Consider the following 47535-nt stretch of genomic DNA (forward strand, 5'->3'; position numbering starts at 1 on the left):
TGCCAATCTTCTCTTCTGTCTCATAAAAGAGATTCCCGATTTCAGCACGTTTTTGCGCTTCGCTGTATCGTGGTGTCTGAAGATAACTGTTGTAGTTTTCTATTTCCTTTTCTTTATCACAGGCTGCTCCAAATAGAAGAAGTACGCCCAGAATGATGAGCCAATATTTTTTCACACTAATCCTCCCAGCATCCACAGAATGATGCATTCTTTCTTCGTTATTTTTCTCTGCTTTCTTTCAGATAATAGAGATCTTTTCGAAAAGCAAGATAGATCCATATGATGAAATAGGCGGGGATGAGAAGCATCAGCAGCGCAAGGTATCCGGACTGCTGAAACATAACAAATCTTCTTCCAGAGAGAAAGATGACAAAAATCAGCATGAGGAGGAAGAAAAGAAATGCTCCAGCAAGCAGAGCTCCGCTCATATGCATCAAATACTTGCCCATGAACCGGTCCCCTTGCTCCGTATCCAGGAATATTAGAAAAGCCAGTAGAATGGGACCTGGCCAGGTCCATAGAATATAGGATTTCTGGTCTACTTCTTCTTCTCTTTTCAGGATTTTAACAATCTTCATCATATCTCCCCCTATTTCAGTGCTTCTGGTTCGTGGAATTCAAGCTTAACAAACCGGTCCATTTCAGGATAAACCGGCACCACATCTAAGAGAAAGCGGTACAGATTTCCTTCCACAAAGTCCTTCACCCGATATCCCGGATAAGAGAAGGATTCTTCGGTTCCATCCCCGGTGTTAAAGACCAGATAGGTGTTGTCACTTTCACGATCGTAATACACCTGATCTAAATGGTCTTCCACAATCATCTGGTCTCCGGCCACATAGTTTCGCGCTTCATGAAGGACCATCCCTGTCTTTTCATCCTTCATCTCCCACTGGACATCACGAAATGTCAGCACACGGTTTTTATCATAGCCTACCTCTCTCTCCACGGTGTCCCTCACAACAAACATATAGTTTTTATATTCATAAACTTTCAGATGGTCTCCGAATACCCTTTCCACTTCCTTGGGCTGGATTTGGTACTCTATTTTGATAGGCTGCTGCTCTTCTGTTTCTAGGAGTTCATCTATAATTTCAGCAGATGGTTTCATCACTGGATTTGTCAAAAGAAGTACCGCTGATATCCCCAAAAGCATCAAGGAGAACACCCTGACCCATTTTTTCGGGCTTCGATACTGAAGGATATTCCGGACTCTACCCTTAAGATCCCCAGCGGAATACCCGGCGAGAAGCACCAGATCCGGTTTTCTCATTTCAAGACGGAGCAAGGTTTCAATATAGGCTTTGTGCTGAGGCTTCTCCATGCTTTTCAGAACGGCCTCGTCACAGGACTGTTCCATATCCCGGACCATGAGGACGAAAGAAATCCAGAGGATGGGATTGAACCAATGAACAAGAAGTATCAGATAAGAAATGGCCTTGATCAGAGGATCCTGTCTTCTCAAATGTTCTTTCTCATGTTCGATGATATGGGTTCTCTCCATTGCGCTTAAATCTTTCGGAAGGTATATCCTGGGATGTATGACACCATAGGCAAAGGGTCTTTTTATCTCATTGCCCATGAATATCTCACCGGATATCCGCTTTGTCCCTTGGATCTTTCTTCGGACTTTCCATAAACTGCCGGCAAAATGAAGAAGCAGAATTCCAAGGACACCGAAGTAAACTGCGGCTAAAATATCAGCCAGTAAAAGATCCTTTACGAGGGACGCCTTGTCTCCCAGAAACAGTACCGGAACCTCAATGAAGGTTTCTGTGGTCTCCATGGTGATGCTTTCTTGGGCCTTTTCTGCCACAAGAGTCTCCGGCAGGATGCTCACAGGACTATTGATCCCAACAGGCAAAAGAAGACGGATGAGCAGAATGCTCCATAAAGCGTAGGAAAAGATTTTCGGAAACCTCTTCAGAAGCATTCTTACTAAAAAGATCCAAAGAGCCACATAAGATGCTTGAATCGATAGACTGAGGATGGCGATGAACAAATCTCTCATCCGTTATCCTCCTCCATCATTTTTCGTATTTCGGCAAGCTCTTTCTCAGAAAGCTTTCCTTCTCCTGTGAAAGAAGCTAGAAAAGATGGAAGAGAGCCTTGAAAGAACCGGTCCAGAAAGTCTTTGCTTTCAGCATAGAGTGCATCTTCTCTGGAAACCAGAGCACTGACCGTTGCTTCTTCATTTCTCAAAAATCCTTTGTGAACCAGTTTTCTTAGAACGGTATAGGTTGTAGATTTTTTCCAGCCTAGGCTTTCCTCTGCTTTTTTCACAAGTTCTGTGGAATTGATGGGTTCATGACTCCAAATAATATCCATCAGATTATATTCTGCTTCAAATAGTTTATATGCACTCATACTGATCCTCCTCTTTTTTCTATAAGTTTATCATAATAAACCTCACTTCACAATAATAGATTCTGAATTTTCTACATTCATCCTGCCATTTGTATTCCTTCAGGACGGAAGCTATGCCAGATTTGATTTCTAAGTTTCATCTTCCAGGCTATTTACGGTATAATGAGAGGGACTTATGAATTTGAAATATCAAAAACGAGGTGCCAAATGCAGGATATATTAAAACTAAAGCCTATTTTCCAGGAAAGGATCTGGGGTGGAAGAGCCTTAGAAGAGTACTTTGGATATCAGATTCCCAGCGATACCACCGGAGAATGCTGGGCAATCTCCGCTCACAGAAATGGAGACTGCCTCATTGAGAATGGAGATTTAGCAGGACAGAAGCTGAGTGAAGTCTATCAAAGCCATAGAGACCTTTTTGGCAGGATCAACTCTCCTGTATTTCCTCTGCTCACAAAGATTCTGGATGCGAAAAATGATCTCAGTGTGCAGGTCCATCCCGACGATGAGTATGCCATGCAAGTGGAAAATGACTTAGGAAAAACAGAATGCTGGTATATTCTTGATTGTGAAGAAGGTGCTGAGCTCATCTTCGGACATACCGCAAGAACAAGAAAAGAACTGGAAGAGATGATAAAGAAAGGAAACTGGGACAGCCTCCTTACTCGCGTTTCCATTCACCCTGGGGATTTCTTCTACGTGCCCTCAGGAACCATCCATGCGCTGTGTAAAGGAACGCTGGTTCTGGAAACCCAGCAGTCCTCTGACACCACCTACCGGGTCTATGACTATGACCGTGTGGATGATGAAGGGAAGAAGAGAGATCTTCATATCGAGTCTTCCATTAAAGTGGCCATGGTGCCTCATGTTGGGACTCGAGTACACCCTGCAGTACAGGAAGAGGAGAACCTCACCATCACCCACTATGTGGACTCCACCTTCTTCACGGTGGAGAAATGGGAAGTCCATGGTGAAGCAGACAAGAAGCTTCCTGGATTCACCTTGGTCAGTATCCTGGACGGAGAAGGCACCATGAATGATCTTCCTGTAAAAAAAGGAGAGCATTTCATCTTAACAGAAGCTAAGGACAGGGTGAAGTTAGAGGGGCAGTTCACCGCCATGGTCTCCTGGATTGAAAAAATAAAATGCTGAAGCCTCAAAGGTAAAATAAGAAGACCTGCTTCCATGAAGGACTCCCTTCATGAGTAAGCAGGTCTTTTGCTATGGAAAACTAATGGATAACGATGATTTATGCAGCTTTATCAGCCTTCTGGTCTTTCTTCAGCACACTGGCCTTCAAGAAAAGTCCGAGGCATCCCAGTGCAAACACGATACCTACTGGGTAAGCAATGGAAGTGCTGAGCTTGAAGCCTTCTGGAGCCATCAGAATATAAGTCATACTTACAGCAGACATGAAGGTTCCAGGAATTGCAGCCAGCCAGAAATTCTTTGCGTTTCTGTACAGATACATGGCAGCCAGCCATAATGCCATCATGGCTAAGGTCTGGTTGCTCCAGGAGAAGTATCTCCAGATCATCTGCACATCCATCTGTGTCAGGACTGCACCAACTCCAAGAATTGGAAGTGTCAGAAGGAATCTCTTCTTGGTGTCTTTCTGATCAATACCAAACCAGTCTGCAATAACCAGTCTAGCGCTTCTGAAAGCTGTGTCTCCAGAGGAGATTGGGCAGGCAATAACGCCGATCATCGCAATAACTGCACCAACAGGTCCGAGGAGTGTGGAGGTGATTTCATACACAACAGGTCCCTGACCGCCAAGCTCTGTTAAAGCCGCCTGAAGTCCGCCTGTGGTTTCATAGAATGCTACACCAGCAGCAGCCCAGATAAGAGCAATAACACCTTCAGCCACCATGGCTCCGTAGAATATCTTTCTTCCGTCTTTCTCTGTGTTCATACATCTAGCCATAATAGGTGACTGGGTTGCATGGAATCCGGAGATGGCACCGCATGCTACAGATACGAACATCATTGGCCAAATTGCTGTACCCTTTGGGTGCAGATTGGATAAGGTGATTTCTGGAATATGGTATCCTTGGAAAAGGATTCCGCCAATAACTCCAAGGGCCATAAAAATCAGGCTTAAGCCAAAAATTGGATAGATTTTACCAATGATCTTATCAATTGGAACAAATGTCGCAATAAAGTAGTAAATGAGAATTACTACCAGCCAGAATACTTTATCCAGACTGTCTGGTGTCAGCATAGCAAGAAGCGCTGCTGGTCCTGTGGAGAAAGCTACACCAACCAGTACAAGAAGCACTACTGAGAACACTCTCATGACCTGCATCATGCCGGTTCCGAGGTATATTCCCACAAGCTCTCCAATGCTCTTTCCTTCATGTCTCATGGAAATCATTCCAGTGAGATAGTCATGGACACCGCCTGCAAAGATCGTACCGAAGGTGATCCATAAAAATACGGATGGTCCCCATAAAGCACCTGCAATGGCACCGAAGATTGGTCCAAGACCTGCAATGTTCAGCAGCTGAACAAGAAACACACGCCACATAGGCATTACTACATAGTCAGAGCCGTCCGCCAATGCTACCGCAGGCGTTACTCTATCATCAGGTCCGAACTGCCGTTCCACATACCTGCCGTAGAGCGCATAACCAGCGATGAGAATAAAGAGACAAATAAAAAATGATACCATGAATAAATCCTCCTTCATCCTAGTTCAAATGTCTTTATAGGCCTTAAAGACATTTCCTTGATTCTCATGGTATCACTTTGTTTCATTTTAAAATCCGTTTTCTGTAAAGGTTATCATTATCAGCGGGTGAAATGCAAAAAATCTGGTGTCAAATGCAAAGTTCTTCTCTTAGCTCCTTGATGATCTTTCTGCTCACTGGTAAAACTACATCTTTCAGTCCTGTGAGCTTCACAGAGTACGTACCATGAAACCACGGAGCAATCTCGGAAACATAGCGGAGATTGACGATGTAGCTCTTTTGGATCCTGAAAAACCCCTTGTCTTTTAAACGCTCCTCATAGTAATTCAGTGTATTGTGATCTTCAAAATCTCCATTCTTCGTGTGAATGACACAGACTCTGTTTTGGGATTCAATATAGATCACTTCTGAAAGATCCACCATCAGCGTTTTCTTTTCTAAAGTCACAGGAATCTTCTGAAAAGATTTTCGCTTCGGCTCTTCCTCTTCCTCTTCCTCTTTTTTGTCTTTTTTCACATGATACCGCTCCAGCATCTGTTTTACTTTTTCTCCCGAAAAAGGCTTCAGGAGATAATAAAGCGCTTCCACTTCAAAAGCCTTTTCCGCATAGGTGCTGAGAGCTGTGGCAAAGACTATTTCTGACTCCGGCATTTTCTTCCTGGCCATGTACGCCAGTGCAGAGCCACTGATATCTCCAAGGTTCATATCTATGAGAAGTAGATCAAAATTCTCTTTCTTCAGCACTTCAAGAGCTTCTTCTCCAGAAGAGATTTCAGTGAACTCCGCTTCTTCCTCATAAAGACCAACGAGATACTTCAGTTCACTTCTTGCTGGTTTTTCATCATCAATGATGGCTATTTTCATAATTTTTCAACCTTCCTTATGCAAATACTGGCTGATACTCAGTTTCCATTACTTTGGGGAGTGTGATGATGACCCTGGTCCCCTCTTCCCCCGTTTGGATCTTCAGCCCACGGTCTCTTCCATAGAGATAACGAAGCCTCTTTTCCACATTGAACAGTCCAATGGAGAATTCCTTTGTCTCCCCTTCTTTCAGTGCTGCAAGCACTTTCTCTGGGATTCCCTGTCCATTGTCTTCAATAGAGATTTCCACATCCTCTCCAATACTCTCCACAGAGATATGGACAATTCCCTTCTTTCTTTTCATGGCTCCATGTAAAATGGCATTTTCTACTATGGGCTGAAGGATGAGGCATGGCACCTTCATCTTGAGATCACTCTCAATGTTGAGCTTCACTTCCAGACGGTCCTCAAACCTTGCTTTTTCAAGCTCCAGATATGCGTTGACATATTCCAGCTCCTCATAAATACTCACAAAGCCATCTTTGGTCTTGATGCTGTTTCTGAAATAGGCTGCCAGGGCAATGAGGAGATCTCTTGCTTTTTCCGGTTTTTCTCTGGTAAATGCAGAAATGGTGTTCAGAGAGTTGAATATGAAGTGCGGATTGATTTGGGACTGCAGTGCCCGGTACTCCACTTTATGAAGGAGTGCCTTCTGATGGTCCAGTTCTGCCAGGTCATACTGCACAGAGAAAAACTGGGTCAGTCCCTCTACAAACTCTTTGCCCGTGGGGATACTGAAACCGGATTTACTGCTCACCACAATGAGTGTTCCTAGGGTTTCCCGATTTTTGAAGATCGGAGATCCCATATAGACTTTACTTTTTCCAAAAAGCTCTCTCTTTCCTGCAGTCCCTGAGCTTTCATAGAGAAAGCTGGACTTCTCTTCATATATTTTCTTGGCAAAGGCCTCCAGAACCATAAGATCCTTCTGGTTCAGTTCCCCATAGGTTGTCAGCAGCTTCTCTCCCTGGGTGAACACAGCGGCCTGATGACCCGAGTGGGTCACAATGGTTTTGGCAATCTCAAAAAGGCTCTCTTTGTCATAGGTGCCTTTGGCAAGATACGGCAGACACTTTCTCGTGATCTCAAAGGTCATGGTGGTGTTTTTCCCGATCTCATAGGCCTGCTCTGTGAAGATGCTCTTAAAGATGCTCATAAAAAATACCATACCCACGGAGTTGAACATGACCATGGGCACAAAGATTGCGCGAACCAGCGTATATGCCATATCAAAAGGCCGAGCGATGAGAAGGATCAGCGCCATCTGCAGAAGCTCCGCCGCAAAGGTCAGAAGAAACACATGAGACTCCTGGTAGCCTTTGGCCTTGATTCTCGTATAGAAAAAAGCAGAAAGTACCCCTTCCGCCATGGTAGAAATGGCGCAGGAAAGGGCTGTGAGTCCCCCCACATCGCTGAAGTAGCGGTGAAGCCCTGCAATTACAGACGCTCCGATGCCCACCACAGGTCCACCGATGAGTCCCCCTGCCATGACACTGATGACTCTAGTGTTTGCAATGGCTCCAGAGACCTCATAACCTGTGATGGTAGAGACAATCCCCATGACGCCAAAGAGGGCCATGAGAAAAACCTGTTCACTCAGCGTCTTCTTCTCTCCCGTGATAAACCGTTTGGTGATGGAAAACTGGGTCAGAAGCAGTGCCAGAATCACCAATAAACCAATATTCAATATAACACTTCGTATAATTTCAAGATCCATGATCAAAGCGGAATCGCCCCCATAAAATATTCTCAAGTCCTATTGTACCTCAAAACCATTTTTTTGAGTACCAAGGATATCGGAAGAATTTTCATAGAGACCTCCTAGTAAGTCGTTCTAAGGTTCAAAGAGAAACCTTCCCGCAAAAAGAGAGCAGGCGGTTTCTCTGCTCTCCAAATAAGTCACTATTTCCTGGATTCTCTGAAATGGATGGCTGCCCCAATCAGATTGGCTTCACTTCTGAAGGTGCAGGGGACCAGATCCACCTCAAGACCTTCTGCTCCTTTTCCGCTTAAATACCACTTGGTTCTTTCCAGCAGCCTTGGGATCAAATCCTCTCTTCTGGATATTCCTCCGCCAATGACAATTCGATCCGGATTGAATGTGCAGGACAGATTGAAGATTCCTCTTGCAAGGCCATCAATCAGGCTTTCCACATGCTTCACTGCCACTGGATCTCCATCTTCCGCCCGCAGAAACACTTCACTGCCTTCCACCTCTACCCCGGTCTCTTCACTGTATCTTCTCGCCATATGGACAGGGCTTCCCAACGAGCTCAAACTGTCTTTTTCTGTGAGAAGCATGTACCCAAACTCGCCACCGAAGAGATTCCTTCCTTTATACAGCTTTCTGTCCATGATCACAGCTCCCCCAATACCCGATCCAATGACCATAAAGAGGACGTCATTTACATCCCTTGCCGCTCCTTCATAAAGCTCAGCTAAAGCTGCACAGTTGGCATCATTTTCGATGCTTACGGGTATACCTAAAAAACTCTCCAAGTCCTCGATAATATTGAAATGATGGATATAAGGTACGGCACTGAGTCCACCAATATACCCCTGATTACTATCCACCGCACCTGGGGCACTGATGGCTGCACCTGAAATTTCTGTTTCTTTTTTCATTTCGGACAATACCCGAAACAGCTCTTCTTTCATTAATGGATAAGTATCCGGGGTTTTAAAAGATCCCTTATGACCCAATCCATTCTCTCCATAAAGACCATACTTTACACTGGATCCTCCAATATCAATCACACAAAGATTCATACATCACTTCCTGCTCCTTTATTATATTGCCTGTAGGAAAGTATCTTCTTTCCTCTTTCTGTTCTTCCACTCACTCTTTATCCATTAAGAATAGGCTTACTTCCCAAAATGTTGGGTGGCCAGCGTCACATATTTCCCACCATAGAAAGTCCCGCTGACTGGAGCTGTGATGACGCCAACTCCGACAAAGATATACTCCGGATCCAGCATGGCCTTGTTATGAGAAGGTGAATTCTTCCATCCCTCAAAAATCACTTGGGCAGATACAGCCTCAGTGCCCATATTGGCAAAAAGATTCTCACCTTTTTTGGTGTAATGGGTATAGCCGAAAATGAAGTTCATAAGGTCTCCAAAGGAAATATACTCCAAGTGCGGATTATAGTGAGCAAAGTAATCATGCTGCAACATGGACTCACTCTTATATCTGGCTGAACTCATGAGATCCTCTTTCAGAATCAGCTCTTTGAGTCCATTTTCTCTTCTGTAGGCATTCAGAAGTTTTAGAATCTCTTCTTCCAGATTCTTATGGACAACAGATTTGTAGTTTTGCGGAAGACTTTTATCTGCTGTGCTGAAGTATGCTTTTTTATCCGATGCCACCGCAATCTTTATGTCAATGGTTTCCCCCTTCTTATAAATGCCTGGCTTTGACACCATCTCCAAAATGGTGCCATACGGATGGGTATCATCGGGAACTTCTATGGCGTTGACACGCAGTCCAATATGCCGCACTTCCCTCTGGTGCTTCATCGTCGCATCTTGAAGCCTCACTTCATCGCTGGCTAAAGTTTTTTCTGTGCTCAGCGGAGAAGTCTCACCAGAACTTTTCCCTGTTTCTTCCCCTGGTGACTGTTCCTGAGGCTTCGAGGCAGTCTCCAAAGCTTGCTCTGATGGGCTCTTCTCTGAAGGGGTTTCTACAGGTTCTTTCACCGGTGCAGTTGTTTCTTTCGAGATCTCAAGAGGTTCTTCTTCCGTAAGAAGAATGCCACTGAGATACCCTTCCTCACTTCCGTATTGGACTTTGTACCACCCGTTGCTGACTTTTTCCAGAGTTTCAATCTTTTCCCCTTCATAGATCACTTGAAGAATCTCATACTGAATCCCGGGACCTTGGCGAAGATTTCCTGTCATTTTCATAAAGAACACCTGGTGATGCTTTATGAAGGTGAGAGGTTCCTCTTTTCTTTTTACACTCTCCTCTGGTGATTCAGCCGTGTTCCTTCTGGATGATAAAGAGGTATGATCTGATACGGGCTCCATCACTTCATTTTCCGGAACCTTCTCCACCTTTTGGACTTCAGGATGCTCCTTTACACTCTCTTCTTTAGAGAAAAAAGGATTCTGGGTGCAGGAAAAAAGAACGAGGCTCGACAACATAAGACTGAGCACTTTAATTTTCTTCATACCTGCACCTCCTTGCTTCATTTCTTACATTCATCATAGCACTTTTCTGGAAATCCGTGCGAAAAAACCGGCAGATTTTCCACTGCCGGTAAGAATTGTCATATTTTGTCTATGGACCATCTCAAGCCTTATGGAACAGAGGGAATGAGATTTCCCATATCCACGATTTCATAGCCTTCCGGCACTTCAAACAGAGCATCAGAAAGATCTCCCACTTTGAAATCCGTCACTTCCATGACAAAGGCTTCAGAGCCGTCTTTGTTATGGGATTCCATCTTCATGGGAAATCCATACTCTTCATGGAGCCACATTTTCACGTGATAGCCCTCTTCAAGCTTTGTGCTCTCCACCACATGGCAGGAAACTCCGTTTAACGTTTCTTTTCCCACATAGGTCATGTCTGTTTCATCCACATCACTGGTGAAATCGTCCATGGTGAACGTCTCCTGCTCTCCCTCGGCATTTTCCCCCAGAGGCATTTTCATGGCCGTTTTACTGGAGTCATCCAGGATATACAGTGCATCTTCTCCATGAATCATCACAAAAGTCTGCCCCATGACTTCGCTCTCTGCTCTCATTTTGCTGCCTTTCATATACATGCGGCTGATGGTGTTCTCGCTGCCCATGCCGGTGACGTTCATTTCATAATAGATTTCCGCCATATCTTTTCCACTGCCAAAAAGCTCTTTCAGTTCTTCCGCACTAAGAGTGTTTTCTTCGGAAGGGTTCTCCTCCCCAGGGGTCTCTTCCGGGGTCTCTTCCTCTTCTTCTCCTTCTTCTGCAGGCGGGGTTTCACCGGGTACAGAAGGCTCCTCCTTGGAACTGCAACCAACAAACAGGGCAAACAGCAACGACACCATGAGAACACTCAGCCAACGGATGAGTAAAGACTTCTTGTTCATGACCACTCTTCCTTTCTTTCACGCAGGGTCATCTTGCCCTGCTGTCGTCCTGAAGCGTCAGTCGATAGAGATCCATCATCCCTATTCTTTATACGATACACCGCTGTATATTTGACCTCATTGTAGCACTCTGAAAAAAGAAGAACAAGTGACTTTATACTGTGTACACAACATAAAAATCAGCACTCTTCTATTGAGTGCTGATTTCACCAATACTATTCTCCTCTGTACTGGTCGTCAATTTCCTTCATACGGTCCACTTTAGGAAGAGACCTTCCTCCCTGGAACTCGCTCTGAAGATATGCCAGCGTCAGCATTTCTGCATGGGCTTTCCCCATGGTGAGTCCACCCATGGTGATGATGTTGGCATCATTGCTTTTCGCGGCTCTTTCTGCAGAGTACACATCAGCCACTTGAGCCGCTCTGATGCCGTGAACTTTGTTGGCTGTGATGGCCACGCCAATGCCCGTTCCACAGATGATGATGCCCCGGTCAAAGTTTTTTGATGCCACTTCCTTGGCAACCTTCTCTGCAATATTGGGATAGAGAATTTTTTCTCCCTCAAAGGAACCAAAATCCTCATACTCATACCCGTTGTCTTTCAATACCGTAAGGATATGCTGTTTCAATTCATATCCCATTTCATCGCAACCAATGGCGATTTTCATACTACATTCCACCTTCCTTTGCTTTTCTTACGTTCCTTATGATGGCTTCCAGGTTGTCCATGTCATGTCCAAACCTGCCGATGAATAGACCATCCACATCTTCTGACTGTGCTATTTCCATGGCTGTCTCTTTCTTTGCAGAGCCGCCGTAGATGAGCCGTACGGCTGAGCTTGCCGTCTCACCAAAGTGCTCCCGGACAATGTCCCGGATGATGAACATGGAGCCGTGCACATAGGAAGCCTCTGCAGGCTCCGGCTGACCAATGGCCCACTCCGGTTCATAGGCTAGAATGAGATCTCTAAATCTTTCCGGGGAGACGTCATTCAGATAAGAAAGAATCTGGTTCTTCAGCGCTTCTTTTCTTCCTTCACCCTTTTCCCGTTCTCCGATACAGACGATGGGCCACATATTGTATTGTAGGGTCAGGTGCACCTTCTCATTGATCATTTCCGGTGTCTCCTGAAAAAGAGCTTTTCGTTCCGCATGTCCAAGCTCCACCAAAGAGCAGGAAAGATCTTCCGCACTCTCAATGGAGAACTCCCCTGTATAAGCTCCTTGGGCTTTAGGTGCAATGTTCTGCACACCATAACGTATGACAGAGTCTTTTAGAATCTCTGCCACCGGATAGAGCGTCCCCATGGAGGGAATGAGAAAAAGATCCAGATCTTCCATCTGCCCGAGCCTCTTCTTCATCTCCTTTGCCATGGTCTTCGCCTCTTCCATACGGTTCACGTAAATCTTCAGGCTCATGCCCACGATGGGTTTTCTCTTCATGGTGTTCTCCTTATGCATTCTTCATTTCCTTCAGCATTTCCTCATAAATGAGATAGGAAGAGAAGGAACCAGGGTCTCTGAAACCAATGGCTCTTTCACCCAGTCTCATGGCTCTGCCCTTCTTTGCGATGAGTGGAATGGTTCTGTCAGAACCTGCCTTCAGTTCTTCCACAAAAGCTTCAAAGCTTTCCAGATCATCCTTGCCAGATTCTGCAGCCTCCTTCAGCTTGTCCACCGCAGGACGGAGCGCATCCACCATGGTCTTGTCCCCTACTACAGCTTTACCTCTCGCTTCAATGGCTTTGACGCCATTGTCGATGAATCCCACAAGCTCAGAAAAGTTCAGCTCATTCTTGCCTTTCACATCATCTCCGGCTTTCATAAAGAGGCTGCCGTAAAGAGGACCCGCAGCGCCACCTACTTTACCAAGAATGATCATGCCGACTTTCTTATAAAAAGAAGCGATGTCTTCTGTTTCCTCATAAATCTTATCCAGCTGCTTCGATACTTCTCGGAATCCGATGGACATGTTGACCCCATGGTCTCCATCTCCGATGTCGGAGTCCAGTTTTGACAAATGGTCACGATGCTCCTCAAACATAGGGATAAGACGCAGAATAAAGTTCTTGAAAAATTCCTTGTTGTATACCATACTATTTCCTCCGGCCAGAACCCATGGTTCCGGGATTATTATCTTCTTTTGAAATGGAAGGATATCCGCTCAAAAAAGGCCAGGACCTCTTTTTCTGCGGATATCCTCCATGTGGGATGTATATTATCTGATGCTCATGTAAGGAGTATCCACTGGATAATCCAGAAGTTCCTTCAGCTCCTCGTCCACCTTGACGAGGGTGATGCCCATACCAATCATATCCATAGAAGTTGCATAATTTCCTACGAGAGATTTGTAGACTTTAACGCCCTTTCCTCTCAGCACTTCTTCCAGATGATTATGAAGAATATACTGGTCCATCAGAGGCAGTCCGCCAAGACCATTTACAAGTGTGTACACTTCATCTCCTTCAGAGAGCGGGAAGTCCTTCAGAATATGTTCCATGATTTCATCAACCACCTGATCTGCAGGTTCGATCTTGCCACGACGTACTCCAGGCTCACCGTGAATACCCATACCGATTTCCATGTCTCCATCTTCCATATCAAAAATGGTGCCACCCTTTACTGGAATGGTGGAGGAAGAAAGCGCAACTCCCATGGAACGGGTATTGTCATTGCATTTCTTTGCAGCAGCAACTACAGCATCCAGGTCCATGCCCTTGGCAGCAGCGGCAGCAGCAGCTTTAAACACAAAGAGGTCCCCAGCGATTCCTCTTCTGTCTTCAATATTTTCAGAAGAAACCACGTCATCTGTCACAAGAACTGTCTCTACACGGATGCCATCGTCGGCTGCCATTTCAGCACCCATATCAAAATTCATCACGTCTCCTGCATAGTTTCCGTATAGATAAATGCAGCCTTTTCCCTGATCCACTGCCTTTACAGCATTATAACAAGGTTCTGGTGATGGAGAAGTATTGATGTTGCCGATGACAGCAGCATCTGCAAAATTCTTGCCTACATAGCCTAAAAATAGAGGTTCGTGTCCGGAGCCGCCTCCGATGATGACACCGACTTTTCCTGGTACAGGATTTGTGGTCACAACCACTCTTCCATCATGCTCCAGAAGTTTCACATAGTCACTGTGTGCCTTCACATACCCAGACAGCATTTCCTCCACCACGTCATAAGGATCATTGATCAGTCTTCTCATTGTTCATTCTCCTTTTATACGATATTAAAGCTCTTTGAAATCAACTATATTATCTATTCTTTAGTAATATATTTGAATTTCAAAGAATCCTCATATCTCTATTATTGAGCAAAAAACGAACGGATTCAACTGATGAATGTAAACCTTTTATTAACGATTTGGTTTTTTTCCCATCTAGATAGAATTAAATTTCATGGATTAATTAAGAGCTCAAAAAAAGAGCCTCAGCCCTTGGAACTGAAGACTCTCTCCAGATGAAACATCTTACGTTTATACTGCAGCTTCTTTTTGATCGTGAATGGCCTGCTGAATCTCCACCATTCTCTCTCCATCCAGCTCATAGTATCGCATGGCTATGAGAGAAGCCAGCCAACCCAAAATCGGCATTCCGATGAAGAAAAACATGGTCATCCAGAAAATTGGCCCGGAATAGGGTGTATCTGCTGTAGGCAGCTGCTCCCTGAACCCGATGGTCGCGACCATGATTCCCACAATGCTGGCACTGAAGGCTGAAATCAGCTTATCCACAAAGGAGAAGATGGTGCCCATCATCCCAGGAATATACTGCCCGGTTTTGTAGGTCTGATAGTCAGAGCAGTCTGCAATCATTGGGATGACGATATTGGATCCGATGGAGATGGCACCGCCCTGTAGGACCATCAGAACAATAAACAGAATCGTGGCCAGATTGATAGAAGACAGAGAGATGCTTCTAAGATCCGCAGTGACGAAGAAGAGAAGAAGGAGAACACCCAGCAGCACTGAAATCCAGGTAGAAACCACATAAGCCTTTTTCTGACCCAGTTTTCTGGCATAGCCGATGCCGATGAAAGTCAATACAATGGTCAAAGGCGTCATGATCAGTCCCATGGTCCCTGATAAGGCATAGTTTCCAAGTAAGATGCCATAGAGCATGATGACCGTGACAGAATTCTGCTTCACTGTGCCTGCCAGCTTATCCGTAGATGCGGAGATGATGAGCATCTGAAGGGGTCTGTTTCCTTTGATGATGGGCCAGTAGTCCCGGAACTTAATCTGAACATCAGATGGAACACCCCAGTTCTCTTTCACATCCTTTTTCCATAAAGAAATCACGGAAAGAGCGGTGAAGGTTCCAGAAATCACAATGACATACACCATCATTTCACGGAAAAATCCCATGGTGAAGCCTCCGTGCTTGGGTACCAGCACATTGGAGATGAGAAACTGTCCTCCAGTGAATAGTACGGTATTGAAAATACCATCAAAAAGAGTGAAAAGCGGTCTTTTCTTGGGATCATTGGTCAGCACGGTCTGAGCCGCTTTGGTGCAGGCTGTCTGAAAAGTGTATCCAATGATGTAAACGGAGTACACCAGAATGAAATAAACGAGTCTGAATCCTTGCGGCACCAGATGGGTGGTCATATGTAGAAGTACTACGCTGACAGCAAGAATCCCGTTGCCCAGTACCATATATGGTCTGAACTTGCCAATCTTGGACTCTGTTTTATCTATGATAAATCCGATGATGGGATCGGTGATACCGTCGAAAATTCTCATGGCGGTCATGATGGTGGTGACAGCCACTACCAGAAGACCCGCCACCCCCGTGGCATAGTAAGAAACAAACAGCATAAAAAACATATAGAGATTGGTGGCAGTGTTGTTCAAGACGAATAGGCCAATCTGGGCAGTCGAGGCAGTATTATAAGTGACTTTATTGTTATTTTCCATGAAATTCCTCCATATAATTATAAAATCCTGAAAATGAACGGACTGTGCTTCGTTCTTTTTGCCTATCCATGAAAATGGCGCCTATTCGCATGAATATGTAGTGAGCGAGATGGAAAAACCATCTCTTTAGCTGCTCTGCTTCTTTCTCTTTTGTTAACCTTTTTTCTGTTCTTTCATAGTCTTTCTGTTCTTCTATTTGTCTATCTGTTCTTATAACCAAAATCCGGAATACTCATCCAGCGGTCTCTCACAGAGTGTGCCGCCATCTTGGGGTGTCTCTGCCTTGTAAAAAGGCCCTTCTTGTTCCCCTGGACTCTGATGATGCCCACAGAGGTTTCAAAGTCTGCAAAATTCCACATCTGCTCTCCAATGACATGATCAAACTCATCAAAGACCTCATGATTCGCCTGCAGATATCTTACCTGATACTCCTCTGTGAAAGGAATGTCATCCACTGCATGGAATCCAGCTACGGTATCTGCACCATATTCTGTGAACATCACTGGTGTATTGGGATAAGCTCTCTTCCACTCCAGAAGTTCATTTCTTAAAGCAGTCTTGGCCTCTTCCAGTTCTCCTGTATTCACATACCATCCATAATAACGGTTGAGACAGATGACATCCAGATGTTTCGACACCACATCGTTATGAGGCATGGACATCATGATGAGCACCTGGGTCACAGGTCTCTTTTGTGGATCCAGTTCTTTGGTGAGCTTTATGAGCGGTGCAAAGTATTCCTCTGCTCCCTCTTCTATAGTGGTAGCTTCATTAGCCACAGACCACATGACAACGCAGGCAAGATTCTTATCTCTTGCCACAAGCTCCCTCAGCACCTGCTCATGAGCTTCTCTGGTGTTCATCACTTCAAAGGTCTTCTTCTTGTCCCCATCTCCACCAAACAGTGCAAAGTTAAATCCGTGCATGAGTCCCACTGCAGGCGTCTCATCAATGACCACAATACCCTGCCTGTCACAAAGTCTCATCATCTCTTCAGAATATGGATAGTGCGCTGTTCTGAAGGAATTTGCCCCCAGCCACTTCATCAGGTTCAAATCCGTTACATTGAGTGCCTCATTGAGGCCACGGCCGTTGACGAAGAAATCCTCATGCTTTCCGAAGCCTTTGAAGTAGAAGGGCTTATCATTGATGAGGAACTGATTGTTTTTCACTTCCACGGTTCGGATGCCGAAGGATTCCGTGTAGATATCCACAACTTCACTGTTTTTCTCCACATGGACTTCCACTTCATAAAGATAGGCCTTCAAGGGTTCCCACAGGATCACATGATGGATCAGGGCATCTTTCTCATATCCGTCATAGACCACCTTCTGGTTCTCATCTCTCACCAGGAACCTTACTTTGTCAAAGTCTCCTTTTACAGTTTCTGAAAAGTGCACCACTGCGTGAGCTTCCTCCACATCGTAGGTGATGGAAAGATCTTCCACATAGCTCTTGGGAGTGGAGTAGATCTTTACCGGTCTATGGAGTCCAGCATAGTTGAAGAAATCAAAGTTCGGCTGATTTTTCTTCACGCCATTTTCCTCTTTGTAGTTTCCAACTGGTAGAGTGCTGTAATCCAGGATGTTGTTCACTTCCACTGTAACGCGGTTCTTTCCTGAAACCAGGTATTCATTGATTTCTGCTTCAAAAGGCATGAACCCGCCCTTATGTTCTGTGACAAGCTTTCCATTGACATAGACCTTTGCATAATGGGTCGCACTGCCAAAACGCAGCACCAGTCTTTCAGAAAGAAGTTTATGGAAAATCTCAAAGTCCTTCTCATACCATACAGAGCCCACATGGTTTCTGATCTTTCTCAGCACCCCCTGTTCATTGAAGGATCCTGGCACTGCCATAACCTCTCCATGGGACAGTGGACTTTTCGGATCGTGGTTCTCCTCCAGGGAAAACCTCCAGATGCCTGAAAGGTCCATGAGTGTTCTGGTAGGGGTTGATATTGGATATAACAAGTTGCATTCCTCCTCATACTTTGTGAATCAATGAACTTATTATAGAAAATGATAACGTTGCCTATTGCAATTATTTTGTTGTTTATAGAAATATCTTGCTGTTCCTCTTTGAAAAATCAAAGAATTTGTGAATTCATTGACAAAAACACAAAAAAGACTGAACCTATCCTATAGATAAGATGCAGTCTTTAACTATTCCTGTATTTTATGCTGTTTCTGATAATGTAGGGGCGTCATCCCCGTTTGCTCTCTAAAGATTTTACTGAAATAATTGAGATTTTCAAACCCGCAGGACAAGGCTATGGTTGTGACGCTTTCCTGATTTTCTGAAAGAAGGGCTTTGGCCCGGTCCACTCTTCTCTTATTGATAAAAGCCGTCATGGACATTCCCGTTTCTTTCCGGAACTGTCTGGAGAGATGGGACGCACTGATATGGACATAATCGGCCACATCCTGAAGAAGGATTTTCTCCTCCAGATGCGCTTCCAGATAATGAATGGCGTTTTGGATATGTCTGGAATAACCCACGGTCGTCATTCTCTGAACCAGGGCAGCATACTCCTCAATGAGCCTGTCAGAAACCTCCTGAACCATTTCGATGCTCTGCATCCTCTCAATGTAGATGGCCATGTTGTCTGACAGCTGATGGATGCTGATGGGCGGAACCCCTGCTCTTTCCACAGCGATGCGGAGAATGGTGTTAAAAGTCAGATAGAGATTCTTTAAAGCTCTTAGAGGGTCTTCCGGTACCCGATAGCTGAAATCAAATACGGTCTTACTCATGACCTTCTTTGCAGATGCTCCATCTCCGATGCTCACATAATACATCATTTTATTCTGGATCCGATACCGCTCATCAATGAGCGTGAAGGACTCTTCAATCTCCCGTGGCCTTATTTTTTTGAAGTCTGTGATCCTGGATCGGTGATAGTATACTTTCGCATCCAGATTTTTCTTTGTGAGGCTCCAGACCATGACTTTCGCAAGGGACTGATATTCCTCCTGATTGAGAATCTTTATGGTTTTATAAGCTTCCAGAAGAAATTTCTGGTCCTGCATCGGAATTCCATTCTCCTCCAGAAGATCCAAAAGCTCTTCTTTCGAGACGTGGGCATTGAGAAATGGCCCCCCCACCACCACATAGGGCAGCTGCTCAGAAAAGAGGCTTACAGCCAGGTACTGAAGGCCCAGATTATCTTTGTACACCAGCACTTCTTCTGCTTTTCTTGTGAAAGTGCTTTTCACCATATCACTTTTATACTGCTGACGGTACTTCAAGAGGGTCGTGTCTTTTCGAAGAACCAGTCTGAAGAGGGTTTTTGCATCCCGATTCAGAAGAGAGAACTCCAGACCGGACACTTTTCCAAGGGATGTGCAGACTTCAATAAGTTCATCTTCCACTTTACTGTATTCCATCGCGACACCTCTCTTTCATCCTGTTATTTTTAGCATACACAATTCTTCTCAGAAAAGAAACAGAAAAGCATGCTGCTTCTTTCTCAGATCCTCCGATAGAATAAACACCTGTCTACTGGGTTTTTTCTTCACTTCTCCCAAGATCCGCAAAGAGATAAAAAATCAGATAGATGAAAAAAGACAAAAGGAAAAACTGAAGGCTAAAAGAAAGTGCTTGTTTATCAAAACTTCCCACAGCAAACCGGAGAAGATGCATTGGCCGAAGCACCACATCCCAGGAGTTGAAGCGGATGAACCTGCCAAGATAGATGGCATAGCCGCTAAGAAGATGGACAGCTGCCACCATCCCCCAGGCTCTTCTGCTGCCCTTTGCCCTTCTCACCTCCCCATGGAGAAGGTATAAGGAAAGAGCACTGAGAGCACATCCCAGAAACACCGCATAGGAGATGGAGAAAAAATTGTTCCAGGGCAGTTTCTCCATGCTGTAGAGGATGCGCTCTGCCCCAGAATAAGGTTCATAGGACGGGTTCGGATAATAAAAAACCTCCTGGCTCAGATGAATAAAATCCGTAATCACATACACGGCGTTGGGAAAGAAGAAAAGCCATAAAGCCGCCAGGAACCCTTTCCCCAGAGCCCGGAGCCCCGACGGCTGTTTCTTCCTCTCCTTTATCAGAACCAGTGCAATGCCTAGAGGAATCCACGCTAACAGGAGATTCCAGAGAAGATAATACGTGTCAAAAGGCCCCCCAAAAAACATCCATCCCGTGAACATCACCGTCATCAGCATCAGAATCCCCACAACTTGTTTCAGTTTCTTTTCCATTTATGCACCTCACACCCATTCTTTACTTAGCTTTCTTCTATTATCTCCGCAATAAGTATAGAAAAGTCCAAGTTTTTTCTGAAAGGTTCCTGACTTTCTTCATCCTCACCGCAATGAAACAGCAAAGGACTGTACAGACGCAAATCATCTATCCAGTCCTTTTTTCTGCTTTTTTATGGCCGACCTCCCGGAACCTTCCTGCCTCCTGGAATCATGCCTCCTCCAGGATTCTTTCCACCACCTGGTGCCATACCAGAAGTGCCTATGGTTGTCACAAGGCTTATCATGGACACCTGACTCAGCTCTTTCCCTTCCGAATAGACCCCATAGGTTTCTCCCTGTTTCAGCTCTTCTGAAGAAAACAGCAGAGAAGCACTGTTTTTTTCCGTGGTATAGGAGAGGAGCTCTTCTCCACTGGACGTTTTGATGACCAAGGTTTCACCTGCAGCCACCTCTTCCCCATTTAAGAGGAAAGCTCCTTGGGTGGAAGTCTCTGACACATTCATGGCCATACCGCTGGAACCAAGAGCCAGCAGTGTGCCTCCTGTGATGGAAAAGCTCCCGTTATAGTCCAAGGCACTGTTTCCATCATTCACCGGTCCTTCAATGAAAACCAGCCCCCCAGTCATCTCTGCATCTCCATTGACATCTATGCCATCTCCTTCTGCCTGGATTCTGATTTCTCCACCGGTTATGGAGAGAAAGCTCCCATCAGAGGAGAACATATTCTGACCCGGTCTCCCATTTAAGGAAGAGCTGTCATTGCCTCCCGCGGTATTGATGCCGTCGTCTTTGGCCCCCACATGGATTTTCCCGTCTCCGATGATGACCTTGGCACCTTCAATGCCCTCATAGCTCATCTCAATATAAATTTCACCACCGGCAATCTCTACGGTATCATCAGCATGGATGCCGTCATCCCCGGAAGAGATGGAGAGCACTCCGTTTTGTACAAGAATATTCCCATTGGCGTGTACCGCATCGTCAGAAGAACTGATGTCAAAGGTTCCACCAAGTATGCGCAGCGCTGTTCCAGCTTTCAATCCCTTTGCAGAATCACTGCTTTCCTCTTCCAGCGGAGACGAAAGTCCAAAATTCCCCCAGTTTTCACTGGCGCTGGAGATGCTGCTGCCCCCACCGGTGGTCAGGACATAGGTTCCTTCACGGATTTCCAACACCGTTTCTGCCTGAATCCCGTCATTTCCTGAAGAAATGGTGACACTTCCCTTTTCAAGAAGCACGATGCCTTTTTCTGGATCTTCATCATTGCTTGACTGGATCCCGTCACTTCCCGCCTCAATATAAAGACTTCCATCCTTCACTGCCACCAGGTCTTTTCCTTTGATCCCATCTTCCTTGGCATACACCGTCACTTCTCCACTGACCATCTTAAAGTCGTCCTTACTGACAATGCCATGGGCATAGTTTCCATAGACAAGAAGTTCTCCTTCTCCATTGATGGTGAGGTCTCCTTTGGAGTAGACTGCTCCACTGGGAGCAAGTTCCTCTTCCTCATAGATCTCCGCATCTCTCAAGATGTTCTTTGTTCCGGAAGAAAGGGTCAGAACCACTTTATCCGCTTCATAGATTTTAATGGCGGAGGTGGACCTGCTTGTTAGATCCAGCCCGTTTAGAATCAGCACCACATCTTCCTCCTCCGTGACCTTTACAGATAACGATCCATCTTCTGATGTCCCGGAGAGAAGGTAGGTTCCTCCCTTTGTAATGGTGACATTTTTACCGTCTGTTTCAGCTCCTTCTCCTGTGACAAGAGCTTCCCCGGAGAATACAATCTTTGTGGCAGTTGTTTCATCATAGGTCGTCTCCAGATCCTTCTTGGAATACTCCACCGTAATGCCCGCATTTTCAGAAGCATCCACAGAAGTATCCACTTCATCTAGGCCCTCCTGCTCTTCCACAGAAGGCGTCTGTACACTTTCTAGTGCTTCTTGAGGCTCCTTCCCAGAGCATCCTGTGAAAAGTAACAGCATCATGAGGAGAACTCCTGCATATCTCCGTTTTTTTCTATTATGATTCATAATTTCATTCTTCCTTTCTTTTCTATTTATGCGGAGAGCTCTCCCTGACAAGTCATCAGGGTCACAGCCTCTACGCCGCTGATTGCGCCCAGCTCATTGACGAAAGCGGTGCTCTTTGTTTTCAGCTGCAGCTCGTAGATGAGTTCTATCTCACCAGGGTGCACGGTCTTTGACTTGACGTTCATTTTTTTCGTTTCTTTCTTGAGAATTCCTAAGGTCTCCACCTCTACGGTCTCATCAGAAACATGCAGAAGAAGGAGGTAGGACAGATGCTCCCCATGTCCCCGGACAAAGAAAAGAAGCACAAGTCCAATGAGAAAAGACCCTAGAAGAGCCAGAGGCAGAAGCCCCGCGCCCAGGACAATCCCCACACCGATGGACCAGAAAAGAAACACAAGATCCAGGGGATCCTTGATGGCGGTACGAAAACGGACAATGGACAGGGCACCCACCATTCCAAGAGACAGCACCACATTGGAGGTCACCGCCAGGATGATGAAGGTGGTGAGCATGGTGAGAAGCACCAGGGAGGTGTTGAACGCATCGTTATAAAGGACGCCACTGAAGGTCTTCTTATACACCGTGTGGATGAAAACTCCCACAACAAAGGCCATAAAGAGCGCCATGGCGGCATCCAAAAAGGAAAAGGTGGTGAGATTTTCCAGAAAACTGGATTTTAGAATGTCTTGAAAGGTCATGTTGATCTCCTCATTTCTTTATCATTTCTTTTTCTTGATCATTTCAATAATCCAGAGCAAATCTGCCCAGGACATATTTGGAATGGGCACTCTGAAGAGGGTTCTCTCCAGAAAGTATGGCCGGGATAAAGCTTGGAAGAAACCCGTCGTATTTCACTTCCAGAAGCGCTTTCTCCTTCTCATCGGGCAGGCAGCAAAGATTCTTCTTCAAAAAACTCTTAGGCTCTCTATAAAATCTGATGTTCCTGTCCAAGGTGATTCTCACATTCCCCGCTTTCCACATGTACGGTTCCCGGTCATAGGTCACAATAACCTTCGGCCTTAAGAGCTTTCCCCTCAGAGCCATATAGAAGTCCAAAAAAACCCTCTCCTTCTTCTCTTTGAGAAACTCATATCGCCCCTCCAGAATCCAGCCGGTTTCCAAAGGCGTAAGAATACCTGACTCCTTAAACCCCTGGGACAGGTGCTTTACTTTCTTTTCCAGACGGATCAGCGTGAAGTCTTCTTCATAGAGCCTGATTCTGAATTTCTCCCGGACAGGGGCTCCCATAAGATTGTCCTGAAGCGCTTCATCATTGAAACTGTCAAAATACAGGCTCCTGATGGTATAGCCTTTTCCTCTCACATGGGGGTCTCTTGGCAGGAATTTTTCCAGTCTTTTGGATAAAATCTCTGCTTTTTTTGGGGTGAGGAGATATTTCAGTTCATGTCGATAACATGGTTCTTTCATCGCTTCATTCCTCCTTTCTACAGTTTGATTCTATCTCTTTACGCCAGGAGCATCTCCGAAAAACTCACCGAAAAGTTACGCAAAACTGATGCAGTTGAAACATAAAAAAAGAAAAAGCCCCTTAATATAAAAGGAGCTTTCATAAAAAACAGCAGTTATAGATATTCACTTTCGATAGGATCCGGCAGGATCACAATAAATGCGGTGCCGTCTTTCCCGCTTTTCACTTCAATGCGCCCTTCATAGGCGCTGATCACGGACTTCACAATGGACAGTCCAATGCCATGCTGGCCATCCTTCCCTTTATAGAACCGGTCAAACAGTTTCTTTCTGGTCTCCTCCGCCATGCCATCCCCATCATCCTCCACCCGGATGAAAATGCGGCCTTCCGCCCTGGATACCGACAGACAGATTTCATGTCTTGCATAACGCACCGCATTGGACAGAAGGTTTTCAAAGGCTCTCTCAAGGGTCTTTTCTTCATAGGTGAAATAAACGGGCTCCTTTGGAAAGTCATACCGGATGGTGAGCCCCTTCTCCAGAAGAAGGCTCATGAACCGCTCAGAGGAAGCGGACAGCGTCTCCCGAAGATCCAGCTTCTCTTTTTTTAAATCCTCCATTCTGGCATCCAGTTTGGATAAAAGAATGATATCCTCCACAAGACTGCCCAAATGATCCACTTCACACTTCATCACCGGCAAGGCTTTCTCTTTCTCAAGAAGACCCACCTCTAGAGCTTCCGCATTGGACTTTATGATCTGAAGAGGCGTTCTCAGTTCATGGGAAGCATTCTGAAAGAACGTTCTCTGGTCTTCCTGATATTTTTTCAGTTTTTCACTGGTCTCATTCATAACAGTTTTCAGTTCATGAAGCTCCAAATCTGAAAACTCCGATTCCATTTTGTCATAGTCTCCTTCTCCCATTCTTTTGGCAAAAACCGACAGTGCCTTCACAGGCTTTACAATTCTGCCTGCCAGAAGATAGCCAAGGATCACCGTAAGAAGAAGGGCCACCGACATAATAAGGAGCAGCATTTGTGAGAGGTTTTTTTCAAAATCATAGAGATTGCTCATGTTGATAAAATGTACCTCATACAGGTCCATCCCTGTTAAAGATCTGCTCTTTACCACGGTATAGTAATAGAGACCCTCCCCTGCGGTAAGCCGTTTCACGCCCCCTTCTTCTAGAGAAATCTCTCTTTTTTCCACTGCAGTTTTAACTTCAAAAAGGGGAGAGGATTCCGTGACCTCTGGATAAAAATCAGGCACCAGCACCTCATAGTCCTCTGTCACAAAAAGCCGTTCGGTGGAACCACCTGGAATCTCCGGGTACTTTTTCTCAGGCCGCACTCTATCTTCTGCCATGTCAGGGGGAATCCCATCACTTCTCACCCTTGTGAGGGCTTCTGTGGCACTGCTTTCAATATAGCTGGAGATGAGAAGATTAAAGGCAGTAAAAATCAGAAGAAACACCAGAAGGATGAGGCCCGATAATAGAAACAGCACCCGGGCTTTTAAGCTTTTCAGTTTTTTCATGACTCTTCCTCCATGATTCTGAAGCCGAAGCCCCAGATATTGTCAATCCGGATGTTGGAGGAGGAAAGCTTTTTACGAAGCCTTCTCACCGTATCATCACATGCCCTCGTCTCCACTTCGATGCTGTAGCCCCAGACTTCATCCAGAAGCTCTGTTCTTGATACCGCCCGGTCACTGTTTTTCACAAGATAAGAAAGCAGCCGGAACTCTGTGGGGGTAAGCTCTAAAACTTTGCCCTCCAAAAGCACCTCCATGGTGCCTGGATGTATGGTGAGGCTTGCAAATGAGAGATTCTCTCCTTCTTTTCCCTTCGGATTCTCCTGGTCCAGCCGCACCCGTCTTAGCATAGCTTTCACCCGCATGACCAATGAAATGGCACTGAAGGGTTTCGTAAAGTAGTCATCGCTGCCAAGATTGATTCCTGTAGCATAGTCCAGATCGCTGTCTCTGGCCGTAAGGATGATGATGGGTACGGTGCTTCTCTCTCTTATTTTCTTCGTGATGTCAAAGCCACTGGACCCTGGCATCAGCACATCCAGAATCACAAGGTCCGGCTCATTCTGAAGAAACTTTTCAAAAAGTGCATCTCCTGTAGAAAAATCTGATACCTCGTAGCCTTCACTCATCAGAAAGGTCTTCACCATCTCTCTGATTTCTTTCTCATCCTCTGCAATATAAATATGTTCCTTCATCTCTTTGTCACCACCTCTTTCTCTTTTATCATAGCAAGGATTCCGAACAGAAGTTACGCAAAACTGACGCAATCCATCGGAATCCAAAAAAACTTCACCTGTTCTTCTTCACCGCTTCATACTCTCATTGTAGAATTGTACTGTGTCATCCCTGTGGCACAATGAAAAGATCGAGGTGGATAAAATGAAAGCCTATGCAATAGAAAGTCCAGGCTCTTTTTAAGAACCTGACCCTCATGGACCTGCCAAAACCTGAGCCGAAAAATGGTGAGATTCTTGTGAAAATCCATGTGGCAGGTCTGAATCCGGTGGATTACAAAGTTCTTACTGGAGGCCATAATAAATGGGTGTATCCTTTTGTGCCAGGTCTGGATGGCGCCGGAGAAGTGGAAGCTGTGGGAGAGGAAGTCACTGACTTCAAGATTGGGGATCGGGTCTTTTATCATGGAGACCACACTAAACCAGGTGTTTTTGCAGAATATGCTGTGACCACAGCCTTAACAGCAGGAAAGATTCCTGATGGTATGGACTTTGCTGCCGCCGCTGCACTTCCCTGTGCAGGTCTTACCGCCTATCAGGCCCTCACTAGGAAAGTGAACACAAAACATATGAACTGGGTGCTCATCCATGGAGGTGCAGGCGGGGTTGGCGGCTTCGCCCTTCAGATTGCGAAAAACCTGGGTCTCAACGTGATCACCACCTGTTCCAAGGAGAATGAATCCTATGTGAGGAGTCTTGGAGCTGACGAAGTCATTGACTATAAAAGCGAGGATGTCACAGAGCGGGTCATGACCATCACAAAATCCCTCGGTGTAGATTTCATTCTCAATACAGTGAGTAAAGAATCCGCCGAAGAGGATCTTAATAGACTGGCCTATAACGGTCATCTCATTTCCATCGTGGATCTTCCGGATCTCACGGGTTTCAATCCCTATAGAAAAGCTGTCTCTATCCACAGCCTGGCCCTGGGTGGAGCCCACAGCTCGAAAAATGACCTGCAAAGAAAAGATCTCCGTGTCATGGCAGAAGAGCTTGCAGACCTCACAGTCTCAGGGAAAGTGGACCCTATGATTTCGAAGGTTCTCCCTTTCAGCGCATTGAAGGAAGGACTCCGGGAACTGACCACAAGGCATGCCCGTGGAAAGATTCTAGTGCGTATCATCCCATAAAGAATGAAAAGGAGTGTTCCCTTCAAAGGGTTCACTCCTTTTCGTATTTGTCATTTCAGTCATCTTCAAGGCATTGCACGAAGGACGGTTCATATTCTCCACTTCTCCAATCCCATGGTTCCTCTCAGATTTCAGGAATAATGGTCATTAGAACAGTATGGCAAAGAGGCGTAAAAGAGCATCAAAGGTTCTGGCAAAGAGCGTTTCCTTCAGATCCTCTTTTCTGATCTCTTTACTGACCGCAAAGGTCTCTAAGGCATCTTTCTTGAGATCCTTCAGCACCTCATGTCCATAAAGCAGCGCGCCGCATTCAAAATGCAGAAAAAGACTGCGGTAATCCATATTGATGGTACCCACAACGCCAATATCATCATCACTGACATAGCTTTTGGCGTGGATGAATCCAGGGCTGTATTCATAAATCCTTACGCCCGCCTTCAGAAGAGGCATATAGTTGGACCTGGTGATCCGAAAGACCAGTTTCTTGTCAGGGATCCCTGGGGTTACAATCCTTACATCCACACCTCGCTTTGCTGCCAGACAAAGAGCAGACTGCAGTTCATTGTCGATGATAAGGTACGGTGTAAAGATATAGACATAGTCCCTGGCCTGGGAAAGAATCTCAATATACACATTTTCCCCCAAAGGCTCATCATCCAGGGGAGAGTCTGAGAAGGGCTGAACATAGCCTTTTGCTGTAAAGGAGGATGGTGCGTATAAAACTTCAGGAAGCGACAGCGGGTCCACTATGTCACTTCGGAAGGCATTCCACATTTCAAGAAACATCAGGGTGAAGCTTTTCACCGCTTCTCCTCTTAGCCGGATGCCCGTATCCTTCCAGTGACCAAAACGGACCTTCTCATTGATGTACTCATCGGCCAGATTGATGCCGCCGGTAAAGGCGGTATGGCCGTCCACCACCAGAATCTTTCGGTGGTTTCTGTGGTTCATCACCACAGATAATATCGGACGGAAGCGGTTGAAGGCCATACACTTGATGCCTGCAGCCTCCATCTTTTTTATGAAATCATTTGGCAGAAGAAACATGGAGCCCACATCGTCATAGATCATGCGGACATCCACCCCTTCCTGGACTTTTCCAGATAGAACCTCCATCATACGGTTCCACATGAGGCCTTCTTCCACAATAAAGTACTCCAGATAAATGAAGTGCTTTGCCTTTTCCATGGAATGGATCATATCAGAGAACATCTCTTCCCCCACGGGATAGTACTTCACGTCTGTCTTCTCATAGATCGGATAGTCATTTTTCTTTGCCACATACTTTGCTGTGCCATGAGCTCTGTCATCTTCCAACTTCAGCTTTTCCAAAACCCCTTTGCTTTGCGGAAGCAGAGGATGAATGGACTCATGGGACTTGGTCAGTCTCATTCTCATGAATCCTGAGGGTCTCTTATTGCCAAAGAGAAGATAGAACAACCCACCGAATACGGGCAGAGTCATAATGAGTATGATCCATCCAATCTTATAGGAAGCATTCTCTTCCTTCATATTGAGGAACAAGACCACCAATAGGCTGAGGGCAGAAAGCATCACACTGATCCACTGACGGTTTCCCACAAAATCCATCAGAAACAGCGTACCCCATAAAAGCTGCACCAAAATAATGAGGGCGATGAGGGTGATTCTATAGTTGATCTTCTTTAAAAGCTGCATATACCTCTCCTCCTTGAACTTTACTCTATACTTTTTATTTAACTGTAGCTTCAATCTTCGATTTCTGCAAGCACTTGGAAAATATCAGACTGAATTCTTCTTGTCCCTTCTTCTATTGGTTACTATGTCTTTGCCCTTGGGGAAGCGTTCTCCGGCTTAACCCCAAAAAAAGAAGCCCGGAACAGAAGTTCCGGACCCGTCAATTATACCAGTGGGACCTGTCTTATTACTCGTTCTCCAGATGCCGAAGAATCTCTTCAATGCAAAGATCTGGACTGGCCAAAACCGGGATTCTGGTGGTCTTTTCAATCTCTTCCCGAAGATGGGCCATGGAAGCCTGAGCCAGTACAATGCAGTCCACATCCTTGATGGCTTTCACTTCCTCCCGAAGAAGCTGGTCATGCATTTCGGTATTTCCTGTCTTCAGTGCTTCAAAGGCTTTTGCACAGACCTTTTGGCTCAATGCCACCTCTTTTCCCAAAAGAAGTGCCTCTCTCTCCAGTTTCCTTCTGGTCGGCAACACGGTGCTTCCTGCGGTGGCCAGAATGAGGATATTTTTCCCCATCCGCACCGCTTTTCTCCCCATGGCATCATCAATGGCAATGACCGGAACAGAGATCAGCGGACGAAGCTCCTCCACCACGGGCGTCAAGGTGGAACAGGTGACCACGATGAGGTCTGCTTTTGTGAGCTCTGCATTTTTCAGATCATGATACAGTCTGTTCTTGTTTAGAATGGTGAACTCTCCCACTTCATTGGGATGGAGCGCAAGAAAATCATCCAGCAGATTATAGATCTTCACAGGATCTTTTGCCCGGCTTCTGATCTTCTCATCAAACGTGTTCGCAACGGTCTTAACCGTATGAACCAGTGCTATGGTCTTCATTTTTCTTTTCTCCTTTTGCTTCATCATGTGTTTTTCACTGTGAAAAGGGAAGGTTTCCCTTCCCTTTTTCTTTTATTCTATCATTTACAGAACGGAATGGACAGCCATTCTGGAAGCCATCTTCACTGCATTTTCAAAAGCAGAGGTTTTCACGATGCCTTTTCCAGCAATGTCATAAGCCGTTCCATGGGCACAGGTGACAATCGGTGCAGGAAGTCCTCCTGCAATGGTGATGCCCTGGTCAAAACCTTTCAGTTTCAGCGCAATCTGTCCCTGATCATGGTACATGGTCACCACGCCGTCAAAATCCCCACGGAATGCCTTGATGAAGAGGATGTCTGAAGGATAGGGCCCCATGGCACGGATGCCTTGCTCATTGGCCTTTCTGATGGTCGGTTCGATGACATCAATCTCTTCTCGACCACACTTACCATGTTCCCCTCCATGAGGATTGAGCGCAGCAACGCCAAGTCTAGGGTTTTCAATCCCTGCGGCTTTCAAAGTCTCATGGGCCAGAGTCATAGCTCTGAGAATCTTATTCTCTGTGAGATTCTCACTGACCTCCTTGATCGGAATGTGACTGGTGGTTCTGGTGGTCCAAAGATTATCCACATGGTTGATTTCCCCAAATGGAGCAGTATGCTCGAATAGATGCGCCAGATAATGGTGCTCACTTTCAAAGGCACAGCCCGCCTCGATCATTGCAGACTTGTTTAAGGGACCGAAGCAGAATCCGTGTATCTCGTTTGCTTTGAAAAGATCTGTGGCCAGCTTCAGAAGATCCAGTGTGACTTTACCGTTCTCTTTCGTTAGCGTACCGTAGGCCACCGTGGAAGGATCCTGATTCTTCTGATCCAGCACAGGGATTCCATTTTCCCAGGTCGCTTCACTGATGCTTCCGATGATCTCCATCGGTACCTTTACTCCAGATGCTTTTGCACCCATCTCCAGAATTCTGGCATCTCCCAGAACCACAGGACGGCAGTGCTCCTCGTAAAATCCATTCGCCGCAAGTTTTGCAATAATTTCAGGACCCACTCCTGAGGCATCCCCCAGAATGAGACCGATGATTGGTTTCATCTCCATATTCGTCCTCCATTTGTTCTCATTTGTGAAAGGAAAGGCAGGATTTCCCTGCCTGATCCTGGTTTCTTACTTAATGTTGTTGGCCGCCATAAAGTCCTTTTCATAGGTGGTCACATAAGTGGTGGCATCTGCCGCATTTTTGTAGTCTGGAATCAGCTTGTTCTTGTCGATATAGTCGTTCTTCCATTTGTCTGTCTCAGAAACCTTCTTCAGTGCTTCTGTCCAGTAAGCCACTGCCTCATCACTCATTTCCTTTGGAGCCGCTACGCCTCTCCACACTGGAATTTCCACATTGTCATAGTCCCCAACTTCGCTAAGGGTTGGCGCATCTGCAAGGTTTCCTGTGTATCTTTCATTAGAAAGCGCCAGCACTGGAATGAGGGAACCAGCTTCCACATACTGCGCCGCTGCTGCAGGCTTTGAGATGACAAATTCAACGTGTCCACCAAGAGCTGCAGTGATGGCGTCTCCTGTAGAGTCATGGGTAATGAACTTCATATTGTCTTTGGAAACCCCAATCTCTTCTACCATGGCTTCGTAGGTCGCAATATCGTCTCCTTTGGATCCGCCGATGACAACACTTTCTCCGTTCTTCGCCGCTTCGATGGCATCCTTGAAGGTTTCATACTTTGTTTCAGTGCCTTTGAAGATCAGCTGCTTGTCCACCGCCATGATGGCCAGAATTCTGAAGTTCTCGGATCGGTTCTTGGTATTGAGAACCATAGGCATTAAGTCTCCGCTGTTGAAGGTGAGCAAGGTGTCATTGGCCTTATTGCCTTTGGTGTTTGCCACTTCATTACGTCCGATTTCTCCGCCGCCGTCGGTCTTGTTGGTTACAACAAAGGTGCTGTCGACGATCTTGTCTGTAGTCATGATATCACTGATCATTCTTGTGAAAATATCACTTCCGCCTCCAGGTCCGCTGGTGACAATCCAGGTGACGTTGGATGCGGGTTTGTATGCTCCGCCTTCCTTCGCGCCGCAGCCTGTGAGAAGAACCGCCAGTGACATAGCCCCAACCAGTAGTGAGATGATTTTCTTTTTCATAATGTACCCCCAATAATATATTTGAATTTAATTTGGAACACTTTGATTTTTCTTAACCCCGAATTTTGACAATATGCTTCTCAGCACAGGAACTACTATGATGGAAATAAACACAATCATCAGCACAAGAGTAATGGGTCTTGTGAAGAAGATATTGAGGCTTCCACCGGAAATGATGAAGGCTTTTCTCATGTTGGACTCCAAAAGTGGAGCCAGTACAAAGGACAGAAGCATTGGTGCCACCGGATAATCATTCTTCTGAAGGAAGTAGCTGAGAATTCCGGAAGCCAGCATCACAAACACACCATACATGGAGTAGGTGGTGCTGTATGCACCCACAAAACACACCACCGTAATGATGGGAATCATATAGCGGGTCGGTACTGAAATGATCTTTGTTAAAAATGGAATCACCAAGATGGCGATGGTTAACGTGATAATATTTGAGATGAACAAAGAGGCGATGAGCCCCCAGGCAAACTCCGGCTCATTCTGGAACAGCAGTGGACCTGGGTTCAGTCCCCACATCATCAGTCCTCCAAGAAGCACTGCGCCGGTTCCAGAACCTGGTATGCCAAGGGCCAGAAGTGGTGCAAAGGCACCAGCGGCCGCGGCATTGTTGGCCGCTTCACAGGCTGCAATGCCTTCCACAGCTCCTGTTCCTAAAGGCTCCTCATTCTTGAACTTTTTCTGCATGGCATAGCCCATGAAAGAACCTGTGGTGGCTCCTGCTCCTGGCAGTACCCCCACAAAGGTGCCCAAGAATCCGGATCGTAAGGCAGGTGGAAGGAGCCTTTTCACATCTCTTTTTGTCAGCATGCTGCCTTTGATCGAAAGTTTGGATTCGAATTTTTCTTCCACTTTCTTGTTTCTCTCACTCATGAGACTGATCACCTGGGAGAACCCAACGGTCCCAATGACAAAAGGCGTAAAGGGAATACCGCCCAGAAGGTACATGTTGCCAAAATCAAATCTTGGCGCTCCAGAAAGGGTATCCATGCCGATGCTGGCAAGTAGAATTCCCAGCATGGTGATGAGTACGCCCTTGATGGGATTCTCACCCACCAGCCAGCTGATGGAGGTCATGGCAATGAGGAGGATGGCCGTCATCTCCGAAGGCCCGAACTTCAGCCCAAGATTTGCCAGAGCGGGACCCGCAAAGGTCAGGATGATCATGCCGATGGTTCCTCCGATGAAGGAGGCCATGTTGGCCGTGAAGAGGGCCTGTCCAGGCCTCTTTTTCTTCTTGGCCATGGGATAGCCGTCCAGAGCCGTCATCACCGCTGGAGAATCTCCAGGGATGTTCAGAAGAATGGCACTGAAGCTTCCACCATACATGTTGGAGTAGTAAAGCGCACCCAGCATGATGATGGCGGTGGTGGGATTGAATTTATAAGTCAGCGGCAGCAAAAGCGCTACCCCAGCCAGAGATCCGATCCCGGGCATGGCCCCAACGATGAGTCCAAGGATGGCACCAAGAAGTGCAGCCCCCAGATTCATTGGTGAGAACGCAACCATAAACCCATTTAGTAGCAGTTCAATATTTTCCATGTTTTTCTCCCCCTATCCCACAAAATTTTCCAAGAGTCCCATAGGAAACTGGATGCCGAGCCAAGTACCGAAGACGCCCATGGTAATGAGCATGGCAATGGCTACAATGACAGCACTCACTTTCCAGCTGATTTTTTCAAAGACTCTCAGCCACAGGAAGAGATATACAAGAATGGTCGGTACAAATCCAATGACAAAGGTTCCGGCAAAGATGCCGATGCCTGCGTAGATGACCAAAAGCTCTTCTTTTAAGAACTTCGCTTTTGTGTCGTCTTTCAGTGTCAGGAAGAAGGTTACTACCCCCATGACCATCATCACCGCTGAGATGATGGAAGGAAAGAAACCAGGTCCTGGACCATCCACCCAAAAGCCCAGCTGACTCAGGCTCACTCCCATAAATAGAGCACCTAAGGCGATAAAGACCACGGGCAGTATTTTTTTTGTGTTTAGTCTTAACATCACATTTCCCCCAATTTTAAACTAAAAGTCTCATGATCTGTGAGGCAGTCTGCTGAAGATTCCGTTCTGCAGTTTCTCTGTTCATGGCTTCCTCTAGAGTAACCACTTCTGAAAGAATGGAGAAACAGGCATCCATACCCAGCTCATTGAGTTTAGCAATATCTTTTGTGACACTGCCTCCAAGGGCAATGACTCTTTTGTTGTGTCTTTTCGCAAGCTCCATGACACCCATGGGTGCTTTCCCCATGGAGCTCTGGGCGTCGATGCGGCCCTCTCCTGTGAAGATGATGTCCGCATGCTTCACATCTTCCTCCAGCTTCACAGCCTCCAGCACAAGCTTGACCCCTTCTTTCAGCTCTGCATTGAGATAACTGAGAAGTGCAAAGCCTAAGCCTCCCGCAGCGCCAGCTCCAGAGGATGCACTGTGGTCTCTATGAAGAGCATCTCTTGTCACCTTCGAGAAGTTCAGAAGACCTTCTTCCAGGACTTTCCCTGTTTCTGCTGTAACCCCTTTTTGCGGACCGTAGACCGCCGTGGCTCCTCGCTCACCCAGAAGTGGATTGTTCACATCACAGGCAACCTGGAACGTGCACTGAGAAATGAGCGGATGCACCTTTTCAAAGGAAACAGAGCGGATCTTTCCTAAGGATTCCCCTGTTTTATCCACAGGGACTCCCTTTTCATCCAGAAACTCATACCCAAGGGCTGTGAGCATGCCAAGTCCTCCATCATTGGTGGCGCTGCCCCCAATGCCCAGAAGGAAGGTTCTTGCGCCCCGCCCTGCGGCATCAAGGATCATCTCCCCGAATCCGAAGGTGCTGGCTTTTAGTGGATTCATCTCACTTTTCTTTGCCAGCATGATCCCTGAGGAAGACGCCATCTCCATGATGGCCATCTGTTTGTCCTTCAGCCAGCCATAGGTGGCTTCTACGGCTCTTCCATAAGGTCCTTCTACAGTCACTGTGATGATCTCACCGCCATAGCCTTCCACAAAAGCTTCTGTGGTTCCCTCTCCGCCATCGGCCAGAGCCTTCACGACTACTTCGCAGGAAGCGGCCTGAAGAATTCCTTTCTTCACCGCATTTCCCGCCTCCAGAGAGGTGAGGCTTCCTTTAAAGGAGTCCATTGCTACCACTACTCTCATCTTGCTACCCCCTCCCGTGTTTCTTTCTGAAAACACGGCTAACCGTTGACAATGTTCACAGGAGCACCTTCAAGGTATGCCTTGAGGTTGCTCACCGCAATGTCCATGAGTCTCTGACGGGACTCCTTGGGCGCCCAGGCGATATGAGGTGTGAGGTACGTATTCTTTGCTGTCAGGAGCGGATTGTCTGCGCGGATGGGTTCTGTAGAAACCACATCAAGGCCTGCGCCGCTTACTTTTCCACTGTTCAGCGCATCAGCAAGATCCTGTTCCACCACAAGAGGTCCACGGCTGGTGTTGATGATCTTCACGCCGTCTTTCATCTTAGCGATGTTCTCTTTATTGATGATGCCTTGTGTTTCAGGGAACAGCGGACAGTGAAGAGAAATCACATCAGATTCTCTAAAGAGCTCATCCAGTTCCACATATCTGCAGGAATCAGACACCAGCTCATCAAACTTATGGGCATCATAGGCCAGAACCTTCATGCCGAGAGCCTGAGCAATCCGTCCAGTGCCTTGGCCGATTCTGCCGAATCCAATGATTCCCATGGTTTTACCTGCCAGCTCAATAAGAGGTCTCTTCCAGAAGGTCCAGTCCGGATTGCTTGTCCACTCGCCGTCTTTCACAGCATCAGAATGGAGTCCGATGTGATGGCTCATCTCCAGCAGCATCGCTATGGCAAACTGGGATACAGCATCTGTACCGTAGGTAGGTATGTTGGAAACCAGCACATTCTTCTCCTTGGCATACAGCACATCGATGACATTATAGCCTGTGGCCAGAACGCCGATGAACTTCATGTTCGGGCAGGCATCGATGGTTTCCTTGGTGATGGGCGTCTTGTTGGTGTAAACCACCTCCGCATCACCAATTCTCTCTACGATAAGTTCCTCAGGTGTTCTATCATACACAGTCAGATCTCCAAGCTTTTCAAATCCCTCCCAGGAAAGGTCTCCTGGATTTTCTGTATATCCGTCCAGTATTACAATTTTCATAAGTAAGTCCTCCTTCGTTTTCTAGTCTTCTAGTAGTGCCCAGGCTCTGTTCAGCACGCGCTTGCTGTTTGCCATGATGATGGCAGGATCTTCATCCTTCCATGGCTTCACTTCAAAGGAAAGCACATACGGATTTTCAGCGTTGAAGAATCCTTCTTCTTTCAGCACCTTCAAAAACTCCAGAAGTTCCTCCACATCATTTGCGCTGTCCGGATATCCGAATCTTGGATGCTGGTCTCCGTAGGCTTCATAACCTTCTTTCACCACAGCATTTCCAATATGGAAATGGGTGATATAAGGGCGTAACGTCTGAATCACAAATTTCGATGTCTCATAGGTGGTTGGGAAGTGGGACAGATCCACCATGAGTCCAAAATTGGCATGGGTGGTGCGCATGTCCGCTGCAAACTTTGCCGCATACGGTGCAGGTCCGATGAGGGCTGCCTTGTCCATGTCAAAGTCAAAGACTTCCAGGTTCACATCCATGCCCTTCTTGGCTGCATAATCACAGACATTCCGGGTGGTTTTGAGCAGCTGGCTGTAAGCTTCTTCTTTGGTCTCCGGATTCCATTTTCCAGACAGGAAGGCGATGGCTTTTGCCCCCAGCACTTCTGCTTCATCCAGAGCTTCCATCAGCGTCTTTTCCGCTTTCAGGCGTTCTTCCTCAACAATGGCGTTGGGATTCAGCTTCGGTCCAAGAATTCTTGGCTGTGCACCATAACAGACTTTCAGGTGGGACTGCTTCAGAATCTTTACAGCCTCTTCTCTCATTTTTTCATCTGGAAATCCTTTGATTTCTATAGCATCAAAGTAGTCATCTCTTGCGATGGTCCGGAGGGACTCCAGAAGATCCTCGTTGGGATAACTCATAAACTGGATGACACCGACTTTAAAATATTTATGTATGGATTCTCTCATGTTCTTACCTCATTCTTTCTTATTTCATTTCCATGGCTTTTTTAGCCTTTTCCGCAATTGCTTTTGGACTGTATCCGTACTTCTCCAGAAGGGCTTCGTAGTCTCCAGATTCTGCAAATTCTTCTGCTCCTACAAACTGCATCGGCGTCGGACATTTTCTTGCAAGGACTTCCGCCACTGCGCTGCCAAGTCCTCCATGGATGCTGTGTTCTTCCACTGTGACCACGGCTCCTGTTTTCTTTGCCGCCTGAACCAGAATATTCTCATCTATAGGTTTCACCGTATGGATGTTCAGAACCTCTGCCTCAATTCCTTCCAAAGCGAGAAGCTCTGCCGCTTCCAGCGCCTTATGTAGGATGGTTCCTGTGGCCACAAGGGTCACATCGCTGCCTTCTCTCAAGGTGACGCCTTTTCCAATCTGGAACTCATAGGAGTCATCAAAAATCACTGGCGCTGGTGCTCTGCTCAGTCTCAGATACACTGGACCATCATAGGCTGCTGAAGCTTCCACCGCTTTTCTGGTCTCCACCGCATCACAGACTGAAATTATGGTCATATTGGGAATGGACCTTATAAAAGCGATATCGGTGATGGCCTGATGGCTTGCACCATCATAGGAATCGGAAAGCCCTGCATAGGTTCCTGCCAGCTTCACATTCATCTCATCATAGGCAATGAGGGTCTGGATGGGATCAATGCCCCGAGTGGTCATGAACACTGCAAAGGTGTTCACAAAAGGAATCATGCCTTGGGAGGCAAATCCTGTGGACATGGATACCATGTTGAACTCACTGATTCCTACATTGAAATATCTCTCTGGAAACTCTTTGCCAAAGAGGATGCTCTTGGAAGATCCTCCCACATCCGCTTCCAGCACAACGATGCTGTCATTTTTCTTGCCGAGATCTCGTAAGGCTTCACCATAAGCATCCCGGATTGCAATCTTCTTCTCCATCAGTTCTCTCCTCCCAGTTCCAGCTTGGCCGCCTTATACTCCTCAGGGGAGATGGGTTTGCCGTGCCAGATGTTCTTTCCTTCCATAAAGGAGACGCCTTTTCCTTTGACCGTTTTCGCGATGATCACTATGGGTTTCCCCTTGGTCTCCTTCGCTTCCTCCACGGCACTGGAGAAAGAAGCAATGTCATGGCCATCACAGTGAAGCACTTCCCAGCCAAAAGCCTCGAACTTTCCTGCGATGTCTCCGATGCACATGATTTCTTCTAATGTGCCATCCAGCTGCACTCCGTTATGGTCGAGAATGGCAATGAGATTGTCTGCTTTGTATTTTGCAGCAGCCATGGCTGCTTCCCAGATTCCGCCTTCCTGCACTTCACCGTCTCCAAGAAGCACATAGACATACCCGTCTGTTTTTTTCATCTTCTCGCCCAGAGCCATACCAAGTCCTGCACCAAGGCCCAGACCAAGAGGTCCTGCGGAAAGCTCCACCCCTGGTGTCTTGTGGGCACAAGGATGTCCCTGCAGATGGCTGTCCATCTGGCGCAGTGTCTTCAGGTCTTCCTTGGGAAAGTAGCCTTTTTCTGCCATATTCAGGTAAAGAATGGGACATGCATGCCCTTTGGACATGATGAACCGGTCTCTTCCCTCCATTTTCGGATTTTTCGGATCCACACGAAGTTTGTCAAAATACAGTGTTGTGACAATCTCTGCTGCGGACAACGACCCTCCGGGATGTCCTGTCTGGATATCATACAGAATATCAATGAGATCATTTCTAAATCTGTGGGTCAGTTTCTTCAGCTCATGAACTTTTTCCTCTGTCATCTCTACATCTCCTCCTTTGTTCTTATGCGTAATACTTTTTTAAGATGGGCATCAAATGTTCTATGGCGCCTTGCGCTGCTTCTTCCTGGCTTGGGATCTGGAAAATCTCTGTGGAGAAGTTTCCCTCATACCCGCATTCCTTGAAGGTACCGAGGATTTTGTCAAAATCCAGTCCGCAGTGTCCAGGATATCTTCTGTTGTTGTCTGCCAGATGCACATGGATGTTGTGTGGACTGTAGGTCCGGATGGCTTCATAGAGATTCTTCTCTTCCAGATTCAGATGAAACACATCCAGCATCAGCTGAAAATTCTTCCTATCTACCCGCTTTACCATGTCGAGACCTTCTTCCAGCGTATTAATGAAGTTCGTCTGCATGATGGTCACCGTTTCCAGGGCGATTCTCACCTTTTTCTCCTCCCCATAGTGGCTGATCTCTTTGAAAGCTTCCACCGCATAGGCTTCTGTTTCTTCTTTTGTGAGCTCCTTGCAGTACTGTCCCCGAATTCGGCCAATATTGATGTCCGCCCCCAGATAACTTGCAAAATCCATGATTTCTTTGGTTCGTTTGATGGCTTCCTTTCGGATAGCCTCTTCTTTGTGGGTGTAGGAAAGCTTCAGCTGCCCGAAGATTTCTCCAGTGCACACCAGTACCGCTTTCAGCTGATACTTTTCAAGAAGTTCTTTCACTTCTTTCCAGTTCAGCTCTGACGGGTTCAGCGTCATAAACTCCACCCCCTGGTATCCCAAATTTGAAAGTTCACGCAAGCTCTTCTCCAGAGGCCCCTGATACGCTGTAACGGATTCATCCACACGTACATCTGGAGTCGCCACCTGATAACATAACCTCATTTCGTCCTCTCCTTTTTCCCTCTACCCCATGAGCAGTTCTTTCATGGCATAAATATCTTTTTCTATATGCAGCTTTGCTTTCTCGCCATTTTTTTCAGAGATCGCCTCTACCAGTTCTTTATGATCCTCCAGAGAGCGCTTGATTTTTCTTTCGTCCCAGAGCACGGAAGCTGTTCTGGTATAGGTGAAAAAATCCTGTATGTCATTGATGTACTCCATGAGCTTCAAATTCTCTGAAACCTTAGCGATGAACTTGTGGATTCTGCTGTCCAGCTGGCTTGCTTTGGCAAAATCCTTCTTTGTCAGCTTTTCTGTGTATTCCTGATAGATGTTCTGAAGCTCGATGATTTCATCGTCTGTGATTTTTCTGCAGCAGATGTCCACAGAAAGCGCTTCCAGCACAATGCGGATATCGAGCATTTTAATGAGATCCTCTTTGGAGATCTCCGCGGCAAAAATACCTTTTCGTGGCTCATTTTGCACAAACCCTTCTGCAATGAGCCTGTTGATGGCTTCTCTGACCGGTGTTCTGCTGACCCCTAGTTCTTCAGCAATCTGTTCTTCCCAGATTCTCTCCCCTTGTTTGATGTGTCCTTCCATGAGCTTTTTCTTCAGTTCATGGTACACATATTCTTTCAAACCTGATATCTTCAACTTTTCACATCCCGTTCTATAATCCCCAATTTCTTATAGATTATAATGTATAATGTATAATGTATAATTTATAAGACAACCTCATTATACCGAAAACCTTTCCATTTGCAAACCATTTCATGTGATTTTTCACTGTTTTTGTGAAAAATAAAGTTTAGTTTCTATATTTTGATATTTTGTAAATCAAAATATCAATTTTTCTTAGAATGCATAATCGCAGCATAGGATTTACCACAAAAAAAGAAAGGATGCTTTCGCATCCTCTATGGGTTATTCTTCACTGAGCAGCTCTCGCATGGAGTCAATGTCTTTTCGGACAATCTCAATGGCCACCTCTTCATTGCGGCTCTTGATGGCTTCAATGATTTTTTTATGCTCCCGTATGGAGCGGTCTGCTTTCTCCTTGGTCCATTTGATGTTATATCCTCTGGTATAGGCGAACACATCCTGAATGTCATTGACATAAGCCGCAAGCTTTTTATTGTTGGCCACTTGAGCGATGAAGCGGTGGATTTCACTGTCCCACTGGCTGGCTTTATTGTATTCCTCATCTTCCAGAGCTTTGGCAAAGGTATGGTAAATGGCATCCAGATCCTTCATTTCTTCTTCTGTAATATTCTTGCAGCATTCTTTAATGGCGAGACTTTCCAGCGCCAGGCGCACATCCAGCATTTTTCTCAGCTCATCTTTTGTGATCTCCGCCGCAAAGATTCCTTTTCTTGGCCGATTTTCGATGAACCCTTCTGCCACCAGCTGATTGATGGCTTCACGGACTGGGGTTCTGCTGACCCCAAGTTCTTCTGCCAAGTGTTCTTCCCAGATTCTCTCCCCAGGCTTGAACTGATTCATGATCAGTTTATTTTTCAGTTCCTGATATACGTATTCTTTTAACCCTGAAATTTTCATAGCCCCTCCTACATGATTCCAAACATAATTACCTATATTATACGACATTATGTTCTCTTTTTATATTTATATATGAAGATGTTTTCAGAAGCAGTTCTACTTCAGGTATTCTGGCCTGATTCTCACGGAAGAAAAAGCGTATTCAGACATATTCTTTCTGACCTCTCTTTGAAATCGAAGTAGAAACCCTTATAATAGCCATAGGATTCTTCCCCGGAATCCGTTACCTTTCACATCAGTTCATCCCCTTCTTCTGATAGACAAAACGAGAGGAGAATGAATATGAACACAAAACAAATAGATAAAATGTTGCGGATCCCCTCCATTGGATATGGCACATGGAAACTGGAAACTCCTGAGGTGTGCATCTCATCCGTACTTCATGCCCTGGAGGCGGGATACCGCCATATAGACTGCGCAAGAGTCTATGCCAATGAAGAATATATAGGTGAGGCCATTGAAAAAAGTGGTATCGAGAGGCAGAACCTGTTTCTAACCAGTAAGCTTAGAAACAGCGCCCACGGATATGACCGGGTTCGAGGAGAAGTAGCAGCAACCTTGAAAAACCTGAAGACAGACTATCTGGATCTATATCTCATTCACTGGCCCGTGGTCATGGGGCATAAAGACGACTGGAAAGAGGACCTTCTTTCCACCTGGACAGCCATGGAAAAGCTCTACCATGAAGGGGTTCTCAAAGCCATCGGCGTGTGTAACTGCTCTAAAGAACATCTGGAGCCTCTTCTTGAAAAAGCCACGGTGAAACCCATGGTGAACCAGATTCTCATACATCCGGGTGTGCTATTGGAAGATGATATGAACTTCTGCAGACATCACGGCATCGCAATAGAAGCTTATTCTCCTTTGGCTCCCCTTGCTGTGATCTCCCAAGAAGCGGAGTTCATGGACATCTGTGCCCATCATAGGAAGAGCCCAGGCCAGATCCTTCTTCGGTTTGTGCTGGATTTGGGGGCGATTCCCCTCACCAGGTCCACAAAGAAAGACCGGCTCACTGAGAATCTCAACATTTTTGATTTTTCCTTAAGACCTCAGGATCTTATGTACCTGAACACATGGACCCACAAGGATTTTACACCTCAAAACAATAAAGAAGTCCGTCCTCCCCAAAAGCTGGATTCCGTCCTGGCTCAGAAGGAAGGGTAAATTTAAAAGCAGCCTATCTGAAACCGATAGACTGCTTTTTCTAATTTATTATACTTTTCACTGGCCGCATTTTTGCCAGCGATTCTTCCAAAGACCGGAATGTCCGTCAGTGCATTTCCACCCAGTCTGTTACCCGCATGGATGCCTCCGGTGACTTCTCAAGCTGGAATGAAGCCAAGGATTGTGAGCCTAGCGTTTCAGAGAACGATACTTTAACAATCTTAGGTTAAACGTGTTGTAATTGATTCTTGATCCATCCGATTACTATTTAAAGAGTAGTTTCTTTATAATTTTATATAAATCACAATGAATTGTTCTGAGTTGTCTTCATCCCCTCTACCCACTCTTCCCGCAGCATAGCATAAATCACATCATCCACCCATGCTCCCTCATAAAAGAGTCCTTTGACGAAATAGGCTTCCCGTCTAAATCCCAGTCTTTCCAAAAGCCTGATGGACTTCTCATTCAGTGGGTCTACGGAGGCTGTAATGCGATGCTTCTGAAGCTTCTCAAAAAGGTATTTCAGAATCTCATGCATAGCTTCTGTCGCATATCCCTTTCCCTGATAGGAAGGGTCCAGGGTATACCCGATTTCCACCTGACAGCCATCTGGCAGGAAATGAAGCCCAAGATCTCCAATGAGCTTCTTCTCTTCTTTCAGATGGATGCCGAGCTGAAACCAGGTATCTTCTATATCAGGCATCTCTGCAAGATCCTGAAAAAATTCTTCCACCTGCTGTAGACTCCTCGGGTGAAAGCTCTGAAATTTTCGCACCTCTTCTTTGGACCGATATACAAACAAATCTTCTGCATTCCGCCGATCCAGCTTCTTCAGGATCAGTCTTTCAGTTCTAAGCTCCATACGCACCACACCTTTCATTCTCATTGTTTTCAGTATACCATCTCTAGTACTCAGAAAATATACAGCTTCCACTGGAAGAAATATCACCGATGCAGGATGTTTGTGCAAAAATCCTTTATACTGGAAGTAGAAAAACAGCTCCATGGGAAAGGATGATGAAATATGAAAGGTGCTTTGCATCATGTTGAACTGTATGTGAAAGATCTGGAAAAAAGCAAGGCTTTCTGGGGATGGCTTTTGCAAGAACTGGGCTATGAAGAATATCAAGTCTGGCCTCAAGGCATCAGCTATCTCCTGGGACAAACCTACTTGGTATTTGTACAGACAGAAGATAGATATTTGGACATCCCCTACCATAGATGCAGAGCAGGCCTCAATCACCTGGCTTTTCATGGGGGAAGCAAAGGCTTTGTTGATGGTCTCACGCTGAAACTGAAAGAGAAGGGCGTGAAGATTCTCTATGAGGAAAGGCACCCCTATGCGGGTGGACCTGATTATTACGCGGTTTTTTTCGAAGATCCAGATCGGATGAAAGTAGAAGTCACAGGGGAGTAAAAAAAGCCTCTCTGCTTTTTTGAGCAAAGGGGCTTCTATCGTCACGTCACTGAACCATATCCGAAATTCTCGCAAAACTGTATCCAGCATCCTTCAGACGTTTCAGGATCGTGGGCAGTCCTTCTACAGTCTTGGAAGAATGCATGTGCATCAGAATGATGCCATTCTGAGTTGCTTTAGTTACCGCTTCATCGATGACATACTGGGTGGTGATGGTTACACCATACCTGGTGGTGGCCCAGTCACTGGTATCCACTGACCATAAAATGAGATATCTCATGCCTTCCTCTGCTGCCAGTCTCTGGATCCTCTCATCATATCTACCATTGGGCGGCCTTAACAAGGTGGAAGTTTTACCAATGGCAGTATAAAGAGCATTCTTTGCCAGTCTGATCTCATTTCTCACTTCACTGTCCGAAAGACCAGTAAGGCTCTTATGGCTGTATCCATGGTTTTCAATCTCATGACCTTTGGCTGCGATCTCTGAAATGAGCCCCGGATTGTTCTTTACAAAATCACCATTGGGGAAAAAGGTAGCTTTTGCCCCATAGGCATCGAGCGCCTTCAAAATGGACCTGATATTCGCTGCAGAGCCTGAGTCATCAAAGGTGAGCGCAATCTGCTTCACATTGCTTGCTTTGTTGCCTTTATGAAGGACAGGTGCTAGAGCTGTAGGTTTCGTCACCGACAGGTACTTGGGACTGCAGTAGCCCTCATATGTTTTATAGCGTACTTTTGGCCATGCTTCTGATGTGCTCAGTACCGTTACCTCAGATCCTTTAGGCATTACTGCAACGATCGCATAGGAGACTCCTGGTCCCTTTCGAAGATTCAGTTCATCTGTGGTGTAAAGGACAGTTCCACCGGTATTTGTCTTTTCTGCAGTCAGATACCTTCTGCTGGCGTAGCCCGTAGTGCCCTTATATCTAACCTGATACCAGTCCCCATTTTTCTGAAGCACTTCAACGCCTGCACCTTTGGGCATCACGAGGAGCACCTTATAGCTGGTACCCGGACCAGATCTTAAGTTTAGACTTGCAGTGGTATAGTACATTTCCACTGCTGCTGGTTTCAGATAAGCATTGGATGCATAACCCGTCTTTCCATTGTAGCTCACCTTTGCCCAGTTTCCACTGTACCCTGTGACTTCCACCTGAGCACCTTTGGGTATCACAAGAATCACCTGATAGCTTGTGCCGGGACCTGTACGAAGATTCAAATCTGCTGTTGTCACTTTAACTTCAGCCGCATCAACTGTTTCTGCTACGCTGTCTGTGAGTATATGTTCTATCTCCTTCCATGAGACACCAGAAAAAACAATGATCAGAATCAAACAAAACGCAGAGACCACAACCTTTGGGATGAACCTTCTTGTTTTCATGGTTGCGCCTCCTTCTTTTATTGATGAAGGTCCTTTTTGTCGATTCTATTGTAGCACTGGTGAACGAATTTACTTGTCAAAGGAGTAACAGAAGAAAGACGAAGTGGTAACAAATATGTGGACAAATAGGAGACCTCTTCCTCAATGGAAGAGGCCCTATTGCGTGATGAGTAAATTAAGCTTAGCTCTCTATACTCAATAGGGCCCCATGGTTCAAGAATCCTCATAACAGCTTTACGAAGAGGCGGTACCAACTTCAACTATATATGAGCCTTCTCTCTCCCAGGGGCTTATGAGTCAAGTATAGGATATATGGTGTCCACAAATACGGACATTAATCAGTAAATCCACGAAAAAAAGATACCCCTCACACCTGTATGTGAACATAGATTGGCGTTGAAGCTTGATCCCCCTTTATAATAAATCGTATTAAAAAAAGCCTTATGTGCATCCACATAAGGCTTACGGTCAGAACTATAGATTTAATTGAGACAGGGGTGTTATATCAAGATTTTGTCTATAGTTTGATCCTTTACTTCAGATTGAGAACACGAAGTTTCTGCTGATATTCTTCTTCGGTGATCTCTCCTCGGACAAACCGTTCATCCAGCATCTTCTTTAAATGATCTTCCTGAACGGGATGGGCGTTATTTCCTTTGGATTTCTTCAGTATCAGTACCACTAAAAGAACAATTAATAATACAAACCCTACCATCATGAGGATATGCCAAATACCAAAATCACCGAAATGATGTCCATAATAGAATCTGTCAAAATACCGGTCAAAGTATCTTCCAGAACCATAAAATCTTCTGCCAAACATCATAGTTCATTCCTCCTTTTCACTAGTCTTCTATGACAGTTTTCATTCTAAGATAGGTTTCCTCATCGATTTCCCCACGTACATATCTTTCCTTCAGCTTCATTAAAGCACTGTTGCCTTTTGAAGATGGATGAAGTCTGTCACGGTCATTGTAATGCAGGTATAGAAATACCAGCAGTAATACAGGTATCAGGAACATATGAACGGCCTCCTTCTATTATTATCTCTATTATTTCTCTTTGTTCAGGTCACAACAATCCAGTTTTTTATTTCCATATTGCTTCCTGTTGGATTCGGCAAGTCTTTTCCACCATGAAATCAATATATCTCACCTCTTTCACTATTTCTGTAACTTTATCATACACTCTAATTATGTTTTAACTGTGACAAAAAATGTGAATCAAAAAAACAGCCTCCTGAAAAAGAAGCTGCTCTTGTCATTCATTTCATTCAGTTCTCTTAAAGGATGGTTTCCTACTCCAATTGCAAAATCACTCTCAATTGTTCCAGTGCTTCCAACCAGCCCTGTTCATTGTCTTTCATTGAAATGGACTCCGGAAGCCCTTCATGTATGACCGTCAGCTTCGTTCCTTCTTTTATCTCTTCCAGTAAAAATGTAAGAGTCATCATATTTTTAAGGCTCTTTTCTTCACTTTCAAACTGGAGCTCTTCCACAATTTTCTCATAGGGCTTAAGTTCCGTGAATCTCCCATGATACGTATCGGTATGGTCCCCTGTTTTTCCAACCTGTGTGTCATCAAGATACGTAAGAGATATTCTGACCCGTCCACCCACAGAAACCTGAAACTCGTGGATGGTGCACTTCATTTCCTTTGGCACTCTCCAGAAGCAGATTTTTGAAGGATCCAGCATCGTTTCATAAACAGTTTTAGGAACTGCAGGGAGTTTTACACAGATCTTTATAGCATCTTTATTCATTTTGGCTTTCCGTATGTGCCTTATAGCGGTTCAGGATGGACTGCCATCCCTCCTTCTGCATCTCCACAGAAAAAGTGTTTTCTGCTTCAAAAATGCTCTCGATGAATGTCTTCCCATCTCTTTCCGCAAAAGTCGTCCAGACTCTTCTGTCATCATCCATGGTATAGCTGATCTTCTCGTAAGGAACCACTTCATCATAGGTCCCTGTAAAATCAAAGCCCTCACTTCCGTCCTTTGACTCCATGCGGTAGTTGAACTTTCCTCCTGGCTTCAAATCATTCACCGCACTGGGAGAATGCCAATCGTCAGAAGCACTGTTCCAGTGTATAATATGCTTCGGTTCTGTCCAGGTTTTCCAGACCTTTTCAATGGTGGCATCTACTACAGCTTGAATTGTAACCTTTGTCTTTTCCATAATCTTACTCTCCAATGAATTAATAGATTTATATTTGTTATTTTTTATCAGCATACAATACAGGCTTTATCATAACATTTAACGAATAATAATAATTTGTTAAATGTCAAAAAATCTCTCGCTTCTAAATGAATATGCTATATAATTATTATATTGTTAAAAGACTTCTTCTCTATCCTGATTTGTAGCTGCATCAAAACCTTCGCTATGCTATGATTTTCCCATCTTCTTCTCCGCCACTAAGCGCGTTGTAGCTCCATCAAAACCTTCGCTATGCTATGATATGAGATGGTAGGAGGAACGCCGTTTTATGGTTGTAGCTCCATCAAAACCTTCGCTATGCTATGATCATACAGATTCATCAAACGGATCATCTCCAGTTGTAGCTCCATCAAAACCTTCGCTATGCTATGATACATTTTTCTTAAATCCTGCAT

General features: G+C 45.6%; 48 protein-coding genes (1 of these 48 only partly in view). 4 read left to right on the forward strand and 44 right to left on the reverse strand.

Annotated elements, in window-relative coordinates; genetic code table 11:
- The 4 genes in view from BM243_RS08350 to BM243_RS08365 are tightly spaced (at most 43 nt apart) and all read right to left on the reverse strand, a layout consistent with a single transcriptional unit that may run on beyond the window.
- On the reverse strand, nucleotides 1-175 hold the beginning of the coding sequence (locus BM243_RS08350; RefSeq protein WP_074911915.1) for a hypothetical protein. It extends 368 nt beyond the left edge of the window; the window shows 175 of its 543 coding nt (coding positions 1-175); its start codon is at nucleotides 173-175; its stop codon lies off the left edge, out of view.
- A 43-nt stretch (nucleotides 176-218) separates the two neighbouring features.
- Nucleotides 219-581, reverse strand: coding sequence for a hypothetical protein (locus tag BM243_RS08355; RefSeq protein ID WP_177213488.1), 363 nt, complete (start codon nucleotides 579-581; stop codon nucleotides 219-221).
- A gap of 8 nt (nucleotides 582-589) precedes the next feature.
- Complete coding sequence (locus tag BM243_RS08360) at nucleotides 590-2011, reverse strand: M56 family metallopeptidase (protein ID WP_074911917.1); 1422 nt, start codon at nucleotides 2009-2011, stop codon at nucleotides 590-592.
- Nucleotides 2008-2367 carry a BlaI/MecI/CopY family transcriptional regulator gene (locus tag BM243_RS08365; protein ID WP_074911918.1) on the reverse strand — a complete coding sequence of 120 codons (360 nt, stop codon included), beginning with the start codon at nucleotides 2365-2367 and terminating at the stop codon, nucleotides 2008-2010. The genes BM243_RS08360 and BM243_RS08365 overlap by 4 nt, the downstream gene beginning before the upstream one ends.
- A gap of 207 nt (nucleotides 2368-2574) precedes the next feature.
- Between BM243_RS08365 and manA the strand changes: the two genes are divergently transcribed.
- Nucleotides 2575-3519: a mannose-6-phosphate isomerase, class I gene (gene manA / locus BM243_RS08370; protein ID WP_074911919.1), complete on the forward strand. Its 945-nt coding sequence runs from the start codon at nucleotides 2575-2577 to the stop codon at nucleotides 3517-3519.
- Nucleotides 3520-3616: 97 nt separating this feature from the next.
- On the opposite strand, the gene BM243_RS08375 is transcribed toward manA, so the two are convergent.
- The 19 genes from BM243_RS08375 to BM243_RS08470 form a co-directional block, all read right to left on the reverse strand.
- Nucleotides 3617-5041, reverse strand: coding sequence for a carbon starvation CstA family protein (locus BM243_RS08375; protein ID WP_074911920.1), 1425 nt, complete (start codon nucleotides 5039-5041; stop codon nucleotides 3617-3619).
- A 148-nt stretch (nucleotides 5042-5189) separates the two neighbouring features.
- Entirely contained in the window at nucleotides 5190-5924 is a 735-nt protein-coding gene (locus BM243_RS08380) for a LytR/AlgR family response regulator transcription factor (RefSeq protein WP_074911921.1), read from the reverse strand.
- Between the two features lie 16 nt (nucleotides 5925-5940).
- Complete coding sequence (locus tag BM243_RS08385; protein WP_177213489.1) at nucleotides 5941-7611, reverse strand: LytS/YhcK type 5TM receptor domain-containing protein; 1671 nt, start codon at nucleotides 7609-7611, stop codon at nucleotides 5941-5943.
- Between the two features lie 215 nt (nucleotides 7612-7826).
- Entirely contained in the window at nucleotides 7827-8693 is an 867-nt protein-coding gene (locus tag BM243_RS08390) for an ROK family protein (RefSeq protein ID WP_074911923.1), read from the reverse strand.
- Nucleotides 8694-8789: 96 nt separating this feature from the next.
- Nucleotides 8790-10097, reverse strand: a complete 1308-nt coding sequence (locus tag BM243_RS08395) for an SH3 domain-containing protein (protein WP_074911924.1) — start codon at nucleotides 10095-10097, stop codon at nucleotides 8790-8792.
- 128 nt (nucleotides 10098-10225) lie between these two features.
- The gene (locus tag BM243_RS08400; RefSeq protein WP_074911925.1) at nucleotides 10226-10999 is read right to left on the reverse strand and encodes a DUF4412 domain-containing protein; all 774 of its coding nucleotides are present in this window, start codon (nucleotides 10997-10999) and stop codon (nucleotides 10226-10228) included.
- A gap of 215 nt (nucleotides 11000-11214) precedes the next feature.
- Nucleotides 11215-11667 carry an RpiB/LacA/LacB family sugar-phosphate isomerase gene (locus BM243_RS08405; protein WP_074911926.1) on the reverse strand — a complete coding sequence of 151 codons (453 nt, stop codon included), beginning with the start codon at nucleotides 11665-11667 and terminating at the stop codon, nucleotides 11215-11217.
- Nucleotide 11668: 1 nt separating this feature from the next.
- Nucleotides 11669-12442 (reverse strand): triose-phosphate isomerase family protein, encoded by a 774-nt coding sequence (locus tag BM243_RS08410; protein ID WP_074911970.1) that lies wholly within the window; start codon nucleotides 12440-12442, stop codon nucleotides 11669-11671.
- A 10-nt stretch (nucleotides 12443-12452) separates the two neighbouring features.
- The gene (gene dhaL / locus BM243_RS08415) at nucleotides 12453-13094 is read right to left on the reverse strand and encodes a dihydroxyacetone kinase subunit DhaL (RefSeq protein WP_074911927.1); all 642 of its coding nucleotides are present in this window, start codon (nucleotides 13092-13094) and stop codon (nucleotides 12453-12455) included.
- A 123-nt stretch (nucleotides 13095-13217) separates the two neighbouring features.
- Nucleotides 13218-14210: a dihydroxyacetone kinase subunit DhaK gene (locus BM243_RS08420; protein WP_074911928.1), complete on the reverse strand. Its 993-nt coding sequence runs from the start codon at nucleotides 14208-14210 to the stop codon at nucleotides 13218-13220.
- A gap of 270 nt (nucleotides 14211-14480) precedes the next feature.
- Nucleotides 14481-15923 (reverse strand): MFS transporter, encoded by a 1443-nt coding sequence (locus BM243_RS08425; RefSeq protein ID WP_074911929.1) that lies wholly within the window; start codon nucleotides 15921-15923, stop codon nucleotides 14481-14483.
- A gap of 200 nt (nucleotides 15924-16123) precedes the next feature.
- Nucleotides 16124-17896 carry a beta-glucuronidase gene (uidA, locus tag BM243_RS08435; protein WP_074911931.1) on the reverse strand — a complete coding sequence of 591 codons (1773 nt, stop codon included), beginning with the start codon at nucleotides 17894-17896 and terminating at the stop codon, nucleotides 16124-16126.
- A 192-nt stretch (nucleotides 17897-18088) separates the two neighbouring features.
- A complete protein-coding gene (locus BM243_RS08440; RefSeq protein WP_074911932.1) occupies nucleotides 18089-19312 on the reverse strand; it encodes a helix-turn-helix domain-containing protein in 1224 nt (407 codons plus the stop codon).
- A gap of 112 nt (nucleotides 19313-19424) precedes the next feature.
- Nucleotides 19425-20138: a DUF1361 domain-containing protein gene (locus BM243_RS08445; protein WP_074911933.1), complete on the reverse strand. Its 714-nt coding sequence runs from the start codon at nucleotides 20136-20138 to the stop codon at nucleotides 19425-19427.
- Nucleotides 20139-20311: 173 nt separating this feature from the next.
- A complete protein-coding gene (locus tag BM243_RS08450) occupies nucleotides 20312-22132 on the reverse strand; it encodes a carbohydrate-binding domain-containing protein (protein WP_177213490.1) in 1821 nt (606 codons plus the stop codon).
- Nucleotides 22133-22203: 71 nt separating this feature from the next.
- Nucleotides 22204-22875 (reverse strand): DUF4956 domain-containing protein, encoded by a 672-nt coding sequence (locus BM243_RS08455; protein WP_074911935.1) that lies wholly within the window; start codon nucleotides 22873-22875, stop codon nucleotides 22204-22206.
- A gap of 43 nt (nucleotides 22876-22918) precedes the next feature.
- Complete coding sequence (locus BM243_RS08460) at nucleotides 22919-23605, reverse strand: polyphosphate polymerase domain-containing protein (RefSeq protein ID WP_074911936.1); 687 nt, start codon at nucleotides 23603-23605, stop codon at nucleotides 22919-22921.
- 155 nt (nucleotides 23606-23760) lie between these two features.
- Nucleotides 23761-25140, reverse strand: coding sequence for a sensor histidine kinase (locus BM243_RS08465; RefSeq protein ID WP_074911937.1), 1380 nt, complete (start codon nucleotides 25138-25140; stop codon nucleotides 23761-23763).
- Nucleotides 25137-25832: a response regulator transcription factor gene (locus tag BM243_RS08470; RefSeq protein ID WP_074911971.1), complete on the reverse strand. Its 696-nt coding sequence runs from the start codon at nucleotides 25830-25832 to the stop codon at nucleotides 25137-25139. Before BM243_RS08470 ends, BM243_RS08465 begins: the two co-directional genes overlap by 4 nt.
- 236 nt (nucleotides 25833-26068) lie before the next feature.
- Between BM243_RS08470 and BM243_RS08475 the strand changes: the two genes are divergently transcribed.
- On the forward strand, nucleotides 26069-27001 hold the full coding sequence (locus BM243_RS08475; RefSeq protein ID WP_074911938.1) for a zinc-binding dehydrogenase: 933 nt from the start codon (nucleotides 26069-26071) through the stop codon (nucleotides 26999-27001).
- Nucleotides 27002-27148: 147 nt separating this feature from the next.
- Here the strand turns inward: BM243_RS08475 and cls are convergent, their stop codons facing one another.
- The 14 genes from cls to BM243_RS08545 form a co-directional block, all read right to left on the reverse strand.
- Complete coding sequence (gene cls, locus BM243_RS08480) at nucleotides 27149-28678, reverse strand: cardiolipin synthase (RefSeq protein WP_074911939.1); 1530 nt, start codon at nucleotides 28676-28678, stop codon at nucleotides 27149-27151.
- 226 nt (nucleotides 28679-28904) lie between these two features.
- Nucleotides 28905-29564, reverse strand: coding sequence for an aspartate/glutamate racemase family protein (locus tag BM243_RS08485; protein ID WP_074911940.1), 660 nt, complete (start codon nucleotides 29562-29564; stop codon nucleotides 28905-28907).
- An 84-nt stretch (nucleotides 29565-29648) separates the two neighbouring features.
- Nucleotides 29649-30650 (reverse strand): PdxA family dehydrogenase, encoded by a 1002-nt coding sequence (locus BM243_RS08490; protein ID WP_074911941.1) that lies wholly within the window; start codon nucleotides 30648-30650, stop codon nucleotides 29649-29651.
- A 66-nt stretch (nucleotides 30651-30716) separates the two neighbouring features.
- Nucleotides 30717-31697: a Bug family tripartite tricarboxylate transporter substrate binding protein gene (locus tag BM243_RS08495; RefSeq protein WP_074911942.1), complete on the reverse strand. Its 981-nt coding sequence runs from the start codon at nucleotides 31695-31697 to the stop codon at nucleotides 30717-30719.
- A gap of 27 nt (nucleotides 31698-31724) precedes the next feature.
- Nucleotides 31725-33248 carry a tripartite tricarboxylate transporter permease gene (locus tag BM243_RS08500; protein ID WP_074911943.1) on the reverse strand — a complete coding sequence of 508 codons (1524 nt, stop codon included), beginning with the start codon at nucleotides 33246-33248 and terminating at the stop codon, nucleotides 31725-31727.
- Nucleotides 33249-33260: 12 nt separating this feature from the next.
- Complete coding sequence (locus tag BM243_RS08505) at nucleotides 33261-33707, reverse strand: tripartite tricarboxylate transporter TctB family protein (RefSeq protein WP_074911944.1); 447 nt, start codon at nucleotides 33705-33707, stop codon at nucleotides 33261-33263.
- A gap of 16 nt (nucleotides 33708-33723) precedes the next feature.
- Nucleotides 33724-34851, reverse strand: coding sequence for a glycerate kinase family protein (locus BM243_RS08510; RefSeq protein WP_074911945.1), 1128 nt, complete (start codon nucleotides 34849-34851; stop codon nucleotides 33724-33726).
- Nucleotides 34852-34889: 38 nt separating this feature from the next.
- The gene (locus BM243_RS08515) at nucleotides 34890-35849 is read right to left on the reverse strand and encodes a D-2-hydroxyacid dehydrogenase (RefSeq protein WP_074911946.1); all 960 of its coding nucleotides are present in this window, start codon (nucleotides 35847-35849) and stop codon (nucleotides 34890-34892) included.
- Nucleotides 35850-35870: 21 nt separating this feature from the next.
- Complete coding sequence (locus tag BM243_RS08520) at nucleotides 35871-36767, reverse strand: sugar phosphate isomerase/epimerase family protein (RefSeq protein WP_074911947.1); 897 nt, start codon at nucleotides 36765-36767, stop codon at nucleotides 35871-35873.
- Nucleotides 36768-36786: 19 nt separating this feature from the next.
- Nucleotides 36787-37722 (reverse strand): transketolase family protein, encoded by a 936-nt coding sequence (locus tag BM243_RS08525; protein ID WP_074911948.1) that lies wholly within the window; start codon nucleotides 37720-37722, stop codon nucleotides 36787-36789.
- Nucleotides 37722-38549: a transketolase gene (locus tag BM243_RS08530; RefSeq protein WP_074911949.1), complete on the reverse strand. Its 828-nt coding sequence runs from the start codon at nucleotides 38547-38549 to the stop codon at nucleotides 37722-37724. The genes BM243_RS08525 and BM243_RS08530 overlap by 1 nt, the downstream gene beginning before the upstream one ends.
- A gap of 22 nt (nucleotides 38550-38571) precedes the next feature.
- Nucleotides 38572-39399, reverse strand: coding sequence for a sugar phosphate isomerase/epimerase family protein (locus tag BM243_RS08535; RefSeq protein ID WP_074911950.1), 828 nt, complete (start codon nucleotides 39397-39399; stop codon nucleotides 38572-38574).
- A 21-nt stretch (nucleotides 39400-39420) separates the two neighbouring features.
- A complete protein-coding gene (locus BM243_RS08540) occupies nucleotides 39421-40053 on the reverse strand; it encodes a GntR family transcriptional regulator (protein ID WP_083422704.1) in 633 nt (210 codons plus the stop codon).
- Between the two features lie 270 nt (nucleotides 40054-40323).
- On the reverse strand, nucleotides 40324-40959 hold the full coding sequence (locus BM243_RS08545) for a GntR family transcriptional regulator (RefSeq protein WP_074911952.1): 636 nt from the start codon (nucleotides 40957-40959) through the stop codon (nucleotides 40324-40326).
- Between the two features lie 282 nt (nucleotides 40960-41241).
- Here BM243_RS08545 and BM243_RS08550 point away from each other — a divergent pair, with 282 nt between their 5' ends.
- Nucleotides 41242-42123, forward strand: a complete 882-nt coding sequence (locus BM243_RS08550; RefSeq protein WP_074911953.1) for an aldo/keto reductase family protein — start codon at nucleotides 41242-41244, stop codon at nucleotides 42121-42123.
- A gap of 301 nt (nucleotides 42124-42424) precedes the next feature.
- Here BM243_RS08550 and BM243_RS08555 read toward each other — a convergent pair whose 3' ends face one another.
- Entirely contained in the window at nucleotides 42425-42985 is a 561-nt protein-coding gene (locus BM243_RS08555; RefSeq protein ID WP_074911972.1) for a GNAT family N-acetyltransferase, read from the reverse strand.
- 162 nt (nucleotides 42986-43147) lie between these two features.
- Here BM243_RS08555 and BM243_RS08560 point away from each other — a divergent pair, with 162 nt between their 5' ends.
- A complete protein-coding gene (locus tag BM243_RS08560) occupies nucleotides 43148-43540 on the forward strand; it encodes a VOC family protein (protein ID WP_074911954.1) in 393 nt (130 codons plus the stop codon).
- Between the two features lie 46 nt (nucleotides 43541-43586).
- On the opposite strand, the gene BM243_RS08565 is transcribed toward BM243_RS08560, so the two are convergent.
- The 6 genes from BM243_RS08565 to BM243_RS08585 all read right to left on the reverse strand — a co-directional run bounded on the left by BM243_RS08565 (nucleotide 43587) and on the right by BM243_RS08585 (nucleotide 47098).
- Nucleotides 43587-44921 carry an SH3 domain-containing protein gene (locus BM243_RS08565; protein WP_074911955.1) on the reverse strand — a complete coding sequence of 445 codons (1335 nt, stop codon included), beginning with the start codon at nucleotides 44919-44921 and terminating at the stop codon, nucleotides 43587-43589.
- 532 nt (nucleotides 44922-45453) lie between these two features.
- Nucleotides 45454-45747: an SHOCT domain-containing protein gene (locus BM243_RS08570; RefSeq protein ID WP_074911956.1), complete on the reverse strand. Its 294-nt coding sequence runs from the start codon at nucleotides 45745-45747 to the stop codon at nucleotides 45454-45456.
- A gap of 19 nt (nucleotides 45748-45766) precedes the next feature.
- A complete protein-coding gene (locus BM243_RS15050; protein ID WP_083422707.1) occupies nucleotides 45767-45943 on the reverse strand; it encodes an SHOCT domain-containing protein in 177 nt (58 codons plus the stop codon).
- A 30-nt stretch (nucleotides 45944-45973) separates the two neighbouring features.
- Complete coding sequence (locus BM243_RS15575; protein ID WP_431602446.1) at nucleotides 45974-46066, reverse strand: LDCC motif putative metal-binding protein; 93 nt, start codon at nucleotides 46064-46066, stop codon at nucleotides 45974-45976.
- A 152-nt stretch (nucleotides 46067-46218) separates the two neighbouring features.
- Complete coding sequence (locus BM243_RS08580; protein ID WP_074911957.1) at nucleotides 46219-46683, reverse strand: SRPBCC domain-containing protein; 465 nt, start codon at nucleotides 46681-46683, stop codon at nucleotides 46219-46221.
- On the reverse strand, nucleotides 46676-47098 hold the full coding sequence (locus BM243_RS08585; RefSeq protein ID WP_074911958.1) for an SRPBCC domain-containing protein: 423 nt from the start codon (nucleotides 47096-47098) through the stop codon (nucleotides 46676-46678). Before BM243_RS08585 ends, BM243_RS08580 begins: the two co-directional genes overlap by 8 nt.
- Between the last annotated feature and the right edge of the window lie 437 nt (nucleotides 47099-47535).

It is taken from the genome of Proteiniclasticum ruminis, assembly GCF_900115135.1.
Lineage (GTDB): Bacteria > Bacillota > Clostridia > Clostridiales > Clostridiaceae > Proteiniclasticum > Proteiniclasticum ruminis_A.

Excerpts from the sequence above, each read along its gene's own strand:
- BM243_RS08355 (WP_177213488.1), bottom strand. The coding sequence starts at position 581 with ATGATGAAGATTGTTAAAATCCTGAAAAGAGAAGAAGAAGTAGACCAG.
- BM243_RS08360 (WP_074911917.1), bottom strand. The coding sequence starts at position 2,011 with ATGAGAGATTTGTTCATCGCCATCCTCAGTCTATCGATTCAAGCATCT.
- BM243_RS08365 (WP_074911918.1), bottom strand. The coding sequence starts at position 2,367 with ATGAGTGCATATAAACTATTTGAAGCAGAATATAATCTGATGGATATT.
- manA (WP_074911919.1), top strand. The coding sequence starts at position 2,575 with ATGCAGGATATATTAAAACTAAAGCCTATTTTCCAGGAAAGGATCTGG.
- BM243_RS08375 (WP_074911920.1), bottom strand. The coding sequence starts at position 5,041 with ATGGTATCATTTTTTATTTGTCTCTTTATTCTCATCGCTGGTTATGCG.
- BM243_RS08380 (WP_074911921.1), bottom strand. The coding sequence starts at position 5,924 with ATGAAAATAGCCATCATTGATGATGAAAAACCAGCAAGAAGTGAACTG.
- BM243_RS08390 (WP_074911923.1), bottom strand. The coding sequence starts at position 8,693 with ATGAATCTTTGTGTGATTGATATTGGAGGATCCAGTGTAAAGTATGGT.
- BM243_RS08395 (WP_074911924.1), bottom strand. The coding sequence starts at position 10,097 with ATGAAGAAAATTAAAGTGCTCAGTCTTATGTTGTCGAGCCTCGTTCTT.
- BM243_RS08400 (WP_074911925.1), bottom strand. The coding sequence starts at position 10,999 with ATGAACAAGAAGTCTTTACTCATCCGTTGGCTGAGTGTTCTCATGGTG.
- BM243_RS08405 (WP_074911926.1), bottom strand. The coding sequence starts at position 11,667 with ATGAAAATCGCCATTGGTTGCGATGAAATGGGATATGAATTGAAACAG.
- BM243_RS08410 (WP_074911970.1), bottom strand. The coding sequence starts at position 12,442 with ATGAAGAGAAAACCCATCGTGGGCATGAGCCTGAAGATTTACGTGAAC.
- dhaL (WP_074911927.1), bottom strand. The coding sequence starts at position 13,094 with ATGGTATACAACAAGGAATTTTTCAAGAACTTTATTCTGCGTCTTATC.
- BM243_RS08420 (WP_074911928.1), bottom strand. The coding sequence starts at position 14,210 with ATGAGAAGACTGATCAATGATCCTTATGACGTGGTGGAGGAAATGCTG.
- BM243_RS08425 (WP_074911929.1), bottom strand. The coding sequence starts at position 15,923 with ATGGAAAATAACAATAAAGTCACTTATAATACTGCCTCGACTGCCCAG.
- BM243_RS08440 (WP_074911932.1), bottom strand. The coding sequence starts at position 19,312 with ATGGAATACAGTAAAGTGGAAGATGAACTTATTGAAGTCTGCACATCC.
- BM243_RS08445 (WP_074911933.1), bottom strand. The coding sequence starts at position 20,138 with ATGGAAAAGAAACTGAAACAAGTTGTGGGGATTCTGATGCTGATGACG.
- BM243_RS08450 (WP_177213490.1), bottom strand. The coding sequence starts at position 22,132 with ATGATGCTGTTACTTTTCACAGGATGCTCTGGGAAGGAGCCTCAAGAA.
- BM243_RS08455 (WP_074911935.1), bottom strand. The coding sequence starts at position 22,875 with ATGACCTTTCAAGACATTCTAAAATCCAGTTTTCTGGAAAATCTCACC.
- BM243_RS08460 (WP_074911936.1), bottom strand. The coding sequence starts at position 23,605 with ATGAAAGAACCATGTTATCGACATGAACTGAAATATCTCCTCACCCCA.
- BM243_RS08465 (WP_074911937.1), bottom strand. The coding sequence starts at position 25,140 with ATGAAAAAACTGAAAAGCTTAAAAGCCCGGGTGCTGTTTCTATTATCG.
- BM243_RS08470 (WP_074911971.1), bottom strand. The coding sequence starts at position 25,832 with ATGAAGGAACATATTTATATTGCAGAGGATGAGAAAGAAATCAGAGAG.
- BM243_RS08475 (WP_074911938.1), top strand. The coding sequence starts at position 26,069 with ATGGACCTGCCAAAACCTGAGCCGAAAAATGGTGAGATTCTTGTGAAA.
- cls (WP_074911939.1), bottom strand. The coding sequence starts at position 28,678 with ATGCAGCTTTTAAAGAAGATCAACTATAGAATCACCCTCATCGCCCTC.
- BM243_RS08485 (WP_074911940.1), bottom strand. The coding sequence starts at position 29,564 with ATGAAGACCATAGCACTGGTTCATACGGTTAAGACCGTTGCGAACACG.
- BM243_RS08490 (WP_074911941.1), bottom strand. The coding sequence starts at position 30,650 with ATGGAGATGAAACCAATCATCGGTCTCATTCTGGGGGATGCCTCAGGA.
- BM243_RS08495 (WP_074911942.1), bottom strand. The coding sequence starts at position 31,697 with ATGAAAAAGAAAATCATCTCACTACTGGTTGGGGCTATGTCACTGGCG.
- BM243_RS08500 (WP_074911943.1), bottom strand. The coding sequence starts at position 33,248 with ATGGAAAATATTGAACTGCTACTAAATGGGTTTATGGTTGCGTTCTCA.
- BM243_RS08505 (WP_074911944.1), bottom strand. The coding sequence starts at position 33,707 with ATGTTAAGACTAAACACAAAAAAAATACTGCCCGTGGTCTTTATCGCC.
- BM243_RS08510 (WP_074911945.1), bottom strand. The coding sequence starts at position 34,851 with ATGAGAGTAGTGGTAGCAATGGACTCCTTTAAAGGAAGCCTCACCTCT.
- BM243_RS08515 (WP_074911946.1), bottom strand. The coding sequence starts at position 35,849 with ATGAAAATTGTAATACTGGACGGATATACAGAAAATCCAGGAGACCTT.
- BM243_RS08520 (WP_074911947.1), bottom strand. The coding sequence starts at position 36,767 with ATGAGAGAATCCATACATAAATATTTTAAAGTCGGTGTCATCCAGTTT.
- BM243_RS08525 (WP_074911948.1), bottom strand. The coding sequence starts at position 37,722 with ATGGAGAAGAAGATTGCAATCCGGGATGCTTATGGTGAAGCCTTACGA.
- BM243_RS08530 (WP_074911949.1), bottom strand. The coding sequence starts at position 38,549 with ATGACAGAGGAAAAAGTTCATGAGCTGAAGAAACTGACCCACAGATTT.
- BM243_RS08535 (WP_074911950.1), bottom strand. The coding sequence starts at position 39,399 with ATGAGGTTATGTTATCAGGTGGCGACTCCAGATGTACGTGTGGATGAA.
- BM243_RS08545 (WP_074911952.1), bottom strand. The coding sequence starts at position 40,959 with ATGAAAATTTCAGGGTTAAAAGAATACGTATATCAGGAACTGAAAAAT.
- BM243_RS08550 (WP_074911953.1), top strand. The coding sequence starts at position 41,242 with ATGAACACAAAACAAATAGATAAAATGTTGCGGATCCCCTCCATTGGA.
- BM243_RS08555 (WP_074911972.1), bottom strand. The coding sequence starts at position 42,985 with ATGGAGCTTAGAACTGAAAGACTGATCCTGAAGAAGCTGGATCGGCGG.
- BM243_RS08560 (WP_074911954.1), top strand. The coding sequence starts at position 43,148 with ATGAAAGGTGCTTTGCATCATGTTGAACTGTATGTGAAAGATCTGGAA.
- BM243_RS08565 (WP_074911955.1), bottom strand. The coding sequence starts at position 44,921 with ATGAAAACAAGAAGGTTCATCCCAAAGGTTGTGGTCTCTGCGTTTTGT.
- BM243_RS08570 (WP_074911956.1), bottom strand. The coding sequence starts at position 45,747 with ATGATGTTTGGCAGAAGATTTTATGGTTCTGGAAGATACTTTGACCGG.
- BM243_RS15050 (WP_083422707.1), bottom strand. The coding sequence starts at position 45,943 with ATGTTCCTGATACCTGTATTACTGCTGGTATTTCTATACCTGCATTAC.
- BM243_RS08580 (WP_074911957.1), bottom strand. The coding sequence starts at position 46,683 with ATGAATAAAGATGCTATAAAGATCTGTGTAAAACTCCCTGCAGTTCCT.
- BM243_RS08585 (WP_074911958.1), bottom strand. The coding sequence starts at position 47,098 with ATGGAAAAGACAAAGGTTACAATTCAAGCTGTAGTAGATGCCACCATT.